Below are 57671 nucleotides of genomic sequence, written 5' to 3'. Positions count from 1 at the left end.
CAATATTGTTGGAATCAATCCCATTACTAAAAGGATAATAGTATATGTCCCATCAATAGTTGTGTTTATATTTCCCTGTTGAATTATTTCATTATAGTCAATATGATTATGCATCTGAATGTTTTGTCCAAATAAGCTGATTTTATTTTTATCAAACGCATACCAATTTAAAAAGATTCGATTATTAAAAAAGCGATTTAGAAGCTGTACAAAACCACTAGTCGTAAAATTAATAGCTGTTATATATGTGAATGCAATCAAAAATGGTACTAATAATACTGCCAAAAGCTTCCCATTGAAATGAACTTTTTTCATTCTTTTATCAAATATTTTTACCAATAGATAGAATGCTAAGACAGAAATTGTCGCCGTTCTAGATTGTGTGAAAAATAGTATAAAGAGAGAGTATATGAATGACTCTATGAATTTAGGACAATCTGTTTTCCTTGTAAAGCAATTATATAGAATAAACAGATATGCAATATAAAAACCCAGTTGGTTTTTATGACCAAATCCCAAATAAAAACCATTGGTAATTTCAATCGAAAGATTTAACGTTATCAGTCCTAATATGACACCTATAATAAAAACAATTATACTCGCACCAAAGATTATTTTAAATATATCTTTATAATCACGTTTGTACATTGCAAACATCCAAACACACATCTGGAAAAGTGCTGACATTTCACTAAAAAAATAACCTACTAAAAATAAACTAGATAACAAAATAAAGCAAATTACTTGGATAGAAGGCATCTTTTTTTTCAGCAATATAAAAAAAATAGTAACATACACCATCATAGTAATAAATGATGATCCCATCTCATAGAAATGAGAATCAGACATTAATGAAAGTTTACCCATAAAAGATACAAACGCAAAAACGAAAATAACAATTGACAAAAAATCAACTTTGCTATGATTTTTTTTTATTTGGAATGATCCCTGCATTTACCATATTCTCCTACATTTGTATATTGGTACCACGTCAATTATTCGTCTACTCCTAATGCCATGAATAGAGTTACTAAATTGGAAAAAATTAGCAAATTAACTGTAGAAGAATAAATAACCGTAACGACTCCAGATAATATACCGTTACATTGGGAGGAAAAGGATAAAATATACTCTTACTAATGCTTTTCCCATATCAACCTTCAACCCGCTTATTCCAAAAAAATACAAGTATCTTTAACGGGAAACGAATTAATATCAAATTAATTACTATAATTTTTCTGTGTTCAAGATAAGGGTTATTTCTTATATACTTTTTTTCCTTTTTTAATCTCTCAATCAAGCCACGTGTAACGATTCGATCTTCTTGAGTTTTTGAAAATTTTGCTGACTCTAAAACAAATGACAACAACACCTTAATTTTTAACGTATGTGCCTCTAGTACTAAGTCATTTATGTCTTCAGTATACTGTATGATTTGATCACATATATTAAGAAGAACGAGTTTTTTAGTGCTAAACCTCGAATGAACTATGCTCTCTGATTTTTGGTAGTAATTATATTTGGGGGCTCCACAAAACACAACTTTTCTTGCTTCTAAAAAAGTTGGTATCCCAACCGCAGCATCTTCATAGATTTTACCAACCGGAAACCGTATATGATTAAAAACAATTCTTTTATACAACTTCGTACATACCATGAATTGAAATTTTCTTTGAATGAGAATCTCTTTCAATGCCTCGTGCTGATTAAAAACAAAGTACTCATTTTCTTTCCCATATGTTCTTACTTTCCCTGAATCCCAAATCATTCTATAGCCTATGATTGCTATATCAGCATCTTCTCGCACCGCTGCGTTGTGCAATGTTTCAAGAAAATTATCATCTACCCAGTCATCAGAATCAACAAAGGAAATAAAGTCGCCACCCGCAACATCTAAACCAAAATTACGCGCATCAGACAAGCCGCCATTTTCCTTATGAATGACCTGAATTCTTTCATCTTTTTTCTTATAAGCATCACATATTTCTGGGCAACAGTCAGGGCTACCATCATCAACAAGAATAATTTCCAGGTTTCTATAAGTTTGTTTACGTACGCTTTCAATACAACGCTCTATTTCACGTTCAACTTTATATACCGGAATAATAACGCTTATTTTATCTGCTTGAACATCCATGTTTAAACTTTTCTTCCTTAGATATCTATTCAATGTAACTTACTTTATATCTATACCACACTGTTTTTTATGAAATACCTGAATAATATGTCCACTCCAATAACACAATACTGCCCGATTTACGCCATCTAAGATTTTCTCATCAATGCCTGCACCGGAGTCTGATTCAACTACAATCCCTAATAGGTACTCCATGACTCTTTATTGTTTTCTCTTATCCTGAAAGTTGTAGTTTGCAGCAAAGGAATCACATATTAAACTCGTTTACAAGCTAACTCTAAACATTTTTGCAGTAGATAGATCAACTATCGCCAAAATTCTCAGTACAGCGATTCTGAAAAATCAATTTAATCCTTAAAATAGGATTCAATACAATAAACTCGAACTACCATTGTAATGAAGCTATTCTGATTTATATTCATACTTATTTAAAATATAGCCTTCTGTTGCGCATTCCTTAGGTATTATTTTACCGGGATTTCCAAGAACAATACTGTGGGCAGGAACATTAAAATTCACATACGCTCCTGGTGCAATCAAACAGTCTTTCCCTATATTTATGCCTCCCACAATTACCGAGTTTGTACCAATCCAAACTTCATCTCCTATTATCGGAGTTCCCATTCGCTTTCCACGACTTTGTGAGCCAATCAATACACCATTAAGTAATGTAATATTTTCTCCTAGTTCTGCTAATGGATTAATTACCACGCCACCAATATGCTCAATTCTCAATCCCTTCCCTATTTTTACTTTTGCAGGCACATCCATGTTATATTTTATTTCCATATGCTGATAGATTAATCGCCAAAATAGAAACAAAAGTTTATTACGATCTCGATAATGTTCGCAATGACGTTTAACATAAACGAATCTAAATTGAGGTAATGCAAATATATGTTTTTTCCCATGCCAACGAAATTTATCCGCTTTTATTTTTTCAATCATAATACGTTATAATTTTTAATAATTGTTTGTCATTTAGTGATTTTTTTCACAACCTTACTCGTTTGTCTCTAACCTGTATCAAAATTAGGAACGTCTCAAAGTTTTTCATTCCCTTATGGACTCACTTGACTCCAAGATTTATTCTGAAAGAATGTATTCATCTTTCCCATACTGATCGGTATTAAACATTTTACTAAAAGTTCCATAACTTTACTATCAAATACATAACGTTCCTGAGTTTTACTGTCTGCTCAAGCTATGATCAACTGCATTCGAATTAATGGTAAAATCTTAAGTTTTCATAGTCTTCTTTCTCACAATTCAAATTAAAAAATGCTTTATTATTGTTTCTGCTTCATCATATTATAAATCCCAATAATTTGCTTATAATTTTTATCTGGCAAGAATTTATTTTCATAATCACTTCTGGCATAATTACCCATCATTTCTGCCTTTTGCGAATCATTCCAAAGTAACTGCACTTTATCAACAAAATCGCCTTTATTTCCCAGTTCAAACTTAAATCCGTTTTTACCATTTTGAATTGCTTCAACAGAAAAGCCAAGATTTGTTGCCACTAGAGCTTTTCCTAGAGATTCAGACTCTATTTCTACCATAGAGCACCCCTCATACCAAATCGAAGGAAACACAACGAATTGGCTTCCCTTTACTATCTTCAGACATTCGTCATGCTGGGTATATCCCAAAAAGTAAACATTATCATGCCTGTCCGCCCAACTGTTAAATTCATCTTCTAAAGGACCGGATCCCATAACAACAAGCGGAATATTTAGATTCTCCCATGCGTTCATTAAGAACCGAATTCCTTTTTCTTCACCGATTCTTCCGTAATACACAACATATTTCTCTGGAATATCTGTTCTCGCACTTGCCCTTTCAACTTTGGTATCAGAAACAAAATTATACTTCTTTACTATTTTTTGGGGGGCAAACCCAATATCTTCTAGAAGGCGAATCTGATTATCATTTAAGCAAATATATTTATCAATCTGATCATAAAAAGTCCGTCTTCGACGATGATAGTAAAATATATTTGCGATAATAAAGCTCTGCAGCTTTGAGCCTTTAAAACAGCCATACTTGCACATACGAAAATAATGTCCGTCTCCACAATCGTTACAAAGTTTGGCATCTCTTAGCGACGTTGCACATGGACAAATAAATCTTGTATCATGTAAAGTTACTATCACTGGTACATTCAATCTTTTTGCAGCATAGAGAATCGATGGGGATAAAAGCGGAAAAAAAGTATGCACATGCACAATGTCTGGCTTCTCCCTTTTAATGAGTTCCTGTATCGCACGATAATGTTTAAAGGACCAGAGCATAGCAAATGTTTCCTTAATTTTTTTTATTTTTCCCAATTTGTCAAAATCATCATTGGAAACCGTATATCGAACCACTTTGTTTCCGTGTGACTCCAAGAGTGCCGTCTCAGATTTAAACACCTGGTCATCACCGCTTGCCGAACCAGTCCTATGAAAATTATGAATCGCCAAAATCTTCATGTTTATTTTACCCCAAACACCTCTTCATATTTGTCAGCAATAAGCTGCCAGCTATAAGCATCTTTAATGCGTTGCTTTGCTTTTTCTCCAAATTTTTCAATCTCATTATTATTCATTAGTTCCACATTATTGATTAGCTCAGATAAATTACCTTCATCTTTATCCCAATACAGAGCAGCATCTTGACCAACTTCTTTATTAAAGTTAACATTTAGAAGAAGATTCAGCTTTGTACTGCTAAGAGCCTCAAGCAAGCTGGGGTTTGTCCCTCCAACAGAATGTCCATGTATGTACGCATAAGCATTCTCCCGTATCTTTTTCAGTAATTCCTGATCATACACTGTCCCAACAAATTTAATCCGGGGATCTTTACTAAACTTCAGATTCTTATCCAGCTCATTGAGGAAAGCATCATTTTTTGTTGTAATAATAGCCAGATCTTTCTTACTTCCACTCTTCATAAATTCACGAATAATAGTCTCAAAATTATTTTCGGGAACAAAACGCCCCACCAAGAGATAATACCCCCTGGGTCTGAGTTCCTTATTGTTTAACCATCCAGTGAATTTTGAATTGCCATCTTGTAGAATGCTCGGTTTGATGTCCGCGCCATATGCAATGAACGTCGTTTTAGGATTGAATTTTCCATACTCTTTTTTTATGTACTTCTCAATACTAATAGAATCACAAATAAGAAGATCTGAGCGTTTAACCATACTCTTTTCAGATTCTTTCCAATACCATCTTACCGGCTTGGACCATTTTGCTCTCATCCACTCATGTCCATCTGGGTTTACAAAAACCTTTCCTCCCAGTTTATGAACCTGATCAACATACTTATGCATAAATGGACCGATCCTGCATGCCAGAATATAAATAATGGAGTGCCGTATATGATACCTTTTAATAAATGCAATACACCATCTTAACGCAGCAAGATCATAGTAAATGGCTTGCGCTGCTCCTATTTTCTCCGGAATATGAATCTTGAAACAATCTGCATGGTGGTATTCAAATTGCCTTTCATTAATTTGTTTCACATCACAAAGTTTTGTTTCATCCATATATCCACTGCCGTTTTCCTTGCAGGCAATGTGGTATTTGATTTTTGGATTGTTCTGATGACATTCCGTTAACTTATCAACAAAAGTTTCGTACCCGCCATAATTTCCAAGGCCTTTAGAACCTATAATAAAGACATGCTGTCTTTGATTATTTCCCATTTATTTATACTCCCAGCCATTTGCCACCATATATTAGCCTATTTGTTTATTCTCCCATCTTTAAGGCCTACCTAATCTGAAGACACTCTTCCATTTTCCAGAATATAACCAGAGCCATCATAGAAGTAGATCATAGCCTTATCTACTTTTTCTGTCTTTTGAGAGCTTTCCCATATTTTTATATCTTCCTTTGCAATCACATCTTTACTTGGAACAAATACCATACTAATTTTTTGTTCCAAGTCATCCCTTAGCGGAAATGTTGTCCTATACGGGGTGAATGTTTGCTTATCTCCTTCCCTGATCAGCATTGGGGTATAGGTTTGGTGTACTTCCTGTCCTTTAAAAATCACCACCCCTACCTCATACATATTGGGGCTAGTAGAAACAGAGAAGATAGACGCATCGGGAAGGGAAACCAAGGTGTTTTCACCATCCCAGACATAGCTGTAGGCGCCGTCAATTTTGGGAGCGCCATCCAGAAGCTGATACTGGCCTTCGGAAAGCACAACATTGCCATATCGTAAATGTACATCCTCTTCATTGTTTACGCCATCTACTCTCACAGAAAAATCCGGATTTACCACAACCTGGAAACCACTATATTCGCCTGACTGCAGCGAACTGATAAGCAAATTATCGGATTCTCCATGGGAATAATAGATTTGTGGATGAGACAGATATTCCCAATATCCGGGATGTCGTTTTTCCAGTAATATTGTCTGATCAATTTTCTCAGCCGCCGCCTTATTCGTCATTACAAAAAATAAAGCGCCTGCAAGTAAAACAGCTATGACGGCCTGCAGCATGATCCGAAACCAGCTGTTACGGCGTTCCTTTGTTTTAACCTGTCCTTCCTCTAATGTATTATCCATAATCGAAAGTCCCCTGAGCCTCCTGGTCTTTAAGCGGCCGAAACTTATTCTTCTGTTTTTTCATGAAAAGCAGTAAAAAAGTCTGTTCCCGGCTGCACGGTCATTCCCATTCTATGATTAACCGCATCGTGATACGCCATATTCAAAACATGCATTCGATAAGTTTCCCTGTGCGTGACTGCATGAATCCGTTTGGCAGTCCAGCTCCACCATGGACGGAAATATTTTACCAACACATTCTTCCCATATTTACGGTCAAAATAGAACTGATTGCGGAGAAGATAGTAATCTTTCCAGGTGGAATCCGGCGGAGTAACCGTTTCCTGCCTGGCACGGTCTGCCAGCTTTCTGTGCAGTATTGCTGATGGTATATAGCGAAGTTCCGTCACTTCACCCGCACGATGGGCATAATCTGTATCATCATACATAATAAAATACCCCGGATCGGGACCGCCTATTTGCTTCACCACAGACATTGTGATCAGCGGGCCTTCCAACGGCATATCCTCCACGCGCAGATAATCCGTCTTGATCTCAGTGCTTGCGACTCTCTTTTTCATCAATCCCAGGCGATGTAAAAACGGGTTGGTAAGATTATACTCTGTAATCGCATAATCATCCCAGTTTTTATCCTGTCTGGAGGGGATACAGACCTGTGCTGTATGATCCTGATATAACAGAAGCTGCTCCAGGCAGTTTTTCTCCGGCTCCACATCATCATCCATCACCCAGACACAATCATACGGAAGTTTTTCCGCAATCTTGAATGCACGGGAAAAGCCACCGGATCCGCCGGTATTTTTTGAGCTGCGGAAATAATAGATCTCCATATTGTTCCATCTGCTGTTTACTGTTTCGTCAGGAATCGTTTCTGATATGACTTTCTTCTCGGCCAGCATTTCTGCGGTTCCGTCTGTTGAATGATTATCAACCAGTACAACGGCAGATACCGGATATGTCTGTATACATAGCGAATTTAAAAGCTCCATCAGCAGCTTTTTCCTGTTATAAGTAACCAGAACAACGCAGACAGTTCTCTTCTCCGTCATACTTAAATTCTCCCGCTTTCTAAAAGCTCACAGCCAGAAAAGACTGTGTTCCAGTAGAAAGAGTTTTTACAGGCCAAGACCTTTTCTCTCTTTTCTATTATTTTTTCTTTGGACAACTGTTTGATGAATCTATTCCATCCTGTCATCTGTTCAATGAACACGCATTGATATTTTTTATTTACAGAATCCACTTCTCTTACCGGCGTAGACAGCACCGGAACACCGGCGGTCAGATAAAAAGACAGCTTTGTCGGATAAGCAATATTGTAATAAAAGCGGCTGTCATCATAAGGAATCAGACCGACATCGCAAAGAGAAACAAAAGCATGCGCCCTGTCCTCCGGAAGACTTCCTATCCAAATAATATTTGTCCGATTTGTTTCTTTCAAGAATAAATCAATCCATTCCCCCTGCGTTCCCAAGAGGAATAAGACATATTTACTGTCTTCCGGGAACTGTTGAATCATCTGCTCAATCATTCTTCCCCTGTTAAGCGTTCCCGCATAAACAAAACGAAGTTTCTGACCTTCAGATAATTCCTTATACTGGCTTTGGGCTGAAATTATTTCTGCTTCCTTCAGGGGCTGTGCCCCATTATAACAGACACGGCATCGTTCTGGAATGGCATGGTATTCCCGGACCGCGTACTCCATCATAGCCTCAGAAGCAAAGATATACCAGGCATTTAGCGCAAACAGTTTTTGCTGTATTTTCCTCGTATATCTATGACGGAATTCCGGAAGTTCCAGATCTTTTGACTGTTCGTATTTCAAATCACAGACATCGAAAACCGGCATAACCCCATGAAATTTCTGCGCATAGCAGATACTTTTAAAGAAAAGAGTTGTCAGGATTCTGGATGGCAGATCTCTTTTTAACAGCGGTATTCCAAAATGCGCATATAGAAAAAGCAATTTCCGGTTTTTGGCTGTAATATTTGTTTTTAACACAGTCAATGCCGCCGAAACAGAAGAAGAGGGGAGAACCACACTCTCCCACTGCCCGGACTTCATCAGAAAATTATAATAACCTCTGTCCCTGCTAAGCCCCCCTTCTTTTACCTCTCCGGCGCGCCCCAGCAGCTTAGGATAGATATTGATGAATAACCCCTTCAATTTACGGTTCTCCTGTTACGAATTTCTTTAAATACACTGGTGAAAAACACCCATCATATTGATAATCAATATCCTCAGGCTTTTTTACCCAGTTCCAGTCTATCTCCGAGGCGTCCTGAAAACAGCGCATGAAATGGCTGTTGTAAAAGGGCAGCTCCTTCAGATGACGGTTATTGGTCAACAGTTTTTTATTATAAACAATCGCTTCAAAATAGCGAATAGACTGTGCCTGCTGTCCTTCCTGCAGTATTTCCAGAATACAATTTGAGGCTTTGACCCTGCTGACCACTTCCGGATAGGATATTCTGTTTTTCAGATAGCTTAGTTCCCCTCCTGCACTGGGTTTATCTGAAACTACATCAAACCGGCACTCCGCGCCCGCGTTTTTCCCACTTTTTAATACATCCAATACCAACGTTTCCCGGTTTCCTTTATTATAACCGGAATAATACAAGTCTGCCCGCCGGGAATCCTGTCTTACAAAATCAAAGGATGAGTAGTACGTGTAGCCGAACCAGGTAAAGCCATACTCCTTTGCGTCATACTTGTCATAGGTGAGGACTTTTTCCCACACAGGGCTGAACAGTTTTCTTCTCACCAGCTGCATATGGGGAGATTCCGCATGCATGGAATCTGTCACCAGTGCATAGAGCTTAACATTGGCATGTCTGGCACGAAAACGCAGTAAATAATGAAGGGAGAACTTTGCTATGCTGGTAGTAGGAATGACTATGTGGTAGATGTCATCTGCCTGATACGGATATTGCTCCAGGTTCCCCCACACGCCCAAAAAATCCCCGGGAACTATCCTGTTCAGACGATAACTAAGAGCAGCTTTTTCTATAACCCCGGCCGGACCTGCAGGCAATGTTTTGTGAGAAGGCAGAAATTCGATTTGATGCTGTCGGCCTGCTGTCGCCGCCATATCGCGGAAAATCCCTTCCCTGTCCTGATTGATATACGAAAAGATAAATTTTTCTGCCACAAATATAATCTCCTTTTAGCCCAGGCTAGATAAGGTTCAGCAATATCTTGATCCTGCCCGTCACAGCATTTCTCCCAAAGTTTTGAACAAGCTCTGTGTCAGAAAGGAGTTCTCTTTTTTCCTTTAAATCGCTTTTATAGTATGCCACTTCTTCCAGGATTTCTCTTTTTCTTCCGTCAATTTCCGGGAAAGAACGCAAGAGCTGCAAAGCCGTTCTGGAACGATAACAGGCAAATGACGGCTGCGTGATATTTTTCCATTTAACAGCGATTCTGTTTCGTAATGTCGGCTTTTTTATTCCTACGACATTGTCCTGATGAATTCTGTAAAGGATATGTGCCGCTTCGTCATAAATGACATTTCCGCAGGCAATCGCCGCCAGAATGATCCAGGAATCATGCATTCTCCGTTCCACAATTTCTCTCTGCGGCTGCGGTGCGTTAAAAATTTTCTGTGCCAACGGCCAGTTGAGCACCATCGTACATCCCGAAATTGTATTTTTACTTAAATGTCCCGCCAGAGTAAGATCCTGTTTTTCTGCATGTCTCAGCCCTTCTTGTTTCCCGTCCCGATAGAGTATCTGATTTGAGCCATACAGAATTCCTTCCCGCTGTTTTGCAGGTGTCTGCTGTTCTATGGACTGGATCGCGCAAAGCATTTTTTCCGGCAGCCAGATGTCATCCTGATCCGCAAAAGCGATATAGTCAAAAGTCTCTTCCGAATGGGAAAAGCTATAAAACAGACAGAGGAAGCTTGCACCAGGGCCCAAATTTTTTCCGTCTGCTTTCAGAATAACATTGGAGTTTTTTTCCGCGTATGCACGCAATAATGCCATGGTAGAATCGGAAGAGCCGTCATCCCTTATATACAGATAAATGTCAACTCCCTGCTGCTTTAAAATGCTGTCCACCTGCTCGGACAGATACTTCTCACCATTATAGGTACTCATCAATATCGCAACGCGAGGTATATGCAGGCCTTGTGTTTTCATTATAAAAAGGACTCCAGCGTCCACTGAAACAGATGCTTTAGATCAACCTGCGGTTTCCAACCCATTGCGCGGATTTTCCGCGTATCCATGATGGCTAGTTTGAAAGGAAGATAGGGCATATTTCCTGCTTCTTTGCCAAACACAACCTTCGTCTTTCCACTTGGAGACAATTCCGCAATCAGGTTTGCCAGATCTCGTATGCTGATCAGATTTTCGTCTGAGGACACATTATAAAAAGTACTCTGACCCTTATCCATGATCAGAAACACAGCATTTACGGCATCTGCCACATAGGTATAGGTTCGCATGGCGCTTCCATCCGACTGAAGCACAATATCCCTGTCGTTCAGGACAGCATTCAAAAACTCCGCAAATGCTCTCCCGTCATCCAGCACAATACCAGGCCCCAGCGTGTGCGAAAAACGAACGCCGCAGAAATCCACGCCGTATTCCTGCTGATATGTTGTCAGCATTGTCTCACACAGCCGTTTTGCTTCCGGATAGCAGGCACGATAGTTCAAATGGCGAAGCGGTCCCATATCACTTTCCGTAATATTCCGGTCTTCTTTCCATTCACCATAGATTTCTACCGTAGAAATATAAAAAACTCTTTTCGTTCCATGTAATCTGGCACATTCCAGCACATTGTGTGTTCCGTTTACATGGCTCCAAAGTGTTTCCACCGCATGATCTTTGAAATCTACAGGTGCCGCCGGACCCGCCGTATGAAAAATATAATGAATATCTCCCTCATACATGATCGGCGCATTGACATCCTGAATCAGCATTTTAACATTTGGAAAACGCAGTTCCTGCCCAAAAACAGCCTCCGCCTTATCGTTAGAACGAACCAGGCCAAGGATTCTAAGATTTAAATTATACTTAAGATCTACGTCCACCAATGTATCTACGATATAGCGCCCCAGACGCCCCGTTGCTCCGGTAACCAGAACGGTTTTGTTTCTGTACATCTGCCAGTTTACCGCACTATTGGTAATAATATCGAGATCCCGCTTTTCCATGCCACTCACCTCTTATGATTCAAAAAATCGTCTCTGTCACTTTCTGAAGCATCTATTATAATCCAAATACATAACGGTTCTCTTCGAGTTCCAACATTGCCTTAAGGATATAATAATCTTCAGGTGTTGTAATTTTAATGTTGTTATTATTTTCTTTTACCAGGTGCACCGGATTTCCCAGATACGCATATCCCATGGCAGGATCCAAAATGGGAATCGGCTCTGTAATATCAGAAGTTTTCTGCAATGTATCTGTCAGAATTCCCAGCCGGAACGTCTGCGGAGCTGTCAGCCGATACGTGTTGTCTCTTTTCTTAAAATTTTCAAATTCAGCTTCATCATTTTCACATATGCAGACAGATTCGATTGCCGGTTTCACGGTCATGGCACAGCCATACTGCTGCGCAACCCTGACATTCTCGCTGATAATGGCACATTCCACCAGAGGTCTTACGCCGTCATGAACGACAACAATATCTGTCTCTTTTGCCCCATCTTTCCGAATGCTGCGAATTCCGCTTCGAATACTGCTCTGCCGGTCTTTCCCGCCGGGCACTACGGCGATAACCTTAGTGAGCTGATATTTGCGGAGCAGTCCTTCCATATATTCCGTCCAGGAAGCATTGCAGACAACAACGGTTCTGTCTATATCCGTACATTTTTCAAATTTTTCCAAAGTATAGATGATAATCGGCTTCTGAAAGACTTCCAGAAACTGTTTTGGCATTCCGGAATTCCGCATCCGCTGGCCTACGCCTCCGGCCAGAATCAATCCATAATTCATTGTCTTTACTGCCTTTCTGTGACTTTATATTCCAGAATAGCATGCTTTGCCCTTCTGGAAACAGGCGGAAGATCCATAAAATTATTTCCGTATCTCTGCCGGAGAATCCCTTCCGCATCCTTCGGGATTGGAAGCATTGTGTTCTCAAATGGCACATACTTCCGCTCCGTCATCTGTTTTCTACCGTATAGCTCTCCGAAATAATGCTGTGCTCCCGAAGGAATGACAATCAAAGATGAGTTTTTATCTTTTACCTTTGAAAAGCACCGATCCGCTCCCTTCAGCCAGCTGGTAAGACTCCTGAACTTAAATAAACTGCTTTGAAGGCATCGGGTTTTTACTGCTCTATGGGCTTCCGGACTGTGCTTCGTATAAGCAAGCAGAGTCTCCTTGCAGGCATCGATCCGCAGGGAAGAAACCGCCAGTGCATAGAAGTTACACTGGAATCCGTGAATTCTTCTTTTCCATCCTGAACGATAGGTGTTTTCCAATGGGAAAATATCGATAAACAAATTGTTCGGATTTTTGTCATTTGACTGGAGTTCCCGGAAAATACTGTCGATCAGATACAGCTTCGGATAATGATAAAGATAACCGGGATCCCCTGGACATTTCAGGAGAAACCCTTCCATGGGCTTGTCATAAAATGCCTGCCGGAACTTGTTAAAGGCTTCTCTTGTCATGTGCACATCTGCATCATCATCCCAGGGAATAAATCCTTTATGACGAACAGCACCAAGAATGCTTCCCCCTGCCAATGTCCATTCGACATGATTCTTGGTGCAGAATTCATCCAGCTTTTCCAGCATATAAAGAAGAGCCTTGTGAATTCTATCTATATCCTCCTGGCTTAAAACAATAAGTTTTTCCGCGGCAGGATCAATTTGTTCCATTTTTTCTTTAAAACTCATAGCAATATTCGATTCTCTTTATTTTTTCAAAAAGCCCGGATCTTCTTTTATTGATCCGAAGATATTCTCTTTTTCCGATGCGGCAGTTTCTCCAGTACCTGCGCTGTTAACTCCCTGGTCATCGATTCCTTCGTAAGCATTAAAACCAGCCAATAAGCCCCGAAAAAGCAGACTGCAGAAAGGAGAAGAATAATCAGGCTGTTCCAGGAACTGCCTGATGACAGCGGAAGCTTTAACGTCCAGACAGAAACAGCTGTACCCAGCACAAGAGCAAGTATCGTTTTTCCAAAAGGAAGATTTCTGAATGCAGCTGCTACCTCATTTTTCATAGACAGATATTGAACAAGAAGTACCACGAATTCTGCTGCCAATGTACCAATGGAAGCACCTGACGATTTCACAACAGGAATTAATAATGTATTCAGGATCAGATCTGTAATAGCTCCTGCAATTTCTGAATATAGTACTATTTTTTCCCTCCCGGTAGGCAGAAGGATCTGAATTCCTGTAATATTGGACAGCCCTATAAACAGGAGTGTAGGCATAATCAGCCTCATTGGCAGAATAGCGCCAGCGTAAGCGCTTCCGGAAAGTAAAAATATGCCCTGTGCAGCAAAAATAATAAAATAGACAGTCAATGGCATGGCAACCAGCCATACAAAATTCAATGCTCTGGCTGTTATCCTGCGGAATTCCTCCATCATTCCTTTTTCTACATAGTAAGAAGATCTTGGAAGAAGAACAGTTCCCAATGATGTTACCACACTGATCAGAACCGTCTTAATTTTCACTGCGGCATCATAATACCCCACATCGGCGTCTGTCGCCATAAATCCAAGCATTACTTTATCCAGATTCGTATAGATGACTGTCGCGCAGGACATAGCAAAGAAGATCCCGATCGCTTTGAGATGACGCCGGAAATTATAATGTCCGACCGGGTGCATGATAATCAGCTTCCGTGCGTGGATAAAGTTCATCGCATTGGAAGCACAGGATGCGAAAACAGAAATTCCTCCATAAATGATATAATCACTTTTCTGATGTACCAAGAGGAACATAGCAGCAACAGCAATCGCCTTAAACAGAATGGAACGCGCTGTAATATACGTATACTGCTCCAAGCCCTTATAAAGCCACTCCATCCCGATTGCATTCATCAGAATAGTGATACTGATCACAAGATATAAGTTCCGATCAGCCTGAAGTCTCGGAACTGTCAACAACGCAACTGCCAGCGCTGCATATGCAAGTGCACTTGTAATCAGGTTAATAATCAACAATTCCTGTGTAACACGGCTGAGTTCTTCACGGTTATCCCTTACCTGTGCGCACGCCCGAATTCCGTAGGTGGGTATGCCCAACTGCGCAAACAGACTGAAATAAGAAACCAGTGATGTTGCAAAGCTGACTTTTCCTGTTCCATCCGGGAGTAAAATTCTCGAATAGTATGGAAATGTAATCAGCGGGAATATGAACGATGACATTGTGAGAATCGCGTTCATAATAAAATTTTTTTTAAGTGAAATCTGCTGTTTCATATGAGGCAAAATCTCTGTTCTCTAAATTTCAATTTGTCAAAGCTCCCCCGATTTTTCACATTTATTTGCAAGACACCTAAACAGACTGCCCAGCTCTCTCTTTCTGTACCCATGACACTCAGAAACTCTTCTGGTACTTCTGATGTAAAAACTTTGCTTTTAAAAATCCACCTATCTTTTTCCCCCAGTTTACCTCTCCCAGATAGGTGTACGGACACTCATAAATGTCTCTCTTTTCCAGCTGTCCTGTCTCTATCCGGTGGAGAAGCCACACATTCAGAAGTCTTTCACTGACCCGGCCGGCGTACCTTTTCTCAAACGCGGTCATATCTTTTGTGTCTACTCTTTTTTCCAGCTCCTGAAGTACCTGGAAAACCCATCTGCAGTATACATCCGCATCTTCTTTGCGCATCAGGAACATATTGAAGAGCCATGCGCTGCTCCCCTTCATCAGCCGGTCGAACGCCGGTACATATGCCGACCACTTTTCCTGCAGAATTTCCCGTGTCAGATCAAACTGCCTTGCGTCAAAGGTATGCGCATAATGAGAATAAACACTCTCGATATAATAATGACGTTTTTTCGGCACGATTATTCTATATTGAGCCAGAAGTCTTTCTGCCTCCTGTCCGGATAGTACCGCGGTGAAAGGATTTTTGTCTGGTTTCTTCCGGATTTTTCCGGACGTGAAGTATCTGCGGTAGTGGACCAGTCCAAGATAATCACAATCCAGATTTTTCCACGCCCAGTACAGCCCGGTCAGTTCGCAGTAGATCGGGTTTTTGGCGCTGATATTTTCCCCCTGGTCATCCCTGGCGAAACCGTGAATGCTCTCCTTTCCGGCACTTCCTACCTGCACCGGAAGGTACATGGGATCCCTGGGCACATCACATGCCTTGTGGCAAGCGATGATTACTGTTATCTTCTTATTCATATAATAAAATGTCTCCAGTAATAATTACTTAGGGAATTATAACACAGAAAGGCAGACAGGAACATATCTCTTGCGCATGAGGTACACATTTGAACCACTCAAACTAAATACCCATTATCCCAGTTTCTTCTCACATATAATATGAAGATTCGGCGGCAGCGTCTATAGGTTATATATTTCTATGTTGTATTTTCCAGTCATGACTTATTTTCACAGAAGGTTGTAATCCACAATTTCATTCATCAGGTCTTTCATGGTATGCACAAGGTGTCCGTTATTTTCAATAGTGATGTTGAACTCTTCTTTTCCGAAATCCATCGGATAACCTAACCGTATAAGAACATCTTTACGATTTCCGATCTGAAGCAGCCATTTTGCGCAGTTCTGTCCACAGGCCGAAGTATTAAAAACATGACCACTGTCATTTTCTATCAATATCAGTGTTTTCACGCTTCCAGAAAGCCACTGCGGGGGAATCGGGCCAAGCCGACTGCTCTGTATGAGGTTTTCAGAAATCACTTCTGATTTATCAACATCATGAATCATCTGACGCGGCAGATCTTCCAACAGCCATTTTCTGTCTGCCTGATTGTTAAAATATGTATCGGGATCAAAAATATAGTTTTTCCCCTGATATTCTCCATAATAGATGTGAAGCATATTCTTTTCCAAAATCCTGTCAAGAATTCTTAATATCCGAATTCATTCCATATTAAATTGATTGTGCCTTATTGTGAATAGTATACCATAATGTGGCATAAAATCGGATACATTTACTAGTCTTTTCCCGTCCATAAAAGGCCGGTGCCCTTTTCGGGCTGCCGGCCTTCTGCTTAAGCTTTTTTTGATCAATTTTACGGAACAATCTCCTATCCAGTTGTCCCTGTTCTTCTTGTGGATGCTGTTTTCAATTATTCCCATTATTCCGTGCGTTGGTGCTGCTGAGGACATCTTTGGTTCCCAGTGTCACGTTTGCGGTATTTTCTTTGTACGTACCGTTGTCCGCGCGCTCATAGGTAATCTCGATCGTCTCTCCGGACTTGTGGTAGCGCAGCTCGTTCTGCAGATCATCAAAGTCGCTGACTGTTGTTCCTGCAATCTTGGTAATAATGTCGCCTTTCTGCAGTCCGCCCTGTTCTGCCGGTCCGCCGCTTACCACGGAGGTGATGCCGACTCCTTCCGGCATATCGTACATCTGAGAATACTCACTGGTTACGTTTGCGGCGGTGATTCCCAGATACCCCTGCTCGTCCTCGGAGTAGGCAATTTTTGTTTCTTCTGTCATCAGCTGTTCCAGAATGGGCTCTGCCTTGTCTATGGGGATGGCGTAGCCCATATTGTCAACGGTGGCGCCGGAGGATGTGGAAGAACTCTTTGCTTCGTTGATTCCCACCAGCTCCCCTTTCATGTTGAAAAGCGCTCCGCCGGAGTTTCCGGAGTTGATCGCCGCGTCAATCTGGATCAGATCTGTCGAAGTGAACGTATTCGTTCCATCTGAAAGTTCCAATGTTCTGTTCTTGGCGCTTACATAACCGGCTGTGACGGACTGCCCGTAGCCCAGGGCGTTTCCGATTGCCACAATCTGGTCTCCCAGAGCAAGCTCGTCGGAGCTTCCGATGGTCGCGACTTTTAACTGTTTCTGCGTGTCCTCCGGGATATCCGATGTCTGAACCGCAACGACCGCGAGGTCGTTATCGGCATCGGTTCCCTTGATGGCTGCCTCTACAACCGTCTCGTCGATAAAGCCGACGGAAAGGGATGTTGCTCCGGAGACTACGTGGTTATTGGTGGCAATCAGCAGTTCGGTATCATTCTGTCCGATAATCACTCCGGATCCGGCTCCCTGCACCTGGTATTTCTGGGAGCCCCCGAAGAAGCTCTGCATTTCCTCCACGCTCATGGTGGAAATGGTAACCAGAGATGGCATGCAGTTTGCGGCCACGTCCGCTACGGTTCCTTCTGCAGTTCCAGATGCTCCGGAGGAAGCAGACGAAGAAGAGGTGTCGGAAGAGCCCGTTCCCTCTGTGGTAGAAGAGATGGTGTCCTTGCCTGAATTCCCGCTGCCGCTATCCTTGCTTCCACTTCCCTTGTTCCCGCTGTCTGCCGTTCCGGAGCTTCTGTTATCCGCCGTTGTTTCGATCGGATGAATCCGGTTTGCGATGGCGTTTACCCCATAGGTGACGGTGCCCGCGACAAGGCCGAACACAAGTGCCATGGCAACAACGGCCGTCCATTTTCTTCCGGTTCCTGCCCCTGCTCTGCTTCGCCCTGCCTTTCTTGCCGCGCGTTTTGCCGCTCGTTCTGCTTTTCTGCGGTTTTTCCGGGAACTTGAAGGATTCGGATCCGCATAAGGATTCCGTTGATAGGAGCTTCCCTGATAGGGATTTCCCTGCTGTGCATAGTTCTGACCGTGCGCACTGTTCTGATACTGTGTGCTGTTCTGGTACGGATTGGAACCGCTGCGGCTATCATCGGAACCGGGCTGGGAGGCATGATCCCGCATTCCCCCGTACTGCGTGTTGGAATACCGGTTCTGCGAATGCTCCGAAGAGCTCTGCGTCTCCCAGAAATTCCCGCCGCTGCTGCTGTTCCAGGGATTGTCCGCGCTGCCGGAATCCGCGTTTTCTCCTCTTAATTTGGGATTCACCCAGCTGTAGGTTGTGCTTCCGGATTCTGTGTTTTCTTCCGCCGGGTGTCTGTCCTTGCCCCCCTGGTTCTCCGCACTGGTATCTGAAATATTTCCTTCCTCCGGTTTTGTATTTTCCGCAGGATCGGTGTCTGTATGATTTTTTCTGTTATCCCATTCTTCACTCATGGTAATAGCCTTCCTTTTTTGTACTGTACCAGTAGTGTATGCGACAAATGTGTTTTCCGTGTGATTAAAAAGGTGATATTTCGTGGTTTTCTTCCGAAAACCCGTCCTGTATAATAAAGGGACGGGGCTCATCCGGAGTCCTCACAGGAGGTGCACGTATTGCTTGCCATTCAGATTGATCATGTAAAGGATTTTATGAAGAAGCTGCTGCTTCAGGATGCTTTTGACAGCTTTCTGGTATCAGAGATTTCTATTACCACATTTACCACTTTTTCGATCGACGGGCAGCTGCACCCGGAGTTTTTCGATCCGGAAAAATGTGAAGCCCTGCGGGCGGAGAACCGCAGCTCTATTCTTTGGAAGGAGGCCCGGCCGTTCTGTCTGAGTATAATAAAAGGACAGCAGTCTCCGCTGTCCTTTCATATTGTCCTGCAGGCGGATTCCGCACTGACCGCGCAGCTATCCGCGTCCGCAGGTCTTTCCTTTTCTCCGGAAGATATTTTCGGTCTGTTTCTGAACCTGCAGTTCCGGGGAGGGGTTCTCTCTGTCACCACGGGAACCTCGCTGAAGGTGTTTACTCCGGATAAATCCCTGGACCGTGCCTGGGACCGCTTTGTCAGCGGCTGGCTGGAACAGGAAGGGATTACCGGTTAATTTTTTCCAACTTTTCCAGCAGTTCCCTGCAGATGGACGCAGTCTCTTTCCCGTCGGTTTGGATGACTACGTCCGCCGCTTTCTCGTAGGCGGGACGGCGCTCTTCCATCAGTTCCCGGATGGCTGCCTCGTTTTTTCGTCCGCGCAGCAGCGGACGGCTGTCGGAATTCCCTACTCGCTGCAGAATGGTCTCCGGTTCCGCGGTCAGCAGCACAATTTTCCCGCTGCGCCGCATACAGTCTACATTTTCCTGCCGCATGGCCGCGCCGCCGCCGCAGGAAACTACCGTACCGCTCATCTTCTGCATGTTTTCCAGAAGCTCTGTCTCTTTTTTCCGGAAATACGGCTCTCCCTTCTCCCGGAAAATATCCGCGACAGACATTTCCTCCTGCCGCGCAAGCTCATCATCCATCTCGATTAAGCGCATGCCATAACGTCTGTGCAGCTCTCTTGCGACCGTGGATTTTCCGCAGCCCATAAAGCCGATCAGAAAGATATTTCCGCTGTTTTCCTGCTTTTTATCCATACCTGTTATTTCCCCACGCCGCTCCCCTGCAGTTTTCGTCAGTACGAGCTGTACGAAACAGAAAACATCCGGCGCGGTATGTCTCCTCTCTTCTGCTGCAAAATATTATGGTTGAGATGCCTCAGCCGGATAGGTTCTTCACCGTCTGTATTTTATTGACAACTGCTGGTTAGTGTACCATATCTCCCGCAGCTGCGCAAAGAGGGAACCGCGCTTTACACAAAAGCGGCAGTCCCCTCCAAAATCGTTCTTTCCTTTCAATCCTATACGCTGCTTACTTTTCCTCGCTGTTCTGCGCGTTCTTCAGCAGGATATCGTTGCTTCTCTGCACGAACTTTGTCATCTCCTCCGGAGACAGCGGCTGATTGCTCAGCATGGCCAGGTCGTAGACCTGCTCACAGTACAGGTTGATATTTTCCGCGTCCTTATGGCTGTAGATGTAGGCAACAAGCGGATGCTTTGCGTTCAGAACCAGCGTTGCCTCCGGCTTGAACATATCGTCATTTCCGGACATGCCGTACATCTTCATCATGTCGCTCATACGGCGGCTTTCCTCGGAAAGCGTGATGATGGCCGCCACGGAGGTGTCCTTCAGATTTTCCGCCTTCACGGTCAGCTTGTCGTTGGAGACAGCCTTGCGGAACAGCTCCTGCAGGTCCTTTGCCTCTTCCTCCAGCGCCTTGCTGTCGTCCTGCTTCTCCTTCAGATCTTCGGTCAGGTCTGCGTCGATTCTGCGGAAGCGGACATTCTCATTTTTCTGCTCCACGCGGGAAATAAACGGCGGATCGATGTTATGCTTCAGGATGACCGCGTCCTTACCCTGGGTCTTGAACATGTTGATGTACTGGCTCTGCTGGATCTGGTCGGTCACGTAGAAGATCGTGACTTTTTCTTTCTCCTTCTCTTCTTCGGACTTTTCTTCTTTCTTCTCCTCTTCGCTGCCGTCGGCAGTGTCTTCCTTCTTGTCTTTTTCTTCGGTTTTCTTTTCTTCCTCTGCCTTCTTTGCCGCCTTCTGCTCTTCTGTCATGTTCTCGTCGATGCAGTCCTGCAGCGTCAGGAATTTGCCGTCGATATTCTCATACAGGATGTAGTCCATCATTCTGTCGGAGAACTTTTCATCCTTCAGGCATCCGAATTTGATAAACGGACTGATGTCATTCCAGTATTTCTCGTAATTCTCACGGTCGGTCTTAAACATGCCGGCAAGCTTGTCCGCCACCTTCTTGGAGATGTAGTTGGAAATCTTCTGGACAAATCCATCGTTCTGCAGGGCACTTCTGGAAACATTCAGTGGAAGATCCGGGCAGTCAATTACGCCCTTCAGGAGCATCAGATACTCCGGAATGACCTCCTTGATGTTATCGGCGATAAATACCTGGTTGTTGTACAGCTTGATCTTTCCCTCAATCGAATCGTATTCCGTATTGATGCGCGGGAAATACAGGATTCCTTTCAGGCGGAACGGATAATCCATGTTCAGGTGGATCCAGAACAGCGGCTCCTTGTAATCCAGGAATACATGCCGGTAGAATTCCTTGTATTCCTCGTCGGTGCATTCGCTTGGCTGTTTCGTCCAAAGCGGATGAATATCGCTGATGGAAACGGGGCGTTTTTCGATCTTCACCTCGTCCCTGGCGGGAGAAACCTCAACCTGCTCCTTTTCCCCCTTATCGTTTTCCTTTTCCTCATATTTGGCATCGGTGTGAATATGCTCGATGACCTTGTCGTCTTCCTTCAGATCAGATTCCGGAATAATCTCCGTCTCCGGAGCGGCTCCCTCTTTGGTCAGGAAGATCTCTACCGGCATAAAGGCGCAGTATTTTTCCAGTGTCTCACGCACCTTGTACTCGTTTGCGTATTCCAGGCAGTCCTCGTTCAGATGAAGCGTGATGGTGGTTCCGACTTCTTTGCGATCTCCGGTTCCCATGGCGTACTCGGTGCTGCCGTCGCACTCCCAGTGCACGGGTTCTGCGCCATCCTGGAAGGAAAGCGTATCAATATCCACCTGGTCTGCGACCATGAAGGCGGAATAGAAGCCCAGTCCGAAATGACCGATAATCTGATCCTGGTCGGCCTTGTCCTTGTATTTCTCCAGGAACTCTGTCGCGCCGGAAAAAGCGATGTCCGTGATATCCTTTACCACTTCTTCTGCGGTCATGCCGACACCGTTATCGATAAACTTCAGTGTCTTTTCCTTATCATTGACCAGAACGTCTATCTTCGGCTTGTAGCCTTCCGGCAGCTTTGCCTCCCCGACAGCATCCAGTTTTTTTCTCTTGGTTATGGCATCACAGCCGTTGGAGATCAGCTCACGGATGAAAATGTCCTGATCCGAATACATCCACTTTTTGATAATGGGAAAAATATTGTCACTGTTAATGGAAAGATTTCCGCGTTTTGTCTCCATATGAATCACACTCCCTTGTCTGATCTGTTCGTTGTTTGATTTGTTTGTGAAAAAATGCAGAGAACGGTTCCCTGCCTTATTTTGTATGAATGGCTCTATGTACCGCAGCCGCTGCAGCAAAAAAGTTCTCTCTGCGCCGCATGCAGAACACTTAACAAAGGTTATCTTAGCCCCCGGCTGACCGAAAGTCAAGAAAAATTTAGCACTCGTCAAAAACGAGTGCTGATTAAATGTTTTGTAAGAATTTTAGCCGAAATGACAGAATCAGGAGACAGGCTGCGCCGGGAACTCATCCCGCAGTATTTTCTCCAGCGCATGTTCCACGGTGTCCGTGGTTCTTCCGCAGATCCGGATAATTTCTTTTTTTGCGGTCTCTACGGCGACCGGAATGCCGACCATTTCCAGCATTTCCCTGTCGTTCAGGTTGTCTCCGAAGGCGATGACCTCATCCGGCGCAATCCCCAGATACCTGAGTATCTGATCCAGCGCGGTGGCTTTATTGACGCCTTTGGGCATGCAGTCCAGCCATTCATTCCCCCCTGTCACAACTGTCGCCTGATCACCGAATTTCTGCTGCCACCAGGAGACATCATGCAGTCCGCCTGCCTCGTACAGAGACACCTTAAAATAGGGTTCTTCCGTCTGCAGGATGTCCGGCACCAGCGTCACATTATTTCCCACCACATCACGCATATGGTAGTAATAGCTCATATCCTTCGGCTGAATATAGCTTGTGTGAACGCCGGAAAGCAGCACCTCTGCCCCCTCTGTCGCCTGGATCGTCCGGATAATGCTCTGTCCGAGGCTGTGATCCATGTATTCCTGGTGGATCTTTTTTCCCCCGCAAAAGCAGAGGCAGCCGTTTTCACAGAGATAGGCAATTTCATCCTTTACCGGCGCGAATAACCGTTCCAAATTGTCTACCTGCCGCCCGCTGGCCGCAAGAAAGAGAATTCCTTTTTCCTCCCACAAGCGGCGGATCAGCCCGCAGGTCTGCGGCTGCAGATTCTGCGCGCCGTTAAGAAGTAATGTGCCGTCCAGATCACTGGCTATTAGTTTTATTCTGCTCATAGATACTCCATTTCCTGTGTGCGGAAGTTCTTTTCCATCATTCACTGCGGTCGTTTCTTCTGTTTTCCACATACCTCAGCGTGTGCAGAGCTTTCCCTCCGCCGGCAGTGCGGTCTGCGAAGGAGAACCTATGCTTCAGTGTGTGTGCAGTTTTTCCCCGGCCAGCTCCGCAATCTGTGAAGGATCCTCCAGAAGCGCGTCCGCCCCGTATTTTTCCAGCTCCTCGCGGGGACGGAAGCCCCAGCACACGCCTACTGCAAATACTCCTGCGTTGTGCGCTGTCATCATATCCGTATTGGTGTCGCCGAAATACAGCACCTGATCTTTATTCACGCCAAAGATCCGCAGAATCTCAAACACCCCTGCGGGATCCGGCTTCATAGGAATCCGGTCCGCCTGTCCCTGGATATGATCGAAGGTTCCTTTCCCGAAAATGGTTTCCACCACTTTGATGGCGTTCAGATGCGGTTTATTGGAGAAAACAGCAATCTTCAGCCCCATCTGTTTCAGCCTGCGGATTGAATCGACGACATGATCGTATGGAGCCACATGATACAGCGGATCCTCCTGATACCACTTACGGCACAGGACAATGCCCTCGTCAAAATACTTTAATTCCGGGTCTCCGGCATCCTTCAAGGCCCGGCGGAGCGAATTGTCGATTCCGTCCCCGGCGTAGTAGTTATAATTTTCTACCGGCATCGCCGGCAGTCCGAAATGCTGCAGCGTCATATTCACCGGTCGGGCAATCGACTCCTGCGTTCTGGTCAGTGTGCCGTCCAGGTCAAAAATACATGCTTTTACTTCCATGGTTACTCCTCTCCCCGGAATGTGGAAAATCCGGTTTTCATCAGGAAAAAGGCTGCCGCGCAAGCAGCAGCCCAGAAACAGATCTGTATCATTCTGTACGGATATTTTCTTCTGCCCGTATCATCTGCATTTCTTCTCAGTGTGTGCCAGGCAGGCGGAAGGAACTTTTCAGCGATACGATTCTCCCGAATACCGGCGCTCCCTCCGCAGACAGCTTTGCGTCCGCGCAGAAGAAGCCGTTCCGGATGAACTGGAAGCTGTCATATCCCTTTGCCTGCATCAGGGCAGGCTCCACGCGGCAGTTTTCCAGGATCTCCAGAGAATCCGGGTTGATGTTCATGGAGCCGTCCTCATTATAGACGCCCTTGGTCTCGTCGATCAGGTTTTCGTACAGACGGACCGTTACCTTTCCCGCAGTTGCGGCATTAACCCAGTGAATAGTTCCTTTCACCTTGCGTCCGTCCGGGCTGTTTCCTCCCCTGCTGGCAGGATCGTAAGTACAGTGCACGACCGTGACTTTTCCGTTTTCATCCTTTTCAAAGCCGACGCATTTGACAAAATACGCATGCATAAGGCGGACTTCATTTCCCGGAAACAGGCGGAAATATTTCCGGGGAGGTTCTTCCATGAAATCGTTCCTCTCGATAAACAGCTCCCTGGAGAACGGTATCTTCCGGGTTCCCAACGCCTCGTTTTCCGGATTGTTGGAGGCTTCCAGCTCCTCCGTCTGCCCTTCCGGATAGTTGTCGATCACCAGCCGGATGGGATCCAGCACCGCCATCATGCGGGGAGCCTTCAGCTTCAGATCATCGCGGATGCAGTATTCCAGCATGGCGTAATCCGTGCTGCTGTTTGCCTTGGAAATCCCCGCCAGCTCTACGAATTTCCGAATGGACTCCGGCGTGTAGCCGCGCCTGCGCAGGGCGGCGATCGTGACCAGACGGGGATCATCCCATCCGTCTACGGTTCCGTTTTCCACCAGTTTTTTGATATACCGTTTTCCGGTCACCACATTGGTCAGATAAAGTTTTGCGAACTCAATCTGTTTCGGCGGATGCGGATATTCCAACTCCGTTACCACCCAGTTGTACAGCGGACGGTGATCCTCAAACTCCAGCGTACACAGAGAATGCGTCACGCCCTCAATGGCATCCTCAATCGGATGCGCAAAATCATACATCGGGTAGATGCACCACTTATCGCCCGTGTTATGGTGCGTCATCCTGGCAATCCGGTAGATCACCGGATCCCGCATGTTAATATTCGGGGAGGCCATGTCGATCTTTGCCCGCAGCACCTTGCTCCCGTCCGGGAATTCTCCGGCGCGCATTCTCCGGAACAGATCCAGATTCTCCTCCACGGAGCGGTTCCGGTAGGGGCTTTCCTTTCCGGGCTCTGTGAGCGTTCCCCTGTATTCCCGTATTTCTTCCGCAGAGAGATCGCAGACGAAGGCTTTTCCTTTTCGGATCAGCTTTTCCGCCGCCTCATACATCTGGTCGAAGTAATTGGAAGCAAAGAACAGCCGTCCCTCCCAGTCCGCGCCAAGCCAGGCTACATCTCTCTGGATAGACTCGACAAATTCCGACCGTTCCTTCATGGGGTTTGTATCGTCAAAGCGGAGATTGAATTTCCCTCCGTATTCCTTTGCGATCCCGTAGTTCAGAAGAATTGATTTGGCATGACCGATGTGAAGATACCCGTTCGGTTCGGGCGGAAATCTGGTGCAGATCTGATCGTACTTTCCCTCTTTGAGATCCTGGTCGATGATCTGTTCGATAAAATTTCGGGATACTGTTCCCTTTTCCTCTGCCGGTTCCTCCGCGATTTCTTTTTTGTTCTCTCCCATGATGAACTCCTGTCTCTGAATCTCTTTATGTGAAATATGCTGCGGCCAGATCCGGATTGCTCCGGAGACTGGCCGGCGGTTCCCGCTATCGTATCAATATGCGGTCTTACTGCTTCTGTTGGCTGTCCTGCTGTTTTTTCTTTCCGCCGGGGATAAGGGATATAATCCATTTCCGCTTCAGAGTCGCGAAAACCAGCAGACCGATCTGGATGCCAAGTGCCAGGAACATGTACAGGTACTGGCCGCGTTTTAAGAATCCTCCGGCCGCGCAGTTAAACAAAATCTGAATCCAGCTTGTGACGCAGATTGCCATGACATACTCATAAGAACGAATACTGGACCGGGCCGCAATATAAGGGATAATCCCGTTCGGAAGGATCGGAAGCAGGTTGACAAACCCCACCACGAAGGCCGGGTTGGCCGAAGCCATCTTTTCCCGGATCCAGTTATTCTTCGGCTTGTCAATATTGGCGATGTTGGAAATCTGGTTTCCCATTTTTCTTGCGAAGCCGAACACCAGAACATTCCCCAGAATAAAACCGAAGTAGCACATAAAAAAGGACCGGACGCCCCCGTAGATAATTCCGGCTGCGATCTGAATGGCAAATCCGGGAAGTACGATACTGACAACCTGCAGCGCGGACATGGCAATCACTGCCAGCGCCCCTTTCCAGAATCCCTCCTGCTGGATGTAGGCCTCGATTGCCTCCTCGTCCCCCTCCTTCAGCAGATGAAACAGAGCCGGAAGAGAATCCCCGAAAAGAGCCCATAGAATAATAATAATCAGAACCAGCAGCGCAATCAGAAGGATCAGCTTGCCGAATTTCTGAAAGAATTTTTTTACAGACATAAATTCCCCACATTTGATCTTTTTTATAGTGGAATTCTAAAGCATCCGGTTCCTTCTGTCAATGAAACGGTGTTCCGTCGCTCTCTGAAAGCTCACAGATATGCACAAAGAAGCGAAAAACCGCCCTTTTGCTGGATTCTGTCATTTCCGGATGCCATTGAAACCCGTAGACGGGAAGTGACTGATGCTGAAATCCTTCCAGACAACCATCCACAGCATCCGCCTGCGTGCTGATCAGCCCGTCCGCCAGCTTATCTATGCACTGGTGGTGATAATGCATTCCGTTATAATCCCGGCCGAGAACGCACCGGAAGGTGGAGGATTTCCAGATATCCACCTTGCGCATGGCCTTCATGTGCCCGTCGATCTGCTGGCGCAGCGTGCCTCCCAGCGCCACGTTGATAATCTGGCTGCCGCGGCAGATGCCGAGAACCGGCTTTTTTGCCTGAACAAATGTTCTGACAGCTTCCATCTGGAGCCTGTCCTCATTGGGATTCAGGTTCCGCGAGGACATATTGGCCTGTCCGTAAAAGGCAGGGTCGACATCCTCTCCGCCCGGTATCACCAGGGCATCGTAGTCACGCACTGAACCTCTATTGTTGTCTACCAGCCTGGCGTCAGCCCCGTACTGATTCAGCACATGCACCAGAATCTGGCCCAGATTGCCTGAGGCGGATGCCACAACAGCAATAACTGGTTTCCGGTACCGGACATGGGAACCGAGGGGAACACAGAAAAGCAGTACCAGCACTACGACTAGAAATGAAATCCATTTTTTCCGGCGGATCATCATAGTATTCCTCTTCTTTCATTACAAAAAAGAAAACTATCTGCCATCTTTCTATTCGTTCCGCGGTAAGGCAGAGACAGAAGCATGCCTGCATTCAGATTCAGTACTATTTTACATGCATGTCCGTTTTCTGTAAATCCGGGCGGTACAAAAGTTCTTCCCCGTTCTCCCCGAACGCATGTACTTTTTTCATGACGGCGCATATCTTTGCGTCCATCTGCGCTCTGTTTTCTGTCCGGAGATAACAGCGGGCATAATAGGGCGCAGGACCGAACCGCCCGACCTCATCCCCTTCTTTATAGAAAGGATGGAAACCGACGGTTTCCTTCTGCTGTGCCAGTTCCAGAACACTGTCCTGATTTTCTATTTTTCCGGGTCTTACGCTTGTCAGGTAGATACCGGCGGCGCAGCCGCTGCCCCTGGGATTGTGTCCGCGCAGGCGTTCTCTCCCGTGATCCGGACTGCAGACCAGATCCAGAAGGTAATCCTCCAGCGAAAGACCTGTGGTATATTCGGTCAGCTCGTGTTCAAATCCGAAGAAGCGGGCGGCAATCTCCCCGATTTCTATGTTTGTCCCGTCCCAGAAACACTGCATGGCCAAAGGTCCCTGCTTCTGCCCGGTTTTCTCCACGTATCTCTGCAGAATATCGGTCACAGCCGGCGCTGCCTGGTCAAAATAACGCGAGGGATAAATATTCGCGTAATTGACCCGGATGGTGTTCCGGTCCAACTCTGCGGTCATCCGGTCTGCCAGCGAGAGCAGCTGCACTTTTCCGTCCACGACGGCGGCCTGGGCATTCAGCTCCTGCCCGCGGGACACGCTCTCCAGAAGAGCCTCTCCGTGAATCAGCTCCGGGTCTGTCCGGCGGAACCACTCCCGGATCTCTTCCGGACTCCAGACGACCTGAAGGCCGCGGGATCCATAGGAATTGACCGGCTTTATGACGGCAGGGAAAATATTCCAGGGCTCCTGCCCCTCTTTCCCGGAGCCTGAACCGGGGAGCCACTCTTCGGCTTTCGTCCGGCGGAATTCCGGAACATGAAGCCCCAGTTCCCGGCAGATTTTCTTTGTCACCTGCTTATCCCGGTAAGCCGGAAGCATGGCCGGAACAGCATAGCAGGGGATTCCCGCCCGATCGGCGATCCGCACCATCATCTCAAACATAATGTCAGAAAAGCTTGTGATGATGGCATTAATTTTTTCTTTTTTACAGATTTCCGCAATCCGGTCTACATCCCGGACATCCGCCACATAGTCTCTATCCGCCCAGGTACGCGCCGGTCCGTCCGCGTTCCCGTCGCAGACTACTGTGTAACAGCCTCTGGCTTTTGCCTTTTTTACCAGCTCCGTCATCTCGAAGAGTGTTCCCAATATCATCAGTCTTTTCTGCATTCTGAACCCTCCTCTTCTCCTGCGCCGCTTTCTGTTTTTTCATAGACCTTTTTCACCACAAACTGTGGAGCGGAATTGATACACATAAAAATTCTGCCGATATATTCTCCCATGATTCCGAGCATCATCATCACCATACCGAAAAAGAACAGGATGACACACATCAGGGCGGAATATCCCTGAGGAATGGTCGGATCGGCAATCCGGTGGAAAATAGTGACCAGCATGAAAATAAAGGCAAACAAAACCGTGATAACCCCGGCCACCCCTGCAATCCGCAGCGGTTTCACCGTAAAATTCGTGAAATTGGACCAGAGCTTCAGGAGGGACCGGAAGGTATACCCCGACTTTCCCTCCACCCTGTCATAGTGCTCGATGTCCACGTTTGTCATTTTCCGCGTGGTCCGGAGGAACAGTCCTTCCATAAAGGAATACGCGAATTTATAGTTGATAATCTCATTGATCACGTAGCGTCTGGCGACCCAGAAGCTGGTGCAGGAAAGGTTCTTCGGTTTGTTCAGAAACATGGTCTCAAACGAATCGTCCATCCGGGTAAACAAACGGCGGATCGCACTGTGCTTCTTATGAAAGTATCTGCCGAATACGACATCATACCCCTCTTCCAGTTTTTCCAGAAGGACCGGTATGTTGTCCGGCCGCGTCTGCATGTCATCGTCCAGGTTTACCACGATCTCTCCTGTGACATAATGCATGGCTGCCAGCTGGGCGTTCGCCTGGCCGGTATTCTTCACCAGATCTACCAGCTTTACGAAAGGATACTTCAGCCGCATTTCTTTCAGAAAAGGCAGCGTCTTCGGATCCGGGGAACAGTCGTTGACCAGAATTACCTCGAAGCTGTCGGTATGCAGACGGCTGCGGAACACATCGCAGATACCCGCAAGCTCCTGGTCGAAAATATCCTGGGTATTGTAGCAGGGGACAATAACGGAATATTTCATGGGGCTCCTCATCTTAATCGAACAAAAAAGTGTGTGATATGAATAAAGGCGCCCGGCTGATGCCTGGCGCCTCGAGCTGATAACCAGAATCGAACTGGTGACCTCATCCTTACCAAAAAGCAGGAACGCTTTTTCTCGTTTATTCTGGCTTTCCGTAATTCCTTGAAAAACCGCCTTTTCACGGACTTTTCTTTCGGTAGTGTAAGGTGCTGTGTTCTTGTTCATCGTAACTTTCTGAACAAAATCTGAACACATCCAAGCGTCAGCTAACATCGCTTTCTGATTGTAAGGCGTTTCGTATGCTTCTGTCAATCCTCTTGACGAAAAAAGTCCGAGCCTCGGAGTTTTTCCAATGCTCGAACCTCTCCGCCGAAAAGAGGGATTTTATCTATACTGCCTTGCCTGCGCTCTGCTCCAGAAAATCGTCTATCTTGTTTGCCGCCTCTTTGTTCTGCTTTTCAAAACTATGGGCATATATATCCATTGTCGTGGAGCTTTTCGCATGACCGAGTATCTTGCTAATATCAATCAGGTTGATGTCAAGGTAGTTTAGCAATGTTGCACACGAATGCCGCAATCCGTGAAGTGGAATGGTCGGAAGTTCCTCGAATCCTCTTTCCTTTGCTTCACCCTCGTGTTCCTTTATCCATTTATTTACAAACTCAATATGATGTTTGAAATAGTGGTATGGCGTAGAGCGGTCCATAATCTTCCCGTTCCACTGTATAAACAGGTTTCCGTTGCCTTGCCATTTATCCCCTGTACTCAAGCGATAGATATTGTATTCTTGACGATACTGCTTCAGCAAAGGAACAATGGCGGCGGGAAAACTGACTGTCCGAACCGATGTTGCCGTTTTGGGTTTTTTCAATACAATACCGTCTTCGGACATCCCGACTGACTTTGATATATGGATTTCTCTTTTCTCGAAATCAATATCGCTCCAATGGAGTGCAAGTGTCTCGCCCTTTCGAAAACCGCAGTATAACGACAGGGTATAAAACACTATCAACTGTGTCGAAGTCTGGTATGGCTCTTGATAATCTGCCACATTATATGGCTTGCCCGTGTCATCAATTCTTTGATGTCCTCTGACCTTTCGGTAAAATCTTGTATTCAGCGTTTCAAGAAACATCAATGACTGTTCAGGCGTGAAGAATTTTAACTGCGGTTCTTCCTCATCATTCTTTGGCACTTTGGCATCTCGACACGGGTTTATCTGTATCATCTGCCAACGTACTGCCGTTCGGAACATTCCGCTCATTACGTTTGCAATCTTACGGATGGAGCCGTTAGAATACCGCCCCATCAGCGATTTATAAAATATCTCAATATTCGGTGTCCGTATTCTTGCCACCTTGTATGTCTTGAAATGGGGCAGTATTACATCATTGATGATATGGGTATAACTCTCATAGGTGGAGTATGCAAGTTCTGTCTTAGCATTGGCAAGCCATTTCTCCGCATAATCCTCAAACGACATTTCTTCGCCCTCGTAGCTCTCGCCGTTTTTCAATCTATCCTCTAATGCCATAGCATATTGGTTGGCTTCTCGTTCCTGTTGCTTCGGGGTGGCGGTCTGCTTGACCGTATAGGTGCTGACTTTTACAATCTGTTTTCCCGACTTATCTTCTCCGAGCGATACTCTGATACGGTACACCACTTGACCGTTTTTCTTTTCAACTCTTTTAACTGATGCCATTTCTTCATCTTTTCCTTTTCTATGCTCTGAACACTTACCCTTAGTTGAATGTGGTTTTTAGATACGCTTCAAGCGATTTTACTTCTACAAACAGCACTTTGGCGTCTCCCGACTTGACTGCATTTATTTTGCCGTCCTTTATCATTCTCGATATTGTCCGCTCCGAAACACCATAGAGCTTTGACACCTCATAAATCCGTTTATACCCTTTATCCGGACTTTCCACCTCGATATGGGCTTGCTTTCGGTTGTGGGAGCGGTCGTTATATTCGCCAGTCTCTTTATAGTGCTTCTTCCACATAACCGTTGCAATCTCTGCAAATTCTTTGACTTCCTGCAACTGTAAGGCTTCGTCAATATCCTGTGTCGGTGTGTAGCGTATCTGCTTTAACACATTGGATTTCTTGATTGGATCTCTGCCGATATACATTTTGATGGAATATACGACAGTTCCGCTTTTTGTTGTTAATCTTGTAATATTCGCCATAATTCATGCCCCCTGTCTAACTTCCTTAGCATAACGGTAGAACGTAGCCGTATTCAGTCCTAATTCGTGCATTAACTCAAACGGTCGTTTTTCTCCGTTGGTAACTGCCTTGTAATGCTCTGAAAACACTTCAATCGTCATTGCTCTTGGCCTGCCATAGCGTTCCCATTCGCCTCTTGCTTTCATCGCCTCAATACCCTCACGCTGTCTTTTTTCCTTTTTCTCCATTTCTGCCTGTGCCATACTCGCATACAATTCCAACATCATATTGTTGATAGTTTCCAACATCATCTTGGCAAGCGTGTTTTCCATATTGGAAACATCTGTCAGCGTGGTCGGCAGTTCCAGCACCATAACTCGGATATTGTTGTCTTGGAAATAGCGTAATTCTTCCATTGTTGCCTTTTTATTCCGTCCAAGCCTGTCTAACTCCGTGACAATCAGCGTATCGCCGTTTTCAAGGATTTCCTCTTTCAACATCTGGTATCGGGGGCGGTTGAAATTCTTTCCCGTCTGCTGGTCGGTGTAAACCTTATTCCGATACAGTTTCACGCCGTTGTCTTTACAATACCTCGTGATTTCCGCAATCCCTCTGTCAAGGTGTTGGTCGGTGGTACTTGTTCTGTGGTATGCAACAATCTTCATAAGGACACTTCCTTTCTGACGTACTCGATACCGTCCAGACTTTCCAATCCATTCTTGAAAATGTCGTCTGTCATCGTAACGAAGTACAACGCTGTGACACTCTCGGTCATCTTTTCCGAAAACATTTCATAAGGTACTTGCTTTTCAGAACCGAGGTCGGCAAACATACAACCATAACCCTTGTTTTCCATTTCCTCAATCATGCTTTCGACTTCTTCGTATCTTGCCATAGGCTACTCCTTTCTAAGATAGCTGAACACTTGTTCCGCAATCAGCGTCTCCAACTATTCTTAAAAAGACAACAGCCAATAGTAAGAACTCTTGAAAATTGTCACGCATACTTTTTAACAGTATTTTCAGCACCGTTTCCGATATGCTTGAATTGTACGGATTTCAACAACATCATTCGCCCGTGTTGAGGAAGTCGATAAACCTGTCATAATTGACAAGATACTTCTTTCCTGTTTTTATATGGACGATACGCCCCTCTAAACACAATTTCCGTATGTAATCATAGGAAAGTCCTGTCAAGCTCGCCATTTCCCGTAAAGTTTTCATTCTTGGAATTATTTTCGGCTCTGCGATTTCTCCATTCTCTTGAATTGCTGTATTACTCAATACCTGAAACGGAGTAATACGGTCTTCTGATACCACTTTCATTTGTCCTGCTCCTTTTCTTCTACGGAACAACACAAACGTATCTCCCTGGACTACCGCCTATGTGTTCATTTTTGGATTTTACTTTTGCCCGACTGGACTACTTGGAAATCGTGCGACTGCACACTTGTCATAGACTTTTGATTTTTCTTTATCTTGAAAATACGGATGGTCTGTTGGCTCTCGCAACACTCTTATTCAATAACCGTAACCGATACCCCTGTGAAAACACTTCCGCAAGTGCTTTCTGTGCCTGTCTTAATTCTGCCGCCTTGACTTTTTCGTATGCCCTTTGTTCTTCGGTCTTGCTTCCGTCAATCGCCTGTTTCCTCAACGGAACGCTTACCATTTCAGCATAGGCAGGATATTTCAACAGTTCCAACACCGCACGAGAACCGATAACGCCAGAATTGATTGCTTTTGACAGCGTATCTGAAATAATAGTAGTGTTCGCCGCTGTCCTTACAGACGGCAGTTTTGCCATCATCTGCAAAGCCTTGTTTTGCACTTGGGCGGAAGTGTCCTTGTCTGCCGTGAAGTCGTATTCCCTATTATTGATAGCGTTTACTTTTTCAAACAATTTCTGATAGACTGCATCATTATCCTCAAGCATAGCGGACAGTTTTGTTTCAAACCGCTTGGAAAGACTGTCAACCGTGGCGGTGTCAACTCTGCCATATGTTTCTTTGAAGTCTTTCACATTCCCATACACCGCCTTGATTTCCTCGGGTGTTGACGCTCTCCGTATTTCCTCACATATTCTGTTATGGCTTTCCACAATACTCATTTCTTCCATTTTCTCAATCCTCCTGTCCTTCGGCATTTTCCCAATCCTCGTCGCTCCAATCGTCGTCTGGCAAACTGTACGGAACGACTTTCACAATTAACTGCTGTTCCTCGTTTTCCATATCATTCAAGAGCAACGGCGTGTTTGTTCCGTAGGCTCTGTCCAGAATGTATTTACAAGCATTGAAACGGTCTTTACTGTCCTTATCCTTTGCGATCCGTATAATGCTTTTCAAGGCGGGAACGGTAGAAGATTTCAGCAATGCCTTAAATTCCGCTTTCTGTGCCTTTTCTTCTTCGGTCTGCTTCGGTCTTCCTCTGGGATTTCCGCTTTGACCCTTTACAAACGCCATTGTTCATCACTCCTTAATCATCGTTTATTCTGACAGTCAGGCTTTTTAGGTTTGGCTGCCAATTCGAAATAAACGCTTCTTTACATTCGGCTGTCTTCATTTCCTCTAGCACCGCCCGTTTCTGCTTGATGTTATCTGTTAGCGTTTCTATCAGCAGATTGTAAGCATCTACTGCGTCAACAGGGGTACGCCGAAACTTTATATCAGCCGATACTCTGTCTATCTTCATACGATGCACCTCACATTCCGATTGATAATCTCTTGTTACAAATCCTTTATTTCTTCTTGGGTTATCTACCTTTTTGAAAACCGATAAAACCCTGTTATTCTGCAACGATAATTCCATTTTGTACTCTTTTCTTAGCCTTGGAATCATCCCCATATTTAGGACATTATCCAGCGGCATTATGGAACATTTTGAGTGTTTCAAGCACGCCGATTGGAATACCAAAGTTGTTTTTCTTGTAGTAATACACAACTTTACTGCTCCTATCTTCGATATGCTTATAATCCGTGTACCACCGTTTTAACGCTTTCCGAAGCACTTCCATATCCACTATCAAATCTTTGTGTCTGGCTACTGTTTCTGCAATTTCGTTTCCCGTTTCTGAACTTGTAAGACTTTCAAATACGGTCTGCACGCAGTAATTCAGGTATGGCTTGATGTACTTGTTTTCCACTTCCTCAAATACAGTCTTGTATTCACGACACAGCACAGCCAATCCCTCTCTTGTCAATACGGCATTCAATGTCTTGTCTTTATATACCCGCTTCAAATACTCGTTATAAAACTTGAATTCTATACGAAGCAGATTTCTCTCTACTGCCGGATTGCCCTTTTCGTGCTGTTCCTCGGTTTTGTCGTATATCTTAACAAAATATTTCTTCGGAACGTAGGTACTGCACGATAGGGTTTTCTTTTCAAAGCCCTGCTTCCTCTTGCGTTTTCGATATGTTGTCGTTTTGTCGAACGCCTTTTCAAACATATCAACGACATTAGATAACAACTCCGGACTTTTTACTTTGAGCGTGAGATTACATTCTGCCTGCATAACCTCTATACTTCCCAAATCATAGGATTCATCTGAATACTCATTTTGCAGATACTTCTTCAAATATTCCCGAATAGCCTCTAATACCATTGAACGCACAATTTCAATTTTGATAGCGTCAACTACTCCAAACGGTTTACAGTTGTTCGGTCTAATACAGTGAACAGGATTGATATATACTGACACTTTCCCATTTTGACACCGTATTTTCCCGATATTTTTTCCACCCTTGCTCAATAGAGGTTCTTCATCAACGGATAACATATCCGCCCCGTCAATCGTCAGGGAAATTTCGGCTTGCACGCCGTCCATACCTTGCTGACAACGGCTTGCATAAAATCGTCGGGCAGTAGAAGCCTTATTTTTTGCCACCTTTCGCATTCTCCTTTCTTTTCTCTTTTCAAATTTTTGGACGCAAAAAAGAGCGCCTTTCGTCCTCTGACTACTTAGCGCTCTGGCTTCTCTTTGGCTACTGCCTACTCTAATATTCTAATCAACTTTCGGGAACTCCCGAACTCCGCAATCTCTGCAATTTTTTCTAATTATACAACATTTCAAACGGAAAGACAACAGCCAATTTCAAAAAAATCTGATTTTCCTTGCCCTCGTATAGGGCGGTTATTTTCCGTTCTAAGCCATTTCAAATTTTCTCCTGCATATTCCCACTTGGAACATATTAAAATCAAAAATAGCCGCGGCTCCGTTCCTTATAGCCGCATATCCGATATTTGGCTGTGAGAATCTATTCCTTACAGTATTCGGAACACTTGCCCCCTAACAATACTTCGTACGGCTTACAGACAGGATATGTTTCACATCTTGATGTATTTCCATAGATTACATCGTCCGCATATCTCACAAGACAATCCTTGCAAACCAAATCATCGTTCGTTATCCGTGTTAGTGTCTGCTCACTTCGTATTCTGTCCTCAAAACTCATATTGCACCCTCCGAAATCTTTATACCGCCTATTATATCCAAAACCAGAGAAGACAGGCACAGCAGATTGTCAGGCATCCGCCCACAGGATAAAATCAATTTTCTTAGCGTCTGAAAAGCCTGTGCTTGGGTAGCGTTCATCAAACAGACGGATTAGCGTTTGCCCCTCGTTGGAATAGATATACTCATAATATCGACTGCAATACTCGTGGTACAACCTGACGATTCGTTCTTGTCGGTTGTCATCGTCTGTCGGAACGACCATCCCGAAATGATTGACCGCTACGATTTTATCCCATATCGGACGCTTGGGGTTGATAACCGCTATCAACTTACTTGAAAAGGATAGTTCAAGCTGACCCTCCGCTTGCTTCAAGTGTTCTAAGGTTTCCTCGAAAGTAACCGCCGTTTCCTTGTGACTTTCCAAATACGAATAGAACAGCGTGTAAAAATCGTCATTTCGGAATATAACCTTGAAAAAGCCGTTAAAAGTCCTTTGGAAGTCTCTGTCCTTGGAAACGTCCGTCCAATGCAGAGAATCCATAATATGCTTGTACTTCTTCATTCCCGGATATAGTTTATCGTCATTCTGCAATATGCTCTTTGCAGTCTCAACATCTATCAAACTACGCATTTTGCACCTCTGTGCTATCTGAATACTGCTTTTTCGCATTATATCACAGTCATAACACAGAAGTGAAGTAAAATATCAACTCATTATAATATCCACTATCTGAACATTATAACAAGCATTATAAACAGCACGATTTTTAATATGGTTTTGCCGTAACAAGTAAACATATAATGTAGTCAAGATATATGGAGGAAAGTTATGGCAAAATTCGTTGTTCCACCAAAAGAGGAAACCGCCGTCACTATGACTATCCGCATTGAACGGGATATTCAAGAAGCCTATGGCAAACTGGCGGCAAAGACAAACCGTTCCAGAAACGAGGTAATTGGAATGGCACTCCGTTACGCCCTCGACAATATGGACGTTGACCCGAAAGATCACTAATCCATTAAATAAAAAGAGCCTCGGACTGTCTCCGGGCTTCTTTTTCGTTCACAATTCCCAACTTGAACAAAATCTGAACAAATTCCCCTTTTCGTACTCAGTCATGCTATAATGTTGACGCAAAAACGAAGAAGGCTGTTCGTTCGGCTGATATGACACATCTGAACAAAAAATAAAGACCTTTCGCAAGTACAAAACTCCGAAAAGCCTTTATTTGCCTTTATTTTCGAGCTGGCAACCGGAATCGAACCGGTGACCTCCTCACTACCAATGGTGCGCTACCGGCTGATGCCTGGCGCCTAGAGCTGATAACCAGAATCGAACTGGTGACCTCATCCTTACCAAGGATGCGCACTACCGACTGTGCTATATCAGCATTCCGTCGACCCGCGGTGCTTTCCGCTCGTCAACGGATTAAATCATATCAAACGAGTTATCCCCTGTCAAGGAAATTCTTCATGCCTGCGCGACAAAATTTTTTCAACGTGAATGGAAATTTTCAGTATTATTTATAGTTTTTGGTCAGTCCCTATGGCATGTGGCTTTTTCATGCCTGCCCAAAAAGGGTCTGAATGCCGGAAATGATTTTTTTCCACAGATTTCCCAGCCATGACCAGAGCGAAAAGCCTCCGGTTTTCTGGTCTGCCTGCGATGTACTGTCTGTACTGATGCCTGTCTGATCTGTGCCGGAACCTGATAAGTCGGTTTCGTCCGAACCGGAAGAGGAAACAGAAGAACTGTCCTGGGATGCGTTCTCACTGCTGCCTTCTTCGGCAGCCGCCTGATCCGCCGTCACGCTCTGCGCTGCCAGCGCTGTTTCCTGCTTCTGCTCGTAGGCTTCCAGATTTTCCTGAAATTCCTCGTCTTTGGACAGTTTGACGACCCACCATTCGGAAACGTCTTCCGTCGCCCCTTCAATCTGGGATATCCGGTTGGCGCCCTCCTCCCCTTCGTAGGTTTCCGTAAAAGCGAACTCACTGGAATGCCAGAAAACATCATCATCCGGGGAATCCCCCCAGAAAAACCCTACGTGGTGATAATCGGAAACGGACATCGGGCCGCCCTCATCGAAAGACCAGATAATATCTCCCTTTTCCAGAACGCCGGACGCGAGCATCTCCTCCTTGGCAGAGAAGGTGTAATAAACAATGTCGTGGCTGTAAATCCAGATTACCCATCCGCCTCCGTTTTCATAAGGAGAGGTATCCGCCCCTTCCCAGCAGGGTACATCTTCTGAATTCTGCTCCGCCACCGCGTGCAGCACATTCCAGACAAAGCCCTCGCACTGCATATGGCCGTCCGCGCCGGGCTTCTGGCTTTCCCCTTCTGTCTCCTCATAGGGAGTCCCTATATACTCCTCCTGGTTTTCCAGCAGATACAGAACCAGATCCGAGCGGGTGAAGCCAAAATAATCATTCACATAATCCGAGCCATACTCTGTGTAAGAGCTGCCGCTCTGGCCTCCCGCTGAGCCGCCGCCCGTCTGATCAGAGCCGTAGTCCTCCTGCGCCTGGCCGCCATACCCGTTTCCGTAAACCGGCGTATCCTCAGATCCGTCCTGAGGAGTTCCGTACCAGTATTCATTCTGCTGCTGGTAATCATCACTGCCCGCATCCGGCGCCGCCCAGTCCTCCGCAAAAACATACTGCGCGGTTCCCGCCACTGCAGATAGAATCACTACAAAGATGATAAAAAGATCGGGTACTCTGATCTTTCTTGTTCTTCCTAAAAGCATCATTTATAACAATCCCCTTTTTATGGCGGTTATTGTAACGCTGTTTTCCAGACAAACACAAGTGAAAAGAGTGTGTCCATCTCTCTGGGCATGTCCGCTATATTCTGGTATGATGGTTTCTGTAGGCATTTTGTCACATGGGGAGACCTGACATGTTTTTTGATTTTTCATCCCATTCTGATAAGGGCAGTGCGGAAGATCAGGAGCGAAAGCTTCTGCTGTGCGTGCTCCTTGTATTTGCAGCCGGATGTTTTTTCCGCTGGATTTACACGGCCCAGGTTCCATACAATATTTCCAGACACGACCTGGGAGAGATTTCCGACTGGCAGACGGTAACAAAGGGTCATCTGGGTTATATTCAGTATTTATATCAGTTCCACCGGTTTCCTGAGGTAGCGGAGGAATATTCTCAATTTTATCACCCTCCCCTGTTTCATCTCTGCGGAGCCGCAGTGATGAAATTTATTCTCCATTTCGGGGGCTCTGTGGCAGAAACCTTTGAGTGGATCCAGGCCATGAATATGGTTTTTGCTGATATCGCCGTGCTTTTTTCCATTCTCACGGTTTTCCGGACGGTCCGCGCGGCGGATTCCCGGCTGATTCTTACTGCGTTTTTCTCTTTTTGTCCGATCTGGTTTATTTTGGGAACCGAAATAAACAATGACTGCCTGATGACGATGTTCTGCACAATCACCCTCTACCTTACGGTGTGCTGGATTCAGGAACGCAGCTGGCGTCTTATCGTCCTTCTGGCACTGAGTTTCGCCCTCGGCATGCTTTCCAAAACCTCCGCGGTTCTTCTCGCTCCCGCGGTTGGTCTGGTTTTTCTGTATACGCTCTGGAAAGACAGAAAAAAGCCCGGAACTGTCCTGCTGCAGATTGCCCTGTTCGGCGCGGTCTGCATACCGCTCGGTCTTTCATGGGTTCTAAGAAACAAGGTTCTTTTTGGTATCCCATTTAACTATGTCCCGGCTTTCGATACTGATTCCGGACAGTATATCGGCACGGTTCCGCTTTCCGCGCGGATCGGTTTTCCCTCTCTCCGGCAGATAACGCTTTGTTCCATTGATTGGAATCATTACACAGACTATGCCAATATCTGGGGCCAGACCTTTCTTACCATGAGCTTTGACGAAGGCATTGTCCCGGTTACTACGCTTTCCAGGCAGGCAGCCGGAATGGTTCTCCTCTGGGCAGACGCAATTTTATATCTTCTGGGTATTGTAGAACTGATCCGGATGGTTTTCCGGAAATCTGTGCGCGCAGAGTACCGGATTCTGCTTTTCACAGGATTCCTTACGCTGGCAGCCGGATATGTGTCCTTCGCCTTCCGGTACCCGCAGGTCTGTACCATGAATTTCCGCTATATTGCCCTCACCTGGCTGCTTCTTCTGACCGCCCATGGAATGAACCAGGACTGCCGGACCGGAAAACACCGGAAGATTCTCCGGAAGATTTTTTCGTTTTTTATCGGCATTGTCTCGGCTTTTTCAGCAGGACTTTATCTTCTGATACACTGATTTTTACGCAGTCAGGTAATAATGGGGCTCTGGCTCTGAAACCCAGTGGTTTGAACCAGATTTCTGTGATTTGGCACAGGCTGCAGAGGAGAAATTATGAAATCTTTATCTTTTTTCACGGCTCTGTCCGAGAGACAGAATAACATTCAGAATAATAATACTCCCACGTCCGGCTCCGCGACCGCTTCTGACTGCTTCCGGTTTCTGTTCAAAAGGAAAAGAAATATTCTCCCCGTAAACGGCCTTCCTTCATGGAGTCGAAGATTTTTCTGCCTTCTGCTCTCCGCCTTTTTGTGCCTGGTCACGCTTCCCTTCCGGACGCTTTATTTTATGGAACCGGATGATTATCTGCTGAATTTTATTGCCAACGGTTCCTACGGGTGGAAGTACAGTGAAAATCTTGTTTATATCCGGACTTCCGTGGGATATCTGCTTAAGGGACTGTACTACCTTACCGGAGCGGTAAACTGGTATGCTGTTCTGCTCCTTCTTGTTATTTTGTGCAGCTTTGCTGTTTTCTATGATATTTTATGGCTTCGCACCCGCTCCGCAGCAGCTCTGCTGCTTACTGCATCTTTGAATTTTCTGCCTGTTCCTGTCTTTTTCACCTATACGGCTGGCGCTTTTTTCTCTGCCTGCGCAGGGCTCCTGCTCCTGGATGACGGCCTGTTCCATCGCCGGGGCTCAAATAATACCGGGACAGTAGAACTGATCGCCGGAATCGTTTTCTTTTATTTCGGTTTTGCCCTGCGTAAAGACACCATCGTTCCTGAACTGGCTCTGTGCTTACCGATCGCAGCGTACAGCTTTCTCCATGCAATCCGCAGCTGCACTTCCATAGTAAAAAGGGGAGATGGCAAAATGTCTTCTGATGGGCATTCCTTCCGCTCTTCTAAAACTCAAAATGCCGATGGTGCAGCTTGCTGCGAGATGTCTTCCCGCATCTCCAACACTAAAAATGCACACAGCGCAATCTCCCGCCGGATCCTGCCCGCTCTGCTGGCCGGAATTCTTCTTTTTGGCGGAGATGCGGTCATCCAAAGCAAGTCCTATGGTTCTGACACCTGGAGATTTTTTTCTTCTTTTAATGAGGCACGTACTTCTGTTGTAGATTACAACCGGCTCTCCTATGGTCTACATAAAACAGAACTGGAAAACGCGGGACTTTCCGCCACAGACTATGACATGCTCTGCTCCTGGAAGTTTGCGGATAAAAAAGTATTCACCATAGACGGCATGACGGCCGCAGGAAAACTTGCCAGACACAGTTTTTCTTTGCCGGAACGGGTGGCAGATGCCAGACAGAACCTCCAGGGTGCCAATCTCCGGATTTTTCTGCTTCCCGCTGCTGCCTGGATCTTTCTTCTTTTTCTGAATTTCGCACGACGCAGAAAAAGGATTTTGCGCCCGATCCTGCTTTCCGGCCTGACACTGCTGATGTGGTATCTGCTCTGCGCCGCACTTCTGCTGTACCGCATGCGTTTTGTGACAAGAGTTGCCGCACCGCTGATGATGACAGCCATCATCTGGATTCTGACAGCTGAATTAGGGCATGAACAAGCTGCCCCTGCCAACAGAAACGTGAAGCCGGAACAGGCTGTCCCCGCCAGTGAAAATGAAAAACCAGATACAGAAAACTCTTCCGGCAGAAAATCTGTCTGGAAGGAATCTTGTCGAAATGTTATCTGTAGTGTCCTTGCTATCGTTTCGCTGCTTCTGACCGTGGACATGGAGATAACCTGCACTAGGGATTTTCTTGCCTCTACCCAGGATCACCGTCAGGAAGGCAATACTGCGTATCAGTCCGTGAAAGAAGAGGTTGCCGCAGACAGCAGCCGGTTATGCATCATTGACGGCTATGTACTGAGCATGCTCTACTTTTATGACCGACCGGTGAAGGACGTGCTCTGCACTGATACCTTTCAGAATATCGTCCGTTCCGGAAGCTGGGACAGCTTTTCCGGACGGTATTATCTGCAGGCAGAAAACCTGAATCTTTCCGACCCGGACCGCCCGCTTCTTTCTCTGGTTACCGATCCCGAAACAATATTTGTCAGCCAGGATGCCTCGCTGATGCAGGCCTTCCTCTCTGAGCAGACAGGAAAAAACATTCAGGCTGAAGAAAAAAACACGGGTACAGACATCCACATCTATCGTTTTCGTGCAATTTCATAAAGTATAAGATGTCACAAATCAACCAAAGTGAACTGCCGATCCTCGTCATAGAACTGCACCTTCTGATGCCATTTGGAGAAATAGTCTTGCAGAAAGAGCTTTGCATCTCCGGAAAGAGCTTTATCTGCAGAAAAATGCTGCCGATCACAGCTTTCATGATAATGGATTTCCGTATGGCAGCGATCCTCCATGATTTTTTTCAGTTCCAGAAAATTTTGGATTGTAATGACCATTTCTTTTTTTTCCTTGTTCAAGCATTTTTGAGTTTCTCTCACCAGTAACATAAGTTCAAAAAATTTTAATTGCAAGTATCTATAAAATACATCATACTATGAGTGCCAGAAGTAGCAGCGATGTTCCTTCGATATGGAGATAAGGAGCTTCTCCCGTTGAAGCCGCCAACGTAAAAAACTTGTACTCACACGTCGGCTAGAGATCTGCCTTGGCTGCAGAATGAGGCCGATACCATTGGCATTGGAGCCATAAAGGTTCCGGTCGGCAAGCGACTTAAAATACGGCAATTCAAAGTTTTACAGAAGAGGATCCGAAGCGATGCGGGTTCTCTTTTTACGTTAGCAGAGAAAAGAGCCTGGCAGCCCATATAAGGACAACGCATCTCTGATTGCGGCGCAGCATATTGTAACGGACATGCTGGAAATCAGTCGATCCGTTTCTGGAAAGCAGGTGAACTACCCATCGCCTAAAGGTAATGGGCTTCTAAGAGCCTAATAGCTCTATTTAAGAAGTTTGAAATTTAAGATATTCCCTGCACCTCTGCTCGCAGGTCATTGTTTTGCCGGACTGCTGGATGGGCAGGGTTCCGATATATTCTACCTGCACATCCGCATCCTGCCCCAGATATTTTTTATAGGAATCCACCACGGTTTTTTCGTCCGGCTTTACCCCCGGACACGGATTCAGCTGCAGCAAATAGGATTTCTTTCCTGTCTGGATGCATTTTGCCTGACGGAGAACGCCTTCAAAATTCAGCAGATTATTCATAAATACATGAATGGAAAGCGGTTCTCCCTTGGTATTATAGATCAGCGATCCTCTGCGGCCGTAGATCTCAGTCAGATACCGGTGGATTCTTCCCTGCCCGTCTGTTTCTGTCCGCATCTTCCCGGTATCTCCTGTATCATAGCGGATCATGGGAAATGCCCTGTTGTAATAATCGGTCAGGACGATTCTTCCCAGCTCCCCTTCTTCCGCAGGAGCATCCGAATCCATTTTCAGAATTTCCACATAGAAGTTATATTGATCCACCACATACTCATCCCCGCCGTCCAGGGTTACCGCGACGAAACCATTCTCATTATTCCCGTATGAGAGAATCGGGCGGATTCCGAAGATTCTCTCCGCCTTTTCCCGATAGCCTTCGGCAAGTGCTTCACCCATGGTAAAAATAAGCTCTACAGACCATCCGCGGATATCATATCCGGTTCTGTCGATGTAATCGGTAAGAACTTGGATTGCGCTGGAATAGGCGATAAGCGCCTGAATTTTCTGTCTTTTAATAGAATCCAGGATCTCCTTCACTGAGTCATCACTCATGTTGGAAATCTCGATCATGATCAGGTTGTTTTTAAAAGACTTCCAGCCGGAAATGGTGTTTTTCCCCTTGATCCAGGCGCGGAATTCTCCCCTCTTCATACCGAGACGGAAGCCGTTCAGTTCCAACACAGACATAGAATTCATATAAACATGCGCCGCTTTTTCCGGATCTCCCAGTACGGTAAACGGAGTTCCCGTGGAACCGCTGGTGGAAAATCTCTCCAGCTTATCCCGACAGTCCCGGTACTGATCGCTTAGGATTTCTTCATAGTGATCCAGAAAATCCCCCTTGGTCTGGACGGGAAAATCCTCCAGTTTTTCATGGACGGGAAGGCTGCCGTAAAAAGCACAGTTTCTCACCGCGTAGGAAAGGATATCCTGAATTCTGCGGTCCTGATACTCCTTTGTCACACCGTTTGCAATTTCTGATTTATTAACCTCTTTCAGCCTGTTCAGGCGTCCTCCATGAAGCGTATCCAATGCATTGAATGCGGTTCTTCTGATTACTTCTCCCGGCTGCATTTTCTTCCTCCTGTATCTCGTTTCTTTCGCGCCGTCCGGCGCTGTTCCTTTCATTTTTGATTTCTGTTCTGAGAAAGCACCTATCTTTTATTTCTGCTGTCTGTTCCCAGAACGTCCTGTCTTCTGTTCCTGCCGTCTGTTCTCAGAACATCCCTATCTTCTGTTTCTGCCGTCTGCGTATTTTATTCCGGAATATACGGTTCCCAGAATCATGACCGCACCGATCCGGAGGGCATTTGCTATCAGCATAGCCGCCGCGAATCCGCGGAGCCCCGCCCCAGGCGTCATGCCGACAATAAGGATAAGCAGAACGATCAGATGAATGACCTGAAGAATCAGCTGCCATTTTTCATCGGTAAAGGTCAGTACTACAATAAACAGATACGCTGAAAGCATTGCAAGAATCTGCGTGAGATTGACAACGGTTACCAGTCCTGCCGTGGATTCCGCCAAATCCGAATAGAACAGCCGGATAAAAAGCGGGGTTCCGATCTGGCAGAGGAGAAAAAACACGGCGGAAACCGCAATTCCCGCTCCGGAAAAAAGAAAAAACTGCTTCCGGCTGATACGTCTGTTCTCTTTTGTCAGGTAGGAGATAATAATCGTGTTGATGGGCGCGATAAATAAAACCAGCGTTTTCCCTATCAGCGAGACCACATAATACTGTGTAACAGCGGTTCCGCCAAGCGCAGACTTCAGATACAGCCTGTCGATGTTCAGTGTGACATTTGTCACCAGATAGGAAATGACCAGAAGCAATCCTCTGCGGACCACAACCGGAAAATATTCCGACCTGTCTGCAAACGGGCGGAAAATGCTTCCTGTGAACCGGACATAGAGAAGCGCTGCCGCCTCTCCTGTAACAAAGATCAGCATCCACTGCCCGGTAAGGCGGTAGAATACATACCCCAGAGCATACCCCACCCCGCAGAAGGTGTAATAGATAAAATATTTCCTGTAATCCAGAGACAGCCTGTACTCCACATCTCCGTAAAACCGGTAGATGGTCAGCAGCATAACAGCAGCCGCAAGCCCAAAGGAAAGAACCCCGTTTAAGGCTTCTCCTGCCAGAAGCAGGGAAACCAGAATGCCGACAGCGGAAAAAATACCGATGGAAAGATTATAATCTCCATTTGTGACCGGAAGCTCTCTTCTTACCACCAGGCGGCTGTTATTCATGGCCTGCCCGACAGATGGCCCAAGAATATTGACAAACGCCATGATATAGAGAACCATGCCATTCTGCTCCGCTCCCAGCTCCGCGTTCAGTCTGGGATAGATCAGCAGCTGCAGGATTCCGTTCAGAACCAGCGCGCCGCCGATGGTATAAAGCGTATTTTTAACGATCTGTCTCTTTTTTGCCCTGTCGACTCTTTCTGTCTGCACGCCTTTTCCCTATGTATCCTTTCACCTATCCTGTCCGTCAGCTGTTTTCGTGGCATTTTTCTGCTGCATTCCTGCCGTTATCCGCACGACGTCCGGTTGTTGTCCTGCTATTTACCTGCCGTTTCCCGCACGACATCCGGTTACAGGTCCTCCCGCCCGGCGTGCTGGCGCCGGATTTCCGGGACATATTCCGGACAGTGGTTTTCGATATACTTTCTCTTTCCGGAAGCCAGCACCGGAATTTCCTGTACAAATTCCACCTGGATTTCGGCGTCCTCACCCAGATACGGGCGGATTCTTCCGAGAATGTCCGGTATATCCATCCGGTCTTTATCCCCGTTTAGTTTCAGTGTGTACTCTTTTATTCCGTCCTGGATAAACTGATACTGCCTGACCCCGTCTACATTCCAGAGATTATTGGTAATCACATACGGAGTAACCGCTTTTCCCTGCGTATCATATAGCATATCACTCCGGCGCCCGTACAGCTCGGTGAGTTCCAGGCGGAACCTTCCGTCTTTTTCTGTATATCTGGCGGCTGCCGTATCTCCGTTTGCGTAGCGTATGACAGGAAAGGCGTAGTTGTTCAAATCTGTGATGACGATCCTCCCCACCTCTCCGTTCTCCGCGGGTTCATCCGAATCCAGCTTCAGGATTTCATAGTAATAGCTCTCGGAGTTGATGTAATAGGCATCCGAATATTTTTCCTGAACTCCCATGATCCCATTTTCCTCATTGGAATACCAGGACTGAACCGGAAGGCCGAACTGCTCCTGCAGCTGTTTTCTTACCGGATCCGGCATGGTCTCGGAAATCGGGATGATGGAATGGAGAGAGAATTCTTCCGTGGAAATATGGTTCCTGCGGATATAATCGCTCAGTTCCCCTATCGCGGACGCATAGCCGATCAGGCATTTGACTTTTTCCCTCTTCAGGACATCCAGCATGGACTGCATGGAAACATCGGACAGGGATGAGCTGTCCATCATGATGCTGTTTTCCGCCATCTGCTGAAGTTTTCCCTTCTGCACGTTTCTGACCCATACCCGGAGCATTGCCATCTTCTCACCGATCCGATAACCGGCGAGCACCCCCATGGCCGCCCCGTCTGCCTGATCACAGACGGCCTTGCCGTGGTTCTGCACCATCGTCAGAGGCGTTCCCGTGGATCCGCTGGTAGACATCAGGCGGTTATCCTTCGCGTCCGTGTAATCGGAGGAAAGGAACTCCCGGTAGTGATTCCGGAAGGTATCTTTATCTACAACCGGAAGCTGTTCCAGCGGGGTCCGGGGATCGTAGTCTTTATAAAACCCGGTGGTGCGCACCGCATGATCAATCAGCGCGCCCAGTTTCTGTCTGGTTTCCTGCACAGATGTCCCGTGTCGGTACGCGTATAAATCCGCCTCCAGCTGACGCCTTGCCAGGCCGTGGTCCTTCAGCCTGTCACGCACAAAAAATCCCGTCCAGCGAAGCTTTTCTCCCGGTGTATCTTTTCTGTTCTTTTTCATTCCTTCCGGTCTCCCTGCTCTTCTGCCGCCTGAATCATCTCCGGCTCGATCCTCTCCACTGTTTTCGGCACGCCGACCTGCCCTTTCCGGTAATCTTCTTCGGAGAAATTAAGTCGTTCTTCCTCAAGCACCAGCGGGCGGTTCATCAGCCGCTTGTTAATGCTGATCACGTACTCTCCCATCAGCCCCAGAAAAATAAGAATGACAGCGCCCAGGAAAAACATGCCGATCATCGTGGGCGCCTGTCCGGCGAGGAAGCGGTCCCAGTAGATCAGCTTCAGCACCAGATAGATAATGCCAATCACGACACTGGCAAACGCGACAATAAATCCGAGAAAGGTAGCAATTCTGAGTCCGATTTTTGTATAGGATGTCATACTGAGCATGGCGCCGTCATAGAGCGACATGAAGTTATGATGCGATTTCCCGGTTCGCCTTTTTTTCTGGCTGTATTGAATCGTTTTCATTTTATAGCCATATTCCGCCACAATTCCCCGCAGAAACGGCGTCGGATCATTCAGGGAACGCATAAACGCAATAAAAGACTGGTCATAAAGACCAAATCCAGTGTACTGATTGATCATCTCCACATCAGACATTTTCCGAAGCAGCTTATAGTAAAAGGACCGAACGGAATACATCAGACGGCTTTCCTCGCTGGTGGTTTTCTGTGTTACCACCAGCTTGTAACCCTGCTCCCAGTAATGCACCATCTCCGGAATCAGTTCCGGCGGCTCCTGGAAATCCGCGGCTATTTTGACCGTGCAGTCCCCCGTTGTCTGCAGGAGGCCGTAATACGGGGAGTTAAACGGTCCGAAGTTCTTCGCGTTAAAAATCGCCTTGACGCAGGGATCCTCCCGGCAGAGTTTTTCTTCGATCTCTCTGGTGCCGTCTGTAGACGCGTTGTCGATCATGACAATCTCGTATCCGTATCCCGGAAGATGATCTTTGATCTGGCTGCGGCAGGCTTCTACCATCGCAGCGATATTATCTTTTTCATTATACGTAGGAATCAGAATACTGACAGTTTTCATAAATGTCTCTTGTCCCTCTCATTTTTCGCCGGTTATCCCACTGGAAAGTCTCGCGCCCCGCGGCGGCGCATTTTTCACCGGAGCGTAACGGCATTTGGGGCGCTTCCCCACCGGAATATCGTGCAGCCCCGTGCCGTCAGCTCATCCCTCAGCTGATACCCATCGTAGTTTTCCTGCTCATTGTCAATCACCGAGGACGGCGCGTCAAAAAACACAGCTTTCGGATTGACCTGGCTGTAAAAGTCCATGGTGAGTCCCCAATTTCCGTGATGTCCCAGCTGAATATAATCGGAGGGAAGCTCTTCCCGGTGCTCGGCAAGGATATCGCTCTCCATCTGGGATTGTACGTCCGCGCAGAAAAGCATGCTGTTCTGCTCCCCGGAAATCCGGAACATAAGGGAGCCGTTGTTCAGAAGATTGTTTTTCATGGCGTCGACCTTTTCATTCCAGGAATTAAATACCTTCATGCTTAACCCGATCAGATCCAGCGTGTCATTGTCTTTTAAGTATACCACATTGGAAAGTTTCTCCGTATGGCTGATAAAATTCTCATAGGCGGAAACCACATCGTAATCCTTTGCGGTTGCTTCGTATCGCTCCCGGTTTACCTCGACCGTGTAGATGGTATCAATATCAACCTTCTGATCCGTTCCGGTTTCATTATCGGCAAGAATAGCGTTCAGGGCTCCGACATGATCCGGGTGCGCGTGTGTGACAATCCACGCATCCACATGATTGCCGTAAGCCTGCAGCAGCTGACGGACAGCTGCCTCGTCCTGCTCCCAGCCTCCGTCTATGACTACCAGATGTCCCGCCGTATCAGTGATGGAATAAAACATGGACTGCAGGCCATCTCCAGAGCCTGCATACTGCGTTACCGTCCATTCTCTCCGGGCCGAATCCTTCTGTGCCCGCGCAGCTTTTCTGCGCAGATAAAAAACACCTCCTGCGGCGCAGCACAGAACCAGAAGCAGCACCAGTTCCAGCACCGCCAGTTTTTTCCAGCCGTTTCCGCCCGGCTGCCTGTTTCCTTTGTTGTCCATCTTTCTCCTTTACGCTTCCTTTTCTGGCTTACCCGCCTCGTTCCGATAGTTCTACTCTGTTCTGTATACAGACCGCCTCTGCGGCATCCGGGATGCGTTTTTTCATTTTGGCAGATGCTGTATCGATACATTATTTACCGGGCCAGGTATTTGTAGAAAAAGTTCTCATCCGCATTGGAAGAAAAGTTATGGCTCTGCATCACCTGGGACTCCTGTACAAAAATTTTTGTCAGAGGCTGATTCTGTTCATAGTACTGGGCATTTCCCTCCACCGTTCTTGCCATCTCATGAATGGGCGTAACCGCCCCGATGCAGAGAAGCAGAACCAACGGAATGAATACCTTCCATTCCTTTTTCCGCGAAGACTCTGCCAGCGCGTCCACAACCATCAGATACAATACGGTCAGCGCGGGGATGCTGGCGCGCATACTGAAATCCGGCCCGGTTCCCACACGGATAAAGGCGCAGAGGAATAAGATAACAATGGTCATCCAGTACAGCTTCTGGTTTTTCCGGTACCGGTACACAGCAATGGCGTACACGCCGAATTCCAGAATACAAAAAAAGACATAATTCATCAGGGAGATTTTTCCGGGAAGGAAAAGCAGCGAATTCTGTGAGGTTGAGGATGTCCGGATGTAACTGTAGCTGAGAAGTCCTACGATTCCCCCTCCCAGCACATTTTCCAGTGTAAACAGGCCGCGAATCCATGCTGCTGCCGTCTCTCCCCACAGCTTTTTCTCTGTCTTTTTTCCCGCTCTTCCTGCTTTCCCTGACACGGCACGCCGCTGATCCCGGAAATTCCGGAACATCAGCCAGATCAGATAGGGGATCATTCCCACAAAGGGAAGGGAGCAGGTAAACAAACCGAAGCTCCAGATCAGGACAATCCTGCGATTATCCTTCTGCCGCATCAGAAGAAGAAGGATCAGCCATGCATAAATGACCTGATTGAACACCCAGAACAGGTCTGTGGTAAATGCCGAGTATTCCCAGAAATCTGCACTCCACCACTCCAGGTGGTAGGTGCTGAAGATATCCGAGGCATCCCGCTTCCACAAAATATCACCGACAACGTCCAGACCGCTGAAAAAAATAAACACTGCCAGAGGCCACTTCTCAAACCGTCTGAGATGATCGCAGATACAAGTGTACACAAGACCAAGTCCGAGAACAGCCCAGAAAGCCTGAAAGAGAAAACCTGCGGAAAGGCCGAAGATCTTGCCGAAAGCCGCCGCCGGCATCCAGAAGCCGATGTAATAGTTAAGCGCCCTTATCACACCTTCTTCTGAAACCCTGACCGGCCAGGGCTTGTCCACTAGAATATGAAAGATCTCATTTCTGTAGTAATGATCCGGGTTCTGCCATGCAAGCCCGCCGATTCCCGCGAAATAAACCCAGAGCGCAAGGATAAGGACAATGAAAACTGCTCTGCGGACCATATCGCGGTTCCACTGCGGTGTCCAGAAAGCACTCTCTCCGCGAACCGCACGGCAGCAGCACCAGACCAAGGCCACGGCCAGCGGCACGGCCAGATAAAGCTTTATCCAGCCAAGTATCAGAATCAGAATGGGCAGTGACAGGTACAGATAAATGAAGGATGGCAGTATTTTCTCTTTTTTCACAGGTTTCTCCCCTCGTTACTTTCCTGTATATCGAACACCGTATTTGCTGTGCTTTTCCTGTCGTGCAGCTCCGTGTCCACCTTCGCGCACGTATCCTTTAAGATTATACCAGTTGAGTGCTTACACACAACCCGAAAAATAGAAAAGCCGGGAATTTTCGGGGATTTCGCAAGATTTTGAGGATTTGCCGAAAACTTCCTGTGAATTCGTCCCAAAGCCGTAGAAAAGCAGGCACTGGCCGAACAAAAAACATCCCGATTTTACCGGGATGTTTTTTGTTCTTAACTGATTTGCAGCGCTTGCCGTTTCAGGTGACATTTGAAGCTTGCCTTCATAGGTTTTTGACCTGTTTGCGGTGTTTGGCTGTTTGGGGGCATGTCTGGGCTTCTGTGCCGTCAATAGGTGCTGTTCTCCCCGCCGTAGGTGTCCTGCTCATCCTCCGAGAAGGAAGGGGTCTCTTCCTGCGGCGTGTCCCCGGTGGGTTCCTCATAGGAGGGATCGCTTTCATAAGAAGGATCCTCCTGCGTATCTATGCCGTCGGGCGCTCCTTCGTTTACCGTTGCGCTCTCATTCTGGGCGGCAAGCGCCTTCCGCTGCTTTTCCTGCTCCAGAGTGCTGACGTTCTCTCCGCTTTTCAGCGATGTGTATGTCAGATAACATACATCCTCCTGCTCATCGTAACAGAGCTGCCCCTCGCTGATGTCCCCGAACGGGAAGGAATGAAGCTCATAGGATTTTCCCGCATCGAAGGTAACCTTCAGCGTATAGTCCGGCTCTACCCTTTCCTCGTCCGAGTAGGCGGAATCGCTGTTCAGCTCTTCTGTCTTTTTGACGGATTCCGTGGCATCGAAATACAGATCTCTTTTCTCGTTCGGCTGAAAGACCTCTCCGTCCTTCAGCATATTAGCCGGATATTCACTCTCTGTCAGATCCTTGACGGTCACTTCTGTAATGATTTTCTGTGTATTATTGATTAGTGTGACCTTGTAGACATTATCTCCGGTTGTTTTCTCTCCGATGGCTTCTGCTGAGATTGCGGAAACAGCGGCCTCTGTCACCTTTTCCGATGATGAAGAAGATACTGCTTCTTCCGTGGGGGCAGGCGTCGTCTGTGTTTTTTTACTTCTCCCGATTCCCAGCGCTCCGACAGCCACAATAATTCCTGCCGCCAGAACAATCAGGATGATCATCCATTTTTTACTCATCTGAACCTCCCCGTGAAATTCTTTCGCGCCTTTCGGCTCCGCCCGGATGCTGAAAAATCCACTACTGTTCTTTTTTCACCGCTATTCTGTTATCCAGAAAGCGGATGCGCATTATCGGACAGCAAACCTCCAACATTCTTTTCCTGCCGGTATCCGGAAGCATGTGCCTTCATAAAGCCGCGGACAAATTATTTCGAACTGCCGTCCGGGAGACCAGCTGTCTTACCTCTGATAGAAAACCCTGGATGTACTGCCCGGAGCAGAGCTTCCTTTCCTTACCAGTACGATCTGGATGGCTTCCATCCGATAGGAATATCCGGCGCTTCCGCAGGACGCTCCATTCGAAGCCCAGTCTGTCCAGCCGATATTCTGCACATGAACTCTGTAGTAAATATCATATTGCGAAGCAGATGCTCCTGTCAACCGGATCTGAATAGCTTCCATCCGCAGGGATCTTCCCGTCGTACCGCTGACATTTCCTTCATTGGTCCATCCGTTCTGCCAGCCGATATTCTGGATATGCGTGCGATACTGGATGTCCGCCACAGGAGAGCTGATCTTAATGGCCTCCAGACGAAGGGAACGTCCCGTCGTTCCTGATGTATCTCCGTCTGTCACGTTGCCCTGCCAGCCTATATTCTGCACGTGGGTGCTGTAAGAAACATTGGTTGTCTTTTCGCGGAAGGCCTCTGAAACCGCAGCCCCCTCACTGGAAGGCGCTGCCGCGCCTTTATCTACAAGAACAACCTGCAGTGCTTCCATACGGTAACTGAAGCCCTGTGTCCCGGCTGCCTCTCCGTTCTTTGCCCATCCCATCCAGCCGATGTTCTGCACATGGACACGGTAGTAGATATCATATTTGGAAGCATCCGTACCGGTAAGGCTGATCTTGATTGCCTCCATCCGCAGGCTCTTTCCTGTTGTCCCCGCAGTTTCCCAGCTGCTGACCGGATTCTGCCAGCCGATGTTCTGCACATGAGTCTGGTACGTTACTCCGACATTACGGTTTCCCGTAATAGCGATGTGGATTGCCTCCAGACGAAGGGACTGCCCGACGGTTCCGGAGGTCTCCCCATTGGATCTGTTAAATGACTCCCAGCCGATATTCTGTACGTGCGTCTGATAGGTTACACCTGTCCCGTCCGATGTTCTGGGAAGATTTCCCGCAGACGGTGTCGGAAAATCCCCGTACCAGCGGTTTAAATCCACCGTGTTTCCTGATATTCCGCTTATCCTTCCATTATCGGCATACTGCCACATCTGGTACTTTGCCGAAGCAGTAACACTGCTGTTCCACTGTGCCACCCAGTGATAAAAGGTCGTGTCATAGGCGATCGGCGAGAGAACGCTGTTCCACCAGCTGGTACTTGAATAAATTCCCGCATTGTACCCTGCCGCCCGAATGGCCGAACAGAAAGTGGTGGCTATGGAGACTACGGTAGAACTTCCCTTCGCCCGCTGTCCGTTTTCTTCCATATCCAGATAGACCGGAAGCGTAAGAGTATGACCCTGAATCAGCCGAAGCACATGATTTGCCTCGCTTGCTGCGCCATCTGCATCCGTCGCATAGGAATATAGGTACACCCCGTACGGAATCCCGTACTTTTCACACTGCGCCACGTTATACTCCCATTTTTGATCATCCTGGGAAGAATCATTCTCTCCATATCCGCAGCGGAGGATGGCAAACTTCACGCCGGCATTTTTTACGGCAGCCCAGTCTATCGTTCCCTGCCACTGACTGACATCAATTCCCTCCCGTACATCTCCGGTTCCGAGGAGAATCGCCTGTGCATCCCTTGTGTCCTCTGTCCCGCTTTTCCGGAGGGACGCCCCCTCCGCTGTGCTGACGGAAATTGATCCGTCTTTCAGACCCTGCACAACCGAATCGGATTCGCCGTCTGCATAAGCTTCTATAGCGTCTCCTTCCTGAGAAACATCCTCCAGGGCCTCTGTGACCGGCTGTCCGTTCAGGTAACGGAAGCTGTTCTGATGTCCGTCATCCGGAACCAGTGAATGCTGATCCTGTTCCGGATTCTGATAAGCTTCCACCGCTGCGGCGGCGTTATCCAACGCCTCCCTGCTGCCGGACAGAATATCCTGTTCTTCTTCGGACAGAGAATCCATGGTACTCTGTACCGCCTCAATCTGCTGACTGATCTGCGCGGCCTGATCCGAAGAGAAATCTGCGATCTGTGCGGCGGCACTGACAAGATTTTCCACATCCGTGCTGGCCTGAACAGCTTCCGTCACCGTTCCGGCGTCTTCTGAATTGGTCTGCGGTTCGGAATTTTCTGTGCTCTCTTCCGATGAGTCTGATGTGGAAGAAACATTTTCTGCTCCGGATGGCAGCGCAATATCCTGGCTTCCGGCATCGGAAGTCCCTCCACCGTCTTCATTCTGCAGAGATTCTGACGACGAAGACTGCACCTGCTGAGCCTGTGTCCCGCCCGTGATGGTTTGATCTGCCTGATCACCGGCAAAAACGGCAGAAACATCAGCCAAGCACATAACGGCGCTGAGAGCTCCTGCCGTAATCATACGCAGTAATTTCTTTTTCATCTAATTCTTACTTCCCCTCTCCGGAACAGATATTCTTTATGCTGCTGTTCCATTTTTCCTTCAAAATATTTCTTTTATAAAGCATATCTTCTGTGGAATATTTCTGCTTCAAGGAATTTTTGATGCAAAAAATGTCTACTTCTCTGTATTTTACTATAAGACAGTCTGTTTGAAAAGTTTGTTTTACAAAATTATGAAGAATTATTTCTTCTTTATTACGCTTTGTTTTCTAAAATGCATCTGGTGTTTTCCCCGGAGTTTAAACCTTTCTTATGGCATCTCATATGTTCCGGCAGAACCGCAGAAAAGGGCTGCCGCTTTATCTGTGTCAAAAAGGACCTTCCGGAAGAATGTTTCTTTTCGACGTAAAGCGGCAGCCACTCTAAGACAGCCTGAGGATGCAGAGAGACCCCCCTCTCCGCCTTTCACTTAAAGTTTCCTTTTAATAAACAACAATGGTTGTACCGGCCGGAACATTGTCCCAGATCCATTTCGCATTGGAAAGCTCCATGCGGATGCATCCGTGGGAAATGCTCATTCCCAGCCTTCCGTCCATGATTCTGCTTGGAGAACCTGTCTGGAAGTACAGCACAGAATGAAGATAAATGCTTCCCGTCACCTGACTTGCGTACCAGCAGCGGCATGTTCCGGAATCAAAATAAAGAAGCTTGGTTCCCAGATTAAATACTCCGGATGGGGTAGAGGTTCCCGGCGCGCCGACATCAACCCTCCAGCTTCTGTCCTGGCTCCATCTGCCCTGTGAGCCCCTATACAAGGAAAGATAATGGGAACTCTTATCAATCAGAATCAGATATCCGCTTCTGCTGGAATATCCCTGTGCCTTGGCATCCATAGATGCCAGCGGGTTTTTCCGGCTCTGGAAGGCTGCGGTTCCGTTTCCTCCCGGAGTCTGTCCTTTGGCACAAAGAACAATCTGGATAGCCTCCATCCGGTAGGAATATCCCTCCGATCCGGCGGATTCCCCGTTCTTCGCCCAGCCCATCCAGCCGATGTTCTGAACATGCGCGCGGTAATAGACATTAAAGAATCTGGACATTTCGCCGGTCAGTTTGATCTGGATAGCCTCCAGGCGAAGAGACTGTCCGGTTGTCCCGCTTACCTCTCCGGTATTGTGCCAGCTGCTCTCCCAGCCGATGTTCTGGATATGGGTCCGGTACTGGAATCCCATCAGGGAAGGACTGTTGGTGTTGATACTGATAGCTTCCAGACGAAGGGATCTCCCTGTTGTTCCTGCCGTAGCCTTGCTGCCGACCGGATTCTGCCAGCCGATGTTCTGCACATGGGTCTGATAGCTGATATCATTCGCAGGGAAAAAGGCTGCCGATGTAGCCTGTCCGTCCGCGGACGGTGCGGCAGATCCTGCCTTCACAATGGCAATCTGAATAGCCTCCAGACGAAGGGAAGCGCCGCTTGTTCCGGCCGTAGCCGCGTTTCCGCCGGATGCCTTTGCCCATGCCATCCATCCGATGTTCTGCGCGTGCACACGGAAATAAAGATCATAATCGGACGCCGCCGATCCTGTCAGCTGCATCTGGACAGCCTCCAGGCGAAGGGAACGTCCGGTCGTTCCGGAAATCTCTCCGCTATTGTGCCAGCCGGATTCCCAGCCGATATTCTGAATATGGGTCCGGTACTGAATGCCCAGATCCGCCCCGTCATTGTTCAGATTTATTTTTATAGCTTCCAGACGAAGGGACTGTCCGGTCGTTCCTGCCGTAGCACCGTTAGACTGTGCGCCCTGCCAGCCGATATTCTGTACATGCGTCTCATAGGAGACGGTGGGATTATATTCTTTCGGAGCTTCTGTCACTGTCGGAGCCGGAGTTTCTGATGAAGTCGCTGCCGGACTGACCAGTGCGTTGGAAGAAGAATTCGTACTTGTCTGCTCTGTGCCCTGCTGTTCATCCTGACCTGCCTCTCCCTGAATACCTGAAGGCTCCTCGCCATTTGAAGTGTCGGTAACGGTTGCCTCCTGTA

General features: G+C 46.5%; 52 protein-coding genes and 1 tRNA gene (2 of these 53 running past the window's edge). 4 read left to right on the top strand and 49 right to left on the bottom strand.

What is annotated here, in order from left to right; all coding sequences use genetic code 11:
- The 17 genes from FYJ60_RS09455 to FYJ60_RS09375 form a co-directional block, all read right to left on the bottom strand.
- Nucleotides 1-954, bottom strand: the 5' portion of a protein-coding gene (locus tag FYJ60_RS09455) for a hypothetical protein (RefSeq protein WP_154458436.1). The gene continues 198 nt to the left of window position 1, outside the view; 954 of the gene's 1152 nt are visible here — the first part of the coding sequence; the start codon lies at nucleotides 952-954; its stop codon lies off the left edge, out of view.
- A gap of 199 nt (nucleotides 955-1153) precedes the next feature.
- Complete coding sequence (locus tag FYJ60_RS09450) at nucleotides 1154-2137, bottom strand: glycosyltransferase family 2 protein (RefSeq protein WP_154458435.1); 984 nt, start codon at nucleotides 2135-2137, stop codon at nucleotides 1154-1156.
- A 402-nt stretch (nucleotides 2138-2539) separates the two neighbouring features.
- Nucleotides 2540-3085 carry a serine acetyltransferase gene (locus FYJ60_RS09445; RefSeq protein WP_154458434.1) on the bottom strand — a complete coding sequence of 182 codons (546 nt, stop codon included), beginning with the start codon at nucleotides 3083-3085 and terminating at the stop codon, nucleotides 2540-2542.
- Nucleotides 3086-3426: 341 nt separating this feature from the next.
- On the bottom strand, nucleotides 3427-4614 hold the full coding sequence (locus tag FYJ60_RS09440) for a glycosyltransferase family 4 protein (protein ID WP_154458433.1): 1188 nt from the start codon (nucleotides 4612-4614) through the stop codon (nucleotides 3427-3429).
- A 2-nt stretch (nucleotides 4615-4616) separates the two neighbouring features.
- Nucleotides 4617-5837, bottom strand: a complete 1221-nt coding sequence (gene cps2T / locus FYJ60_RS09435) for a beta 1-4 rhamnosyltransferase Cps2T (RefSeq protein ID WP_154458432.1) — start codon at nucleotides 5835-5837, stop codon at nucleotides 4617-4619.
- Between the two features lie 71 nt (nucleotides 5838-5908).
- On the bottom strand, nucleotides 5909-6712 hold the full coding sequence (locus FYJ60_RS09430) for a hypothetical protein (protein ID WP_154458431.1): 804 nt from the start codon (nucleotides 6710-6712) through the stop codon (nucleotides 5909-5911).
- Nucleotides 6713-6756: 44 nt separating this feature from the next.
- Complete coding sequence (locus FYJ60_RS09425; protein ID WP_154458430.1) at nucleotides 6757-7761, bottom strand: glycosyltransferase family 2 protein; 1005 nt, start codon at nucleotides 7759-7761, stop codon at nucleotides 6757-6759.
- Between the two features lie 2 nt (nucleotides 7762-7763).
- On the bottom strand, nucleotides 7764-8534 hold the full coding sequence (locus tag FYJ60_RS09420; RefSeq protein WP_154458429.1) for a glycosyltransferase family protein: 771 nt from the start codon (nucleotides 8532-8534) through the stop codon (nucleotides 7764-7766).
- Nucleotides 8535-8877: 343 nt separating this feature from the next.
- Complete coding sequence (locus FYJ60_RS09415) at nucleotides 8878-9861, bottom strand: hypothetical protein (protein WP_154458428.1); 984 nt, start codon at nucleotides 9859-9861, stop codon at nucleotides 8878-8880.
- 25 nt (nucleotides 9862-9886) lie between these two features.
- Entirely contained in the window at nucleotides 9887-10852 is a 966-nt protein-coding gene (locus FYJ60_RS09410) for a glycosyltransferase (protein ID WP_154458427.1), read from the bottom strand.
- Entirely contained in the window at nucleotides 10852-11874 is a 1023-nt protein-coding gene (locus tag FYJ60_RS09405; RefSeq protein ID WP_154458426.1) for an NAD-dependent epimerase/dehydratase family protein, read from the bottom strand. The genes FYJ60_RS09410 and FYJ60_RS09405 overlap by 1 nt, the downstream gene beginning before the upstream one ends.
- Nucleotides 11875-11929: 55 nt before the next feature.
- Nucleotides 11930-12658 carry an IspD/TarI family cytidylyltransferase gene (locus FYJ60_RS09400; RefSeq protein WP_154458425.1) on the bottom strand — a complete coding sequence of 243 codons (729 nt, stop codon included), beginning with the start codon at nucleotides 12656-12658 and terminating at the stop codon, nucleotides 11930-11932.
- A gap of 5 nt (nucleotides 12659-12663) precedes the next feature.
- Nucleotides 12664-13569, bottom strand: a complete 906-nt coding sequence (locus tag FYJ60_RS09395; protein ID WP_154458424.1) for a LicD family protein — start codon at nucleotides 13567-13569, stop codon at nucleotides 12664-12666.
- Between the two features lie 47 nt (nucleotides 13570-13616).
- Nucleotides 13617-15110 carry a flippase gene (locus FYJ60_RS09390; RefSeq protein ID WP_154458423.1) on the bottom strand — a complete coding sequence of 498 codons (1494 nt, stop codon included), beginning with the start codon at nucleotides 15108-15110 and terminating at the stop codon, nucleotides 13617-13619.
- 118 nt (nucleotides 15111-15228) lie between these two features.
- Entirely contained in the window at nucleotides 15229-16044 is an 816-nt protein-coding gene (locus FYJ60_RS09385; RefSeq protein WP_154458422.1) for a DUF4422 domain-containing protein, read from the bottom strand.
- 210 nt (nucleotides 16045-16254) lie between these two features.
- On the bottom strand, nucleotides 16255-16704 hold the full coding sequence (locus tag FYJ60_RS09380; protein ID WP_154458421.1) for a DUF4869 domain-containing protein: 450 nt from the start codon (nucleotides 16702-16704) through the stop codon (nucleotides 16255-16257).
- A 247-nt stretch (nucleotides 16705-16951) separates the two neighbouring features.
- Nucleotides 16952-18859: a S1C family serine protease gene (locus FYJ60_RS09375; protein WP_235903379.1), complete on the bottom strand. Its 1908-nt coding sequence runs from the start codon at nucleotides 18857-18859 to the stop codon at nucleotides 16952-16954.
- 159 nt (nucleotides 18860-19018) lie between these two features.
- On the opposite strand from FYJ60_RS09375, the gene FYJ60_RS09370 reads away from it, so the two are divergent.
- Nucleotides 19019-19513 (top strand): DUF5721 family protein, encoded by a 495-nt coding sequence (locus tag FYJ60_RS09370; RefSeq protein WP_154458420.1) that lies wholly within the window; start codon nucleotides 19019-19021, stop codon nucleotides 19511-19513.
- On the opposite strand, the gene FYJ60_RS09365 is transcribed toward FYJ60_RS09370, so the two are convergent.
- The 19 genes from FYJ60_RS09365 to FYJ60_RS09275 form a co-directional block, all read right to left on the bottom strand.
- Nucleotides 19503-20039: a shikimate kinase gene (locus FYJ60_RS09365; RefSeq protein ID WP_154458419.1), complete on the bottom strand. Its 537-nt coding sequence runs from the start codon at nucleotides 20037-20039 to the stop codon at nucleotides 19503-19505. The two genes, FYJ60_RS09370 and FYJ60_RS09365, sit on opposite strands and share 11 nt — an antisense overlap.
- 274 nt (nucleotides 20040-20313) lie before the next feature.
- Nucleotides 20314-22446, bottom strand: coding sequence for a molecular chaperone HtpG (gene htpG, locus FYJ60_RS09360; protein ID WP_154458418.1), 2133 nt, complete (start codon nucleotides 22444-22446; stop codon nucleotides 20314-20316).
- A gap of 264 nt (nucleotides 22447-22710) precedes the next feature.
- Nucleotides 22711-23517, bottom strand: coding sequence for an HAD-IIB family hydrolase (locus FYJ60_RS09355; protein WP_205839047.1), 807 nt, complete (start codon nucleotides 23515-23517; stop codon nucleotides 22711-22713).
- 135 nt (nucleotides 23518-23652) lie between these two features.
- Entirely contained in the window at nucleotides 23653-24327 is a 675-nt protein-coding gene (locus FYJ60_RS09350) for an HAD family hydrolase (protein WP_154458416.1), read from the bottom strand.
- A gap of 136 nt (nucleotides 24328-24463) precedes the next feature.
- Complete coding sequence (locus FYJ60_RS09345) at nucleotides 24464-26173, bottom strand: glutamine--tRNA ligase/YqeY domain fusion protein (protein WP_154458415.1); 1710 nt, start codon at nucleotides 26171-26173, stop codon at nucleotides 24464-24466.
- A 106-nt stretch (nucleotides 26174-26279) separates the two neighbouring features.
- Nucleotides 26280-27023: a TVP38/TMEM64 family protein gene (locus tag FYJ60_RS09340; protein ID WP_154458414.1), complete on the bottom strand. Its 744-nt coding sequence runs from the start codon at nucleotides 27021-27023 to the stop codon at nucleotides 26280-26282.
- 58 nt (nucleotides 27024-27081) lie between these two features.
- Nucleotides 27082-27816, bottom strand: a complete 735-nt coding sequence (locus FYJ60_RS09335) for a gamma-glutamyl-gamma-aminobutyrate hydrolase family protein (RefSeq protein WP_154458413.1) — start codon at nucleotides 27814-27816, stop codon at nucleotides 27082-27084.
- A 103-nt stretch (nucleotides 27817-27919) separates the two neighbouring features.
- Nucleotides 27920-29206: an ATP-grasp domain-containing protein gene (locus tag FYJ60_RS09330; protein WP_154458412.1), complete on the bottom strand. Its 1287-nt coding sequence runs from the start codon at nucleotides 29204-29206 to the stop codon at nucleotides 27920-27922.
- Nucleotides 29191-30165, bottom strand: coding sequence for a glycosyltransferase (locus FYJ60_RS09325; protein ID WP_205839046.1), 975 nt, complete (start codon nucleotides 30163-30165; stop codon nucleotides 29191-29193). The genes FYJ60_RS09330 and FYJ60_RS09325 overlap by 16 nt, the downstream gene beginning before the upstream one ends.
- Before the next feature lie 388 nt (nucleotides 30166-30553).
- Complete coding sequence (locus FYJ60_RS09320) at nucleotides 30554-31867, bottom strand: tyrosine-type recombinase/integrase (RefSeq protein WP_154458410.1); 1314 nt, start codon at nucleotides 31865-31867, stop codon at nucleotides 30554-30556.
- Nucleotides 31868-31907: 40 nt separating this feature from the next.
- Entirely contained in the window at nucleotides 31908-32354 is a 447-nt protein-coding gene (locus FYJ60_RS09315; protein WP_154458409.1) for a helix-turn-helix domain-containing protein, read from the bottom strand.
- Between the two features lie 3 nt (nucleotides 32355-32357).
- On the bottom strand, nucleotides 32358-32999 hold the full coding sequence (locus tag FYJ60_RS09310; RefSeq protein ID WP_154458408.1) for a recombinase family protein: 642 nt from the start codon (nucleotides 32997-32999) through the stop codon (nucleotides 32358-32360).
- Entirely contained in the window at nucleotides 32996-33229 is a 234-nt protein-coding gene (locus FYJ60_RS09305) for a hypothetical protein (protein WP_154458407.1), read from the bottom strand. Before FYJ60_RS09305 ends, FYJ60_RS09310 begins: the two co-directional genes overlap by 4 nt.
- A 172-nt stretch (nucleotides 33230-33401) precedes the next feature.
- Nucleotides 33402-33659 (bottom strand): excisionase family DNA-binding protein, encoded by a 258-nt coding sequence (locus tag FYJ60_RS12650; RefSeq protein ID WP_235903378.1) that lies wholly within the window; start codon nucleotides 33657-33659, stop codon nucleotides 33402-33404.
- 148 nt (nucleotides 33660-33807) lie between these two features.
- Nucleotides 33808-34452: a hypothetical protein gene (locus FYJ60_RS09295; protein WP_154458406.1), complete on the bottom strand. Its 645-nt coding sequence runs from the start codon at nucleotides 34450-34452 to the stop codon at nucleotides 33808-33810.
- A 4-nt stretch (nucleotides 34453-34456) separates the two neighbouring features.
- The gene (locus FYJ60_RS09290; protein ID WP_154458405.1) at nucleotides 34457-34795 is read right to left on the bottom strand and encodes a DUF5681 domain-containing protein; all 339 of its coding nucleotides are present in this window, start codon (nucleotides 34793-34795) and stop codon (nucleotides 34457-34459) included.
- Nucleotides 34796-34808: 13 nt separating this feature from the next.
- Nucleotides 34809-35141, bottom strand: coding sequence for a hypothetical protein (locus tag FYJ60_RS09285; protein ID WP_154458404.1), 333 nt, complete (start codon nucleotides 35139-35141; stop codon nucleotides 34809-34811).
- Between the two features lie 46 nt (nucleotides 35142-35187).
- The gene (locus tag FYJ60_RS09280; RefSeq protein WP_154458403.1) at nucleotides 35188-36219 is read right to left on the bottom strand and encodes a hypothetical protein; all 1032 of its coding nucleotides are present in this window, start codon (nucleotides 36217-36219) and stop codon (nucleotides 35188-35190) included.
- 637 nt (nucleotides 36220-36856) lie between these two features.
- Nucleotides 36857-37420, bottom strand: a complete 564-nt coding sequence (locus tag FYJ60_RS09275; RefSeq protein ID WP_154458402.1) for a hypothetical protein — start codon at nucleotides 37418-37420, stop codon at nucleotides 36857-36859.
- A 198-nt stretch (nucleotides 37421-37618) separates the two neighbouring features.
- On the opposite strand from FYJ60_RS09275, the gene FYJ60_RS09270 reads away from it, so the two are divergent.
- On the top strand, nucleotides 37619-37804 hold the full coding sequence (locus tag FYJ60_RS09270; RefSeq protein WP_154458401.1) for a ribbon-helix-helix domain-containing protein: 186 nt from the start codon (nucleotides 37619-37621) through the stop codon (nucleotides 37802-37804).
- Nucleotides 37805-38107: 303 nt separating this feature from the next.
- Here FYJ60_RS09270 and FYJ60_RS09265 read toward each other — a convergent pair.
- Both FYJ60_RS09265 and FYJ60_RS09260 read right to left on the bottom strand, forming a co-directional pair.
- Nucleotides 38108-38180, bottom strand: a tRNA-Thr gene (locus tag FYJ60_RS09265).
- 171 nt (nucleotides 38181-38351) lie between these two features.
- Nucleotides 38352-39542 (bottom strand): hypothetical protein, encoded by a 1191-nt coding sequence (locus FYJ60_RS09260; RefSeq protein ID WP_154458400.1) that lies wholly within the window; start codon nucleotides 39540-39542, stop codon nucleotides 38352-38354.
- Nucleotides 39543-39691: 149 nt separating this feature from the next.
- On the opposite strand from FYJ60_RS09260, the gene FYJ60_RS09255 reads away from it, so the two are divergent.
- Both FYJ60_RS09255 and FYJ60_RS09250 read left to right on the top strand, forming a co-directional pair.
- Nucleotides 39692-41059: an ArnT family glycosyltransferase gene (locus FYJ60_RS09255; protein WP_205839045.1), complete on the top strand. Its 1368-nt coding sequence runs from the start codon at nucleotides 39692-39694 to the stop codon at nucleotides 41057-41059.
- A 96-nt stretch (nucleotides 41060-41155) separates the two neighbouring features.
- Nucleotides 41156-43234 carry a hypothetical protein gene (locus FYJ60_RS09250; protein ID WP_154458398.1) on the top strand — a complete coding sequence of 693 codons (2079 nt, stop codon included), beginning with the start codon at nucleotides 41156-41158 and terminating at the stop codon, nucleotides 43232-43234.
- An 11-nt stretch (nucleotides 43235-43245) separates the two neighbouring features.
- Here the strand turns inward: FYJ60_RS09250 and FYJ60_RS09245 are convergent, their stop codons facing one another.
- The 11 genes from FYJ60_RS09245 to FYJ60_RS09195 form a co-directional block, all read right to left on the bottom strand.
- Nucleotides 43246-43467 carry an RDAC family protein gene (locus tag FYJ60_RS09245; RefSeq protein ID WP_154458397.1) on the bottom strand — a complete coding sequence of 74 codons (222 nt, stop codon included), beginning with the start codon at nucleotides 43465-43467 and terminating at the stop codon, nucleotides 43246-43248.
- A gap of 505 nt (nucleotides 43468-43972) precedes the next feature.
- Nucleotides 43973-45310 (bottom strand): phenylacetate--CoA ligase family protein, encoded by a 1338-nt coding sequence (locus tag FYJ60_RS09240; protein WP_154458396.1) that lies wholly within the window; start codon nucleotides 45308-45310, stop codon nucleotides 43973-43975.
- Between the two features lie 153 nt (nucleotides 45311-45463).
- Nucleotides 45464-46696, bottom strand: a complete 1233-nt coding sequence (locus FYJ60_RS09235; protein WP_154458395.1) for a lipopolysaccharide biosynthesis protein — start codon at nucleotides 46694-46696, stop codon at nucleotides 45464-45466.
- Nucleotides 46697-46836: 140 nt separating this feature from the next.
- Nucleotides 46837-48204 carry a phenylacetate--CoA ligase family protein gene (locus tag FYJ60_RS09230; protein WP_154458394.1) on the bottom strand — a complete coding sequence of 456 codons (1368 nt, stop codon included), beginning with the start codon at nucleotides 48202-48204 and terminating at the stop codon, nucleotides 46837-46839.
- Nucleotides 48201-49238 carry a glycosyltransferase family 2 protein gene (locus FYJ60_RS09225; protein ID WP_154458393.1) on the bottom strand — a complete coding sequence of 346 codons (1038 nt, stop codon included), beginning with the start codon at nucleotides 49236-49238 and terminating at the stop codon, nucleotides 48201-48203. Before FYJ60_RS09225 ends, FYJ60_RS09230 begins: the two co-directional genes overlap by 4 nt.
- Before the next feature lie 74 nt (nucleotides 49239-49312).
- On the bottom strand, nucleotides 49313-50281 hold the full coding sequence (locus FYJ60_RS09220) for a ComEC/Rec2 family competence protein (RefSeq protein WP_154458392.1): 969 nt from the start codon (nucleotides 50279-50281) through the stop codon (nucleotides 49313-49315).
- Between the two features lie 134 nt (nucleotides 50282-50415).
- Complete coding sequence (locus FYJ60_RS09215) at nucleotides 50416-51906, bottom strand: hypothetical protein (RefSeq protein WP_154458391.1); 1491 nt, start codon at nucleotides 51904-51906, stop codon at nucleotides 50416-50418.
- 120 nt (nucleotides 51907-52026) lie between these two features.
- Nucleotides 52027-52305 carry a hypothetical protein gene (locus FYJ60_RS09210; protein WP_154458390.1) on the bottom strand — a complete coding sequence of 93 codons (279 nt, stop codon included), beginning with the start codon at nucleotides 52303-52305 and terminating at the stop codon, nucleotides 52027-52029.
- Complete coding sequence (locus FYJ60_RS09205; protein WP_154458389.1) at nucleotides 52302-53111, bottom strand: hypothetical protein; 810 nt, start codon at nucleotides 53109-53111, stop codon at nucleotides 52302-52304. The genes FYJ60_RS09210 and FYJ60_RS09205 overlap by 4 nt, the downstream gene beginning before the upstream one ends.
- Before the next feature lie 222 nt (nucleotides 53112-53333).
- The gene (locus FYJ60_RS09200) at nucleotides 53334-55673 is read right to left on the bottom strand and encodes a GH25 family lysozyme (RefSeq protein WP_154458388.1); all 2340 of its coding nucleotides are present in this window, start codon (nucleotides 55671-55673) and stop codon (nucleotides 53334-53336) included.
- Between the two features lie 442 nt (nucleotides 55674-56115).
- Nucleotides 56116-57671: the 3' portion of a L,D-transpeptidase family protein gene (locus tag FYJ60_RS09195; protein WP_154458387.1), read on the bottom strand. 112 nt of this gene lie beyond the right edge of the window; only the last 1556 of its 1668 coding nucleotides appear in the window; the start codon falls outside the window, past its right edge — the gene reads right to left on this strand; the stop codon is at nucleotides 56116-56118.

Origin of the sequence: Bilifractor porci (assembly GCF_009696005.1) — a bacterium.
In the GTDB taxonomy this organism is placed as follows: Bacteria; Bacillota; Clostridia; order Lachnospirales; family Lachnospiraceae; genus Bilifractor; species Bilifractor porci.
This window is presented reverse-complemented; position numbering and strand designations above follow the sequence as displayed.

Coding starts and splice junctions, on each gene's coding strand:
- FYJ60_RS09450 (WP_154458435.1), bottom strand. CDS start 2,137: ATGGATGTTCAAGCAGATAAAATAAGCGTTATTATTCCGGTATATAAA.
- FYJ60_RS09445 (WP_154458434.1), bottom strand. CDS start 3,085: ATGATTGAAAAAATAAAAGCGGATAAATTTCGTTGGCATGGGAAAAAA.
- FYJ60_RS09440 (WP_154458433.1), bottom strand. CDS start 4,614: ATGAAGATTTTGGCGATTCATAATTTTCATAGGACTGGTTCGGCAAGC.
- cps2T (WP_154458432.1), bottom strand. CDS start 5,837: ATGGGAAATAATCAAAGACAGCATGTCTTTATTATAGGTTCTAAAGGC.
- FYJ60_RS09430 (WP_154458431.1), bottom strand. CDS start 6,712: ATGGATAATACATTAGAGGAAGGACAGGTTAAAACAAAGGAACGCCGT.
- FYJ60_RS09425 (WP_154458430.1), bottom strand. CDS start 7,761: ATGACGGAGAAGAGAACTGTCTGCGTTGTTCTGGTTACTTATAACAGG.
- FYJ60_RS09410 (WP_154458427.1), bottom strand. CDS start 10,852: ATGAAAACACAAGGCCTGCATATACCTCGCGTTGCGATATTGATGAGT.
- FYJ60_RS09405 (WP_154458426.1), bottom strand. CDS start 11,874: ATGGAAAAGCGGGATCTCGATATTATTACCAATAGTGCGGTAAACTGG.
- FYJ60_RS09400 (WP_154458425.1), bottom strand. CDS start 12,658: ATGAATTATGGATTGATTCTGGCCGGAGGCGTAGGCCAGCGGATGCGG.
- FYJ60_RS09395 (WP_154458424.1), bottom strand. CDS start 13,569: ATGAGTTTTAAAGAAAAAATGGAACAAATTGATCCTGCCGCGGAAAAA.
- FYJ60_RS09390 (WP_154458423.1), bottom strand. CDS start 15,110: ATGAAACAGCAGATTTCACTTAAAAAAAATTTTATTATGAACGCGATT.
- FYJ60_RS09385 (WP_154458422.1), bottom strand. CDS start 16,044: ATGAATAAGAAGATAACAGTAATCATCGCTTGCCACAAGGCATGTGAT.
- FYJ60_RS09380 (WP_154458421.1), bottom strand. CDS start 16,704: ATGCTTCACATCTATTATGGAGAATATCAGGGGAAAAACTATATTTTT.
- FYJ60_RS09375 (WP_235903379.1), bottom strand. CDS start 18,859: ATGAGTGAAGAATGGGATAACAGAAAAAATCATACAGACACCGATCCT.
- FYJ60_RS09365 (WP_154458419.1), bottom strand. CDS start 20,039: ATGGATAAAAAGCAGGAAAACAGCGGAAATATCTTTCTGATCGGCTTT.
- htpG (WP_154458418.1), bottom strand. CDS start 22,446: ATGGAGACAAAACGCGGAAATCTTTCCATTAACAGTGACAATATTTTT.
- FYJ60_RS09355 (WP_205839047.1), bottom strand. CDS start 23,517: ATGAGCAGAATAAAACTAATAGCCAGTGATCTGGACGGCACATTACTT.
- FYJ60_RS09350 (WP_154458416.1), bottom strand. CDS start 24,327: ATGGAAGTAAAAGCATGTATTTTTGACCTGGACGGCACACTGACCAGA.
- FYJ60_RS09345 (WP_154458415.1), bottom strand. CDS start 26,173: ATGGGAGAGAACAAAAAAGAAATCGCGGAGGAACCGGCAGAGGAAAAG.
- FYJ60_RS09340 (WP_154458414.1), bottom strand. CDS start 27,023: ATGTCTGTAAAAAAATTCTTTCAGAAATTCGGCAAGCTGATCCTTCTG.
- FYJ60_RS09335 (WP_154458413.1), bottom strand. CDS start 27,816: ATGATGATCCGCCGGAAAAAATGGATTTCATTTCTAGTCGTAGTGCTG.
- FYJ60_RS09330 (WP_154458412.1), bottom strand. CDS start 29,206: ATGCAGAAAAGACTGATGATATTGGGAACACTCTTCGAGATGACGGAG.
- FYJ60_RS09325 (WP_205839046.1), bottom strand. CDS start 30,165: ATGAAATATTCCGTTATTGTCCCCTGCTACAATACCCAGGATATTTTC.
- FYJ60_RS09320 (WP_154458410.1), bottom strand. CDS start 31,867: ATGGCATCAGTTAAAAGAGTTGAAAAGAAAAACGGTCAAGTGGTGTAC.
- FYJ60_RS09315 (WP_154458409.1), bottom strand. CDS start 32,354: ATGGCGAATATTACAAGATTAACAACAAAAAGCGGAACTGTCGTATAT.
- FYJ60_RS09310 (WP_154458408.1), bottom strand. CDS start 32,999: ATGAAGATTGTTGCATACCACAGAACAAGTACCACCGACCAACACCTT.
- FYJ60_RS09305 (WP_154458407.1), bottom strand. CDS start 33,229: ATGGCAAGATACGAAGAAGTCGAAAGCATGATTGAGGAAATGGAAAAC.
- FYJ60_RS12650 (WP_235903378.1), bottom strand. CDS start 33,659: ATGAAAGTGGTATCAGAAGACCGTATTACTCCGTTTCAGGTATTGAGT.
- FYJ60_RS09295 (WP_154458406.1), bottom strand. CDS start 34,452: ATGGAAGAAATGAGTATTGTGGAAAGCCATAACAGAATATGTGAGGAA.
- FYJ60_RS09290 (WP_154458405.1), bottom strand. CDS start 34,795: ATGGCGTTTGTAAAGGGTCAAAGCGGAAATCCCAGAGGAAGACCGAAG.
- FYJ60_RS09285 (WP_154458404.1), bottom strand. CDS start 35,141: ATGGAATTATCGTTGCAGAATAACAGGGTTTTATCGGTTTTCAAAAAG.
- FYJ60_RS09275 (WP_154458402.1), bottom strand. CDS start 37,420: ATGCGTAGTTTGATAGATGTTGAGACTGCAAAGAGCATATTGCAGAAT.
- FYJ60_RS09270 (WP_154458401.1), top strand. CDS start 37,619: ATGGCAAAATTCGTTGTTCCACCAAAAGAGGAAACCGCCGTCACTATG.
- FYJ60_RS09260 (WP_154458400.1), bottom strand. CDS start 39,542: ATGATGCTTTTAGGAAGAACAAGAAAGATCAGAGTACCCGATCTTTTT.
- FYJ60_RS09255 (WP_205839045.1), top strand. CDS start 39,692: ATGTTTTTTGATTTTTCATCCCATTCTGATAAGGGCAGTGCGGAAGAT.
- FYJ60_RS09250 (WP_154458398.1), top strand. CDS start 41,156: ATGAAATCTTTATCTTTTTTCACGGCTCTGTCCGAGAGACAGAATAAC.
- FYJ60_RS09245 (WP_154458397.1), bottom strand. CDS start 43,467: ATGGTCATTACAATCCAAAATTTTCTGGAACTGAAAAAAATCATGGAG.
- FYJ60_RS09240 (WP_154458396.1), bottom strand. CDS start 45,310: ATGCAGCCGGGAGAAGTAATCAGAAGAACCGCATTCAATGCATTGGAT.
- FYJ60_RS09230 (WP_154458394.1), bottom strand. CDS start 48,204: ATGAAAAAGAACAGAAAAGATACACCGGGAGAAAAGCTTCGCTGGACG.
- FYJ60_RS09225 (WP_154458393.1), bottom strand. CDS start 49,238: ATGAAAACTGTCAGTATTCTGATTCCTACGTATAATGAAAAAGATAAT.
- FYJ60_RS09220 (WP_154458392.1), bottom strand. CDS start 50,281: ATGGACAACAAAGGAAACAGGCAGCCGGGCGGAAACGGCTGGAAAAAA.
- FYJ60_RS09205 (WP_154458389.1), bottom strand. CDS start 53,111: ATGAGTAAAAAATGGATGATCATCCTGATTGTTCTGGCGGCAGGAATT.
- FYJ60_RS09200 (WP_154458388.1), bottom strand. CDS start 55,673: ATGAAAAAGAAATTACTGCGTATGATTACGGCAGGAGCTCTCAGCGCC.